Below are 57,671 nucleotides of genomic sequence, written 5' to 3'. Positions count from 1 at the left end.
GATCAGTGCGGGATACATGCCGGAAAGTAAGGTCATCAACACCAATGTTCCGCAAAGAAATAGGAGTGTTTCGCTTTGCAGCAGGGTGGGTGTCTCAGGCATGTTGGAAAAGTAATGCAGGTGCGGGAGCGCGAGATAAGCAATGCCGATGGCTGCTGCTACCGAAAAGCAGACAACCAGAAATGTCTCGCTAAACGATTGTATAATGAGGTTTTTCCTCGAACTGCCCAATACTTTCCGTACGCCGATTTCTTTGCCTTTGCCGAGCGCCTGCGCGGTGCTAAGGTTTATGAAATTGATGGCTGCCATGACCAGGATGAATAGGCCGATGAGTGTCAGTGTGGTCAGTGTTGACCGTTTGATCATCCGGTCGTTAAGCACATTTCCGTAGCGTGTGTCAAAATGGACATCATTCAGCGGCTGTAGGTGAAGAATCCTGTTCCTTCCTGCTTCTTCGAAATATTTTTTAGATAGGTCATCCAATTGTTTAGCTATAGCATTCTTGTCTTCGGCGGGGTTGAGCAATAGGTAGGTTTGGAAGCTGCTGCTTATGCTATTCCAATTATTGGGATCATAGTCAAACAGCCCCGGATTTGCCTCCAATGTAGGGAAAGAAACGAGCATATGATAAGGCAAGTTGCTGTTGGGTGGGGCATTTTCTACAATGGCCGCAACGTGTAGCGGAATGGCATTAGCCAATCGGAAGTGTTGGCCCATTGCATGTTCCCATGAACCAAAAAAACGGGTGGCGGTCTCCCGGTCGAGGACGGCACTGTTAGGTTCCGATAGGGCGGTTGCATTCCCCGCAAGGTATGTCGCATCAAAAAGCCGGAAGAAATCAGGAGTGGTAAATAGTACTTGTTCTGAGTACTTATCGACCGGGTTTTCCGGATGTTTTCCGGGGATGTCCACCTGTCCACCCGTAGCATGCAACGGCACGATGGCTGTGATCTGCGGCATGTCTACCTTAAGCGCTTTGGGTAGCGGATAGGCAACTCCTGCATTGTAGTCAGCCGAGTTTTCATACTGCGTTTCTGTTACAATTCGGTAGATGTGGTCATAGTTTTTGTGGAAACGGTCATAACTCCATTCGTATTGGACGATCACAAATAATATGAGCGCGGCTGCAACCCCCAACGATAGCCCGAGCAGGTTGATGAACGATGCTTGTTTCTGACGGACGATGTTTCGCCAAGCTGTTTTTAGGTGGTTTGCTAACATGATTAATTCATCTTTTAACCGCTACCTCGATTTCAAATTCCGTTCGAAGTTTCTAGCTGATTCCTTCTGTAATTTCATTCGTTATTTCGTTGCTTTTCGGGTACAGCAACCAAGCCAATAATACAAATATTTGATTATAAGAGTAATGGGTTGATCATGGATGTGTAAATTGTTCGATTTCGAACACATTTTGTTCGTATCCGAACATGCAATACGCGGCTAAGCGTGATGCCGTTTGCTGCTACTTCCATGCATATCCCACGCCGATAACGAACCAAGCAATTTTGGTACCATCGACGGAAGGCCATTTCCCATCTACCACGTTGTTACGGAACCTGGCTTTTACGTACTTCTGCGGAAGAATAGGTAAGCGTTGGTTGTTCGTCTGTCCATAATGACATTGGTCTGCCCACTGCCGTGTTTCGACGATTCGGTGTCATTGAGACATGGGCTACTGCTAGCTTTGCCACCAATGAGACGTTTACATTTGTTTGAATTCGAGGATTTCCCCTGGTTCCCCAACTGGCTCCGCGACTACGGAACCGATTTTCTCCGTGCCATTTCAGATCGTGCAGATTATTACGAGCACATCATTCCCATCATGAATGAGGTACTCGAACGGAGTAACGAGTCCACATTCATAGACATAGCATCCGGCGGTGGTGGCGGGTGGGAGAAAATCTTACGGCGATTAATCCGGTCGAAGCCGGAGGTAAAGGTGGTTCTTACCGACCTTTATCCAAATCATGCGGCTTTTGCAAAACTGGAAAGCAAGTTTCCCGAACATGTTACACGTTGTGCATACCCGGTGGATGCCCTGGAGGTACCTCCTTGCCTTCGTGGTGTCCGTACGCAATTTATGTCATTCCACCATTTTGAGGCACAGGATGCCCAGCAGATTTTGGCCAACGCGGTGGCGCAGTGTTCACCTGTCCTCATTGTGGAGGCGCAGGAACGAAATGTATTCAATCTGTTGAAATTTATAGCCCTCTCGCCCTTAAGCGTATGGTTGGTCACGCCCGGTATCCGGCCGTTTAAATGGAGGCGGATACTGTTCACCTATTTGCTGCCAATTGTACCGGCATATCTATTATGGGATGGCTTGGTCAGCGTATGCCGTACCTATACACTGGATGAACTGCTGGATTTCGCATACCGTGCCGATCCCGATCAGGCATACATTTGGGAGGTGGGAAAGACCGAAAGTCGCCTGATGCCTGTTTGCTACCTGTTGGGCTACCCTGTGGAAAACCATAGTGACAGCCCCTCGGGAACGTTTAAAACATCAGCTCCTTGATGACGGGCAAGTAATTTCGGCCTACATTGATCTCAATGTTGTTGGGCAACGCCACGAACAGTTTATTGATGTCGCGGTAAAGTTCCTGTACATTGTCGATGTTGATGATGTAGGAACGGTGGATGCGGATAAACCGCCTGGGGTTGAGTTTGCGTTCGAGCTGGCCGATGCCGTTGGTGCTTAGGTACGATTCCCCGTTGAGCATATGGATCCACGTATAGTCTTTATCTGCCTTAAGGTGCGTGATCTTGCTGGTTGGAATACTGGTCATCCGTTTCCCTTTTTCGACAAGAATGCGGCTGGGATACCCTCCTTGGGGCATCGGCGGTACGCGAGGGGGCAAGGACGCCCGCTGTTGTTCAAACCGGTGCCATGCGGCGAGTAGGCGTCGGCTGTCAAGCGGTTTTATCAGGTAATCGATCGCATGGTAGTCGAATGCCTTCGCTGCATATGCCGGGGTATCGGAAACGAAAATAACGGCGGGCAGATGCTCCACGACGTCAAGTACCTCAAAGCCGCCTTTGCCGGGTAACGCTACATTCATAAAGACCAGATCGGGTTGAAGGGCGTTGATGTATCGGATGGCTTCCCGGCCATTGCTACATTCCCAGTGCACTACCGGATGGGCCTGTTGGTGAATCAGCTCCCGGAGTTTCTGTCTGGCGCAATCGTCGTAGTCTACGATCAGTACAAGTTGCTTTCTCATCTCGGTCTACTTTCTTTCTGCTGACGCAAAATTAACGTACCCCGATGTCACGTGTAACTGACATATGTCAGAAATTTGGGCGGCCGGTTTTTTTTGCTATTTTAGGGGCGTACTGAACTGAACACGAAGCGGTTGACCAATGATACCACGGAAGCATTTCGAACGGGCATGTGCTTTTGCACAGCAATACGGCATACTATTTACCCCAGCGGAATACGAGCTCATCAACGCGCATACCCAACACCGGGTTTTGCCACCGCATAGCGTACTGATGGAGCAGGGCAAGGTGGTGAATGCGCTGTATTTCCTGAATAGCGGCATTGCCCGGTTGTATCGGGTAGAAAAAGGGGTCGATCATACCCTGGGCATCGTATCCGGTAATTACTTCCTCTCCACGCCGCTATACCTCCAAAGCGGGCAACTCTCGACGTGCGCGTTGGAGTCCCTGACGGAAATCGACGTATTGGTGTGGGATAAGGAAAGCGCTTTGGCACTGAAACAAAACCTGCCCAAGATGTATGATTTGGAATTGGCCATCATGGATCGGTTGTTGAATTGGTTGCAGGACAACCAGATCGATGCAATATGTATGACGGCCGAAGAGCGTTACCGGAAAATGATGGAAGTCCAGCCTGAGGTCATCCGGCAGGTACCGTTGAAGTACATCGCTTCACTTTTGGCCATCCATCAAGACAGCCTCAGTCGCATTCGGAAAACGTTGGGCCAGAAGTAACGTTAAATCAATCCACGGAGATAGGCTTCCTTTACCAGTCCCGCCGAATTTTTGATGTTCAGTTTCTGGTTGAGGCTATGCCGGTGCGATTCCACGGTGCGCACGCTCAGAAACAGCTTGTCGGCAATTTCCTGGTTGGAGTATTCGTTGGCAACCAACGCAAGGATTTCGCTTTCCCGTTTGGTCAGCTTGACAACAAAGGAGGTACGCCTGCCCGAAAGGGTCTGTTGCAGGATGGCCTGCTCGACCTGGCGGTCCAGGAACTGCTGCCCCCCATATACCGTGTCAATGGCATTCAGCAGGTTACGTTTATCGGTTCCTTTCAGTAGGTATCCCTTGGCCCCGCTGCGCATCATCTTTTTCACGTAAACCACCTCATCGTGGTTGGTGAGTGCGATGATCGGTAGTGACGGATACTTTTTCAGGATGTCTGTGCACAGTTCAATGCCGTTGCTATCCGGCAACTCGATATCCAGTAACAGGACATCCGGCAATTGGCGATCCAGCTCCGTCATCAACTGTTTGCCATTGTTGGCGGTGAAGAGGACGGAGTAGTCCGGTAGGTCGCCCAGCATATGGACCAGTCCGCTGATGATCAGCGAATGGTCATCCACGATTCCGATAGTGATCATGATAGGTATTCTCCTAAGTTTGTGCAAATTAAAATAAAATATGCCGGCATCGTATCCGTACCACTACGCAAGTTTTCTTATACGAAGTCTTGCGTTTCCAGTTTACCGACGGGTTGCGACGTGGTGTGAAGCGCATCGATCTCGATGTAAATCGATGTCCCCTTGCGGGGAGCCGAATGGATTTCATGGCTACCCCGCAGCAGCTGCATCCGTGAGGAAAGGTTGTGAAGCCCAATGCCCGTATGTTTCAGCTGCTGGAGATCAAACCCCTTTCCGTTATCTTCGATGGTGATGGAAAGCCGGGTTCCCTCTCCCACCAGTTGCACGATACTTTCGGTAGCTTCGGCGTGTTTCATCGTATTGGTCACCGCTTCCTGGATGATCCGGTATAGGATGAGCTCGGTATTTTTATCCAGCTTCGGTAGTTCGCCCACCACGTAACATTCCAATTGCAGGCCGGGGTGGTTTACTCGACGGCAGAATTCCTGCACCGCCTGGGCAAATCCCTCGTTGAGCACGATTTCTGGCGCCAGGTTGTGCGAGATGTTGCGGATTTCCTGTACTGCCGTTTCGATCAGTTCACCCACCAATGCTTGGGCTGCCGCGTCCTCGCCATTCCTCGCGTGGATGCGGAGCTTTGCGGCCGATAGGATGCTGGCCACGCCATCGTGCAGCTCCCGCGCCGTGCGGGCACGTTCGGTTTCCTCGCCGCGCAATTGTGCTTCCAGCAGGCGGTTTGCCTGCTCGGATGCCGCGGTCTTACGCTTCTGCTGGTTGATCAGCCGGCCAGATAGCAACAGGATGGTCAACAGGACAAGCAGTGCAACCGCTACCACGATCCACTTGTTCATCCGCTCCAGCTCGCTGCGCTGTTCGCTGATTTTCAGGTCGCGCTCTGCCAGTGCCTTTTCCTTTTCGGAGGTCTGGTATTTGACTTCCAGTTCCTGAATGGTGTTGTGGGTCTCCTGGTTGCGCAGCGAATCGTTGAGCTGCTCATACTGCTTCCGGAGTAGGAGCGCCTCTTGATAAGCTCTCATGCGCTCCTTGATTTCAGCCCCCGACAGGTACAGTTCGATGAGCTTGGGTTTGGTGAGCTCCATTTCGGCGAGTGCAAGGGCCCTGTCAAAATAGGCATTGGCTTGCCCATACGCGGCCATGTCCTTGTAGACCGAAGAGATGCCCGAGAGGATGTATACCTCGTTGCCGGGCGGTGCCTTTTGTACCAGGCCCAAGGCCTTTTGATAGGTTTCCAATGCAAGGGGATACCGTTTTTGCCTGCGGTAAATGTCGCTGAGGTTGATATAAGCTGTCAGTTCAGTCTGTATGTCATTGAGGGACTGTCCGATGGCCAACAACTGCAGGCCATGTAGCTCGGCTGCATTCAGGTCGTCTGCCATGGCTTCTGCCACCAGTACGTTGACCAGGCTCCTACCCATAGCGAGGGTATCCTGTAACTCTTCGGCAATTTCGAGTGCTTGCAGGGCATATTCCTTCCCTTTTTCGAGGTCGTCCATGTCCAGTAGGAGTGAGCTGAGGTTATTGTAATACTTCCGGCGGTCGGAGCGGTCGCGGGGGGTGAGGCTTTCAATTTCTGACGATATCTCAAGCGCTTTCATCAGGAATTCTGCCGCCTGCCGCAATTTCCCCTGTGCCTGGTATTGCAGGGAGATGTTGTTGTAGGCATAGCCCATGCGTGGCTTGTCATCCAGCCGTTCGCTGACCTCCAGTTGGAGCTGGCCCATGTGTAGGGCCTCCTCATATCGCACCTGTTGGTACAGGAATACGCAATAGTACCCCGCATATAGCTGCAGCCCCCGGTCGAAATTCAGCTGCTCGGCCAATTCACCCGCTTGGCGGAAATCGCGTTCTGCCGCTTCGGCTAGTCCCTGTTGTTGTTTCTCCCGGGCGGATTCGATGAGTTGGTGTACCCGGGCCGTGTCGTTAGTTGCGGGCTGCCCCTTGGCGTTGTCCACGATGAAAAGGGCCAGGCAAAGGAAAAGGAGGTATCTCATGGTTAGCATCATCTCGGTAAAAATACCTAGTAGACGAGCAAACCACGCGGAATGTTACACGCTACCCCGTTCCCGCAACAGCAGCAGCGGAATTTCCGATGCCTTGATCAGTCGCTTGCTGACACTGCGGTGAAACAGCCGTTCAAAGAAGCCGTACGATTTCGGAATGGTGATGATCAGCCCTGCATTGTGGTCTTCCGCAAAATCCTCAATTTCATCGGCGATGTCGTCGCTTTCTGTGTAATGGTATTCCGGATCAAAGCCGTCCAGCAGGCTGTGCATGGTATATTGTTCGGGGATTAAATCCGGGTTGAAACGTTTCCCTTCCAACGCTACATGGAGCACCAGCAATTTGGCACGCAGGCGTTCCAACCAAATACCGATTTCAGCTACCGGAGTGGTATGCGACACCTGTTTCAGGTCACAGGCAAACACCACTTTTTCAATGGGTGTAAAACGCGCCTCTTTCGGCACGATCAGCAGGGGCACCTTGTGATCGGACGCCAAACCCACCGCACTGCTTCCGATCAGCATTCGCTCCAGGCTGCTCTTGCCCGTGGCACCCGCCACCACCAATGCTGCACGGTGTTGCTCGGCAAGCTGCTGGACCCCGAATACGAGCGGGCTACCGTTTGCAACGAGTTCAATGGACACATTCGCTGCATCCCCCAGCACTTGTTTGAGCGCCTCTTCGACGATTTCCAGCGCCAGCAGGCTCCCTTCGTGTGCAAGCGGGGTGTCCATCTCGGCTACGGGGACTTCCGTAGCCAGGGGGGCGTTGTCATACGAATGGTAAAGTATAATGTGGCCCACTCCGAGTGGCTTTGCCAAAGCAGCGCCATATTTCGCGGCGTTCAGGGACGATTCCGAAAAGTCTGTGGTGATGATGATCGTTTGCATGGCCTCTCCTTTTTTTTATAAAAGTAAGCATTGCCGAGGGTACCAAAAATGTCCAAGATCACAATTCATGATATCTTAACATACCCTATCCTCAGTTGCCTGCCGTTCCACCCCCTTCATACTACGTATTACTACGTAAATGTGTTTCCCGGCTGCACTACGCTTAAGGTAATACAGGCAGCCTCCTAACTTTGTTTTAAAAATGGATTGTGTATGAATACGATTTTAATTGCCGATCGGGAGCCGGCACACCGCCAGCAGATCAGGCGCCATATCGATAGCCGTCCCGGATTCCGTGTCATAGGTGAATGCGGGAATTGCCACGAGACCATCCGCTCTGTCAACGCGCTGGAACCCGACGTACTTTTCCTGGATGTACAGCTTGGCGGCGAGCATGCTTTTGACCTCATCCGGCAAACCGACCACCTGCCCAAGGTGATCTATACGGCGCAGAGTGAGTCTTATGCCCTGCAAGCATTTGACCACCAGGCACTCGATTACCTGTTGAAACCGTATGGTGCAGCGCGGCTGGATGCGGCACTGCGGAAAGCGGCCACGCTGGCCGTCGCCAACGATGTGCCGGACCGTACACTGCCACTGCTCCCCCGTCATCGGCACCTGTTTGTGGAGGATGGTGGCCGGCTGCGCCGTGTCGCCCTGAGCAATATCCGCTACCTGAAAGCGGCGGGCGACTATACCGTCGTTTATACGGAGCAGGGCGAGTTTCTGAGTTCTTCGGGCATCGGCAGCGTTGAGCGCCGACTGGATGCCGCGCAGTTTTTGCGGGTACATCGTTCGTTTATCGTCAACGTCGAGCGCATTGACGCGTGCTATCGGGATATCGGCAGGCTTTACCTGGTGATGGAAAATGGGCAGGAGATCGGTGTCGGCAAGCATTACCTGAACAGCATCAAATCCCTCATCCTTTAACCGGGCGATGGGTGCTCATGGTTTTTCTTTTGGGTTAGTCGTTCTATTTCTGTGGTCAGCGTCTGTTTTTCTGTTTCGGATTTAGTCAGTCCGATAGCACGTTGATAATGCTCGATCGCTTTTAAGGGGTTTGTGTCTGAATACAAATAACCTAACAATTCGTGATAATAATGATTACCTGTTAGATTTAACTTTTCCGCTTCGGCAATTGCTTTTTTGTTTCCGTAAACTTTGGCGAAGGCAAATGTTCGGTTGAGTGCCGTTATCGGTGAGTATTCAATTAAAATAAGCTGGTTATAGAGCTGTAAAATGTGCTGCCATTTGTTGGCATCGGTAGGCGTGGTGTGCCAATAGGCAATGCCTGCTTCCAAATGGTATTTTGTCCGCCAGTTGGCAGATCCATCCGTCGCATTTACCAAATAATAATTCCCCCTTTCAATCAGGGATTTGTCCCATAAGCTTCGATCCTGATCGTTAAACAAAATGACTTCGCCTTTCGGATTCATTCGTGCTTCTAACCGTGAACTTTGAAAACACATTAACGCCAGTAACGCATGGGTTGGTGGTGTATTTGTCAACGGGTTTTCCGTTAATAGCAGCGTTAGCCGTACCGCTTCCGAGCACAGCTCTTTTCTGATTTGCTGATTGTTGGTTTTGGAAAAATATCCCTCGTTAAACAACAAATATAACGTCTTTAAAACGGTGTCTAACCTCGATTTTATTTGGGTTTCGTTTAACGATTGTAATTGAAAATTATCGTTACGGAGACTGGTTTTTGCCCGTTGAAGTCGTTTTTTAATCGTTTCAGGTTTGGTTAGAAAGGCATTTGCGATTTCTTCCACGCTGAAACCACAAAGGATTTGAAGTGCCAAACAAATTTGTGATCCGGTTGAATTTGCAGGGCTACAAACGGCAAAAATCATGGCCAATTGGCTGTCGGAAATCAGTTGATTGTTAAATTCAAAATCGTGTTCGGATTGACTGTTTTCCGGTGGCTTACTTTTTATTTTGGTTTCAAAAACCGATAAATTTTTAAAATAATCTTTGATTTTATTTTTGGCAACGGTATAAAGCCACGCTGTCGGATTTTCAGGAACTCCGCCAATGGCCCAATTTTCAGAAGCTTTTAGAAACGTTTCGCTTGCAATATCTTCGGCAATCTCCATGTGTTTTAAACCAAAATGACGGCACAATACGACCGTCATTTTAGCATATTCCTGTCGGAATAAATACGGTAAAAGTTCGTTATGTGATGTTAGGTTTCCCAATATTAATCACGTTTTAACACTTCTCTTACCTCAATGCTGCCGCCAATTTTAAAAATTGGATTTGCCTTAGCGATTTCTACCGCTTCGTCAATGGTTTCAGTTCTGACAACGATGTAACCGCTGATAAATTCTTTGATTTCCGTGTAAGGCCCGTCTGTTACCACGTGATCGGGTTTTACGGTTTTTGCACTTCCTGGAATAGGCAAAAGTGTATTCCCTTTGTCTGCTAATTTGTTTTGAGCAGCAATGCTTCCTAACCAATTCATCCGTTCCTGCATCTGCTCGGGCGATGGCTGGAAATCTTTCATGTCATTCAGTCTGAAAATTAATGCAAATTCTTTCATCACTTAAAAAATTAATGTTTGCGCTAATGACGATCGAGATAGCAGAACAGGGACAAAGTTCGTTATTTTTTCCCCAAATAATATTCCAATGCTGCACAGTTGTCGCATTGCGCGGCTAGCTGTGGCTCAAAATTGAGTTCATAGTCTTCCACAAACGTTTCATCCGAATTCCGTCGGCGGAATAATACAGGTTTCCCCTCGTAGGTGGCGGTCAGCCGATACCGGCCGATGGGAATGTCCTTGATGGTATACGCGTCTTCCGCCCGCAGACGGAGCACCTCCCCTTGGCTGCCATCGATCAGCGGCCCCAGGGGCGTGAAAACAAAGTCGATCTTGTCGTTGTCAATGTAGACACCGGGGAAATGATCGATGGTCACCAACCCCCCATAGTTGCCCGAGAGCGGCTGTGGCCTGGTACCCGACAGTTTCCACACGAAATTGCGCACGGCACCCTCCCCGCCAAAACCGGCCGGATTGTCCGGATGCAGGTAAAACGAATACGTTTTGCCGTTGTATGCCACTTCCTGGATGGCAAATGCATACCACGATCCCGTCGGTACCTTGACTGCATATTTCCCTTGGCCGTTGGTGAGCGTAGAGATGTTGGCATTGAAAAAGATGCTGTGGTCAATGATGATGCGCGTACCTGCCAGCGGTTTGCCCGCCTGGTCCTTAGCCGTACCTGTTACGTAGCCTGCCTTGGGCACGTCGTCGTCATCATCGGATCCTCCCTTTGCTTTGGAGCAGCCGCTGTGCATCAGGGACATCAGGCCCAGCGCCAACAGCATAACGCCCCACATGAATCGTTGTTTAGTATATTCCATAGTCTTCGATAAATGAATGTTGCTTGATCTTAAATGTGCATTTCACCGATTTGCTGCTGCAGGAGCTTGAGGCTCACCGTCCCTCCGGCACCTACCGATTCCCGGTCTTTCCGGAGTGAAAGCAGATCAAACCACACCCAGTCGCTGAAATGCGTGGTTTCTACGGTGAGCTGTCGTTGGGTTTCGTCCAATGCGGTGGAAACGCCACACCAGATGCCTTTGTCGTTCTGGAATGCGACCATGCGTGTCTGCGGATGGCCACCCGTTTCGGGCTCATATAAAAACGACACCTGGATGGGTTTCTTGAAGTGGGTACCTTCCGGGGTCAGCCGGAACGCGGGATAAGGCGAAGCCTCGTCCAGCGTATTGGTGATGGGCTGGATGCCGAAAGCCGTGAGTTGTTCCACTGCGCCGGGTGGGATTTCCAATCGCACCGCCCCGTGAAACCAGAGGGTGCCACCCCGGGCATCGATGACGGTCGAGACCGCATCGCCCACGGGTTGCCCCTTGGGCTTGGTCACCGGATCCCCAAATACAGGGCGCGGCTCGTCAAGGGACGGTGCATCCTTTCGGCAGGAAATCGCCAACAGGAGCGGCACTCCACAGATGAATAGGTAGGCAATGAGTTTATAGGCGTTCATGAGCTGTTTTTTCAGACAAGTATCGGGATTGACCCGCATCCGTTTCGTTGGGTTTCGACAAACGATCGATAAGCCCGATGAAACAACCGAAAACAGCGATGGGAAGACAGGGAATTTCGTCGAACCCATAGCACGTTCGTACTCCCATATTGCCGTTCATCGAATCGGAGAAAAGCGGTCGGACGGGGCAGCTACCTTTGGGGCATCATTCGGGGCTGTAGCCTGAATTGGCAGGATCAGTCCCGACCGTTGAAGATTAAGAAGATGAATCGTAAACAAATGAACAATCGACAGCTCAAGCAGGTAACCATTGCCACGGTTATGGGTATTTCTTTGGGGATGCTATCCCTCCCGGCATCGGCACAGTCCATCCTCAACAAGGTAAAGGACCGCGCGGCGCAGACCGCCACTCAGAAAGTATTGAATGAGACCGATAAGGCCGTCTCCAAGGGTATCGACAAAGCCATCGAATCGGCGACGACGCCGACTGGCGGGAAGTCTTCGGAGCCGGGCGGCAAGCCCCCGGCAGCGGGCGAATCCATGGCAACTGGCAGCGATACGGCCGCCAACCAAAAAAAAGCCATCCAGGCATTCAGCAAGTATGATTTTGTTCCGGGGGATTCGGTGTTGTACGCCAATGATTTTGCCGGAGAAGCCATCGGCGAATTGCCGGCCGGATGGAACAGCAATGGCAGCTCAGTCATCGTCACGCTCGACGGCATCCCCGGCCAATGGCTGCGCATGGCGCAGCGGACGGTCGTCTTAACGGATAATGAAACGTCGTTCGGGCCGGACTTTACGGTGGAATTTGACATGGTGCTGCACTATGATTTCAAGGGGTGGATGCCTCCGTCGTTGAAGTTTGGTGCGTTGGCCACGGGCACGGCATCTACTACGTCCAATACGCTGCTATCCGACCCGAAAGGCGACAAATCCTTTTACGTGGAAATCTCCCCGCTTGCGGATGCAGGGAACCTCATGCTGGAAAGCTACGAAAAATACATCCGCTACTTCAACCACCCGCCTACGCGGAATGCACTGGTTGCCCGTTGGTATGACAAGGTATCGCACGTAGCCATACAGGGACAGAAAGAACGGCTGCGCATCTGGGTGGATGGGGAAAAACTGTATGATGTACCGAAAGGCATCCCAAAAGGAGGCGAATTCAACCAGCTGTTTTTCCAGCTGAGCAGCAGCCCGTACGAAGACGAGCAGATCGGCGTATACCTGGGCAATATCAAGATTGCCAAAGGGTTGCCCGATACCCGGCACAAGTTGATGGAGGAGGGTCGGTTCAGTACGACGGGCATCCTGTTCGATACGGGGTCGGCCACCATCAAACCCGAATCTGCAGGGGTGTTAAAGGCCATTGCAGCAGTCTTCACCCAGCATGCGGATGTAAGCGTGCTCATCGTCGGGCATACCGATGCAGTGGGCGACGATACCGCCAACCTCGAACTCAGCGAGCGCCGGGCCGCTGCCGTGAAAGAAGCCCTGCAAACCGTATACCAGATCGACGGTACGCGGCTGCAGATCCGTGGAAAAGGGGAGGCCGAGCCCGTGGCCGACAATGCCACTGCGGCAGGTAGGGCACAGAACAGACGTGTGGAATTTATCAAGCAATAACGATATGAAAAGGAATATTGGATACGCCCTCATTGGGCTGCTGTTGATCGGATGTGCAAAAGACGGGGAATCTGATTTGCCGGATCCGTTGGCGGAGGGAAACGACTGGGATATCGTCATCCCATCGTCAAAGGACCAGCCGGGCATAGGAAATACGGACGGGCTGCCAGGCGGTACGCCATGGGAACTCCCCGAGGGCATTGCTGTGGTCGCCCGGCCGGATAAGCCGTTCGATCCCAATCCCGGATTGTTATACGGCAACCTGAATACGTTTTATGCGGATGTCAACTTCGTTAACGACCGGAATGTGACCATCACGGTGGAGATCCCCGGTGGACTGATCTGTCTCTTCAAGTACGAGGGACGTACTCAAAACGGGCTGCTGACCTCCTCCGTGCGCGTGCAGGTGCCGCCTACCTATCCCGATGGCAAGACCCCTTCCGACACCACCACCGTATACCTCGGCCTCGGGTGCCTCAACTATTCCATGGCGTTTCCCTGGGAGGAAAACCAACAGTTGGATACCCGGGATTATCCCATCGGCAAAGACATGTACGAGCCGGGGGTGGTAACGACCGATCCCAATATCGTGAAGCTGCTGGATCTGCTCAAGGGTTATCCGAAGCTGCGGCTTACGCAGCACTACAACCCACAAGAAATGTTTGACGAAGACTACAAAGTGCCCGAATGGCGGGTCATCTACACGCTGATACAAGCAGCACTGTGGGAGATTACGGATGGGCCCGGACTGACACGCAAGGATTACCGCGAGTTGGTGGAAGCATTGGAGCCGTATAAATAACGACTAAGTTTCATAGCTTTGACGGATGGATAAGTCCTTACCGTTCCGGCTCCGAAAATTAAGTGCAACCGAGCCGTTGCCGATGACCTTGTTGCTGCTGGCAGACGAAACGACCGCAGCCATCGAAAAATACATCCACCACTCGGACGTGTATGTGGCATATGCGGATAGAATCTCTGATCCCATTGCGATTTGTGCCCTGTTTCGGCAGGAGGATGACATAGTTGAAATCAAGAACATTGCTGTAAATGAAAGGTACCAGGGCCAAGGGATCGGTAGCTGGTTGCTGTCCGAAATTAAACAATTGGCAAGGGAAGCAGGTTATAAAGAGGTAGTGGTAGGCACGGCTGATGCCGGATACCGGCAGCACTCATTCTATCTCCGGAATGGGTTTGTAAAATCGGGTATCCGGAAGAATTTTTTCATCGAAAACTATCCGGAACCTATCTTTGAAAACGGGTTGCAGCTGAAGGATATGATTCTATTCAAAGCAAGCCTGTGATTGTGCTTCAATTGCCTATCCCGATGTCATGGGAAGCAGCGATATTCAATTCGAATGAGCACCTAACCCTCCCAACCAAAGGGTGAAGACGATCCGTAGCAGGCCATATTTCACACCGGCGGTCATCACAGCAGGACCGTAGCACGTTTACCGTCGCTGTCAAAGGAAGCCGATATGCCCAGCCGGAAACCGAACTTGGCATCCAGGTAAGGGTTCCCGGCCACCCAACCTTTCGTCTTTCCCTCCGCGATGGCCACAACGCGCCACGTCTTACCCAGCAGGTAGCTACCCTGCAGACGGAGCAGTCCACCCGGCGTCGCCTTGCGGTCGTAGAAATCGCGGGGCTGCAGCCACAGTAGGGCCGAGGGTTGCAGTAGCAGGCGTTTCTTTCCGATATTATGGAATGCGTAGGGACTACGTTCCACTTCAATACCCGGCAGCAGCCGATGTTTATTGCGGTAGCCGTGCAGGCTGATGAGGTACTGCTTTTCACGATGATCGATAAAGAAGTCGGCAGAGAGGTCGTAGCCGAACGAGTTGGGGTAGTGGCGAACGGCAAAATTGAAGGCCGTCTGTTCATTCAGCCGGATGCGGTTGATGCCAATCATAAACGGAGACAGGAAATTGAGGTACTGCATCCTGCCCATCTTTTCCAAATACCGGTATTCTTCGTTAGTCAGCTTGCTCGTTTTGATCGCCCGGTCAATGCCCACACCGCTGGGGTGTGTGCCGCGTGCCTCATAAGGCTCGTCCGGCCGATGCAGGTCGTACACCCACGGCGTAAAATCCCAGCCCACGAAATCGCGGTCGGCCACAGTCAACCCATGCGCGTTCATGCTGTCAATGCTGGCGTTGTAACCTTCCTGCTTAAATTGATTTACGTAGTCGATGGCATGCCTGGTGAGCAGGATGTTCAGCGCAATGTTGGCATGCCTTGAACCGCTGTAGAAATTATCTTTCTGCAACCCGCGAAGCAACAGGAATTCACTTTCAATGCCTGCTGCAAAGCTGCGCACCAGCTCCTGCGGCGCTTCCTTTTTCAGCCGTACCAGGTCCTCGTCTTTCACGCGGCTCACCGACCCGTTGGCAAATCCACCATTGAAGCGGTTATAGGTTTCGTCGTAAGACCGGATACCGCGTATGGTCAGCCCGGCGCGGTGGAATTCCTCGTGCATCCACTGCGGTGATAATACCACACCGTAATAGGTGAATACGTAGTCGACCAACCCCGAAGTCACGTTGGCGGCAATACGGTTGTAAATCTGCTTACGCTTCGTATCCGGCCGGAGGATACGGTGCCACAGTTTGTTGTTGAAATGGTAGTTGACGCGGTGCAGGTTTTGCGTTACGGCCAATGCTTGCTGCATAGAATAGCTGTCGAACAGTTCCCCTGTACGGGACGCATCCCGCTGGAACGGCAGATCCAACAGCGGCAAATCAATCTGCAAGGGATAATTTGGTAAGCTGTCGGATAGGCTGGGCTGCGCATTGCAGACAGGAAAATAAATCAACATTACAACACCTAGTTTTAATACGGTCTGTCTCATCTTAGTCTAAGGCTAGTAATGAAAACAAATGGGCTTCGAAGCAATTGAGATGTATAGGTTCCGCCTGCTTGATTAACTCATTGAGCTGCTTGTAGTCGGCTGGATTGTTTTGCTTTTTGTGGAAGGACGCATTTGACTTTGCAAGGAGCCCGAACATTTTCATGTATGCGCTGGGCGAATCGAGTTTGGTATTTGTCATTCGAATAAATTTTTTGAGTTGGATTGCTCAGCGTGATTTATGCTAAGTTTTATACCCTGTTTTCAGCAAAGCTAATGGGATATCGATAAGCAAATTTTTGATTTCGATAACGTGCAGTGGAAGTCGATAAGACGTTAATAGTAGCGTTAAACAGCCCGTCCACCCCAAAACATAAGCTGTTTTTATTTGTTTGGTATGTGATCATTGCATTTCAGTGTTCGGTGCTCAGTGAACGGTGTTCGGTGACCATCCACCACCGGTCACCCACCACCCACTACTATGCCACAACTAAACGGCCAATACCAAAAAAGGCATTATGGATACGGAATGAAAAGAAGACCCACTCTCAGGTGTTCGGATTCGGACATCCACTGTTCGATTTCGGACAGTTGTTAGCTCCTTATAAATCGCCTAAACCATAGTTCATACACTGGGTCAAGAAAGAAGGATTGGCTGTTACGTATTTCGATAAGTTCTTTGTTGAGGAGTGCTTTTTTGGCTTTGGCGACCGTTGCCGATGAACCTAAACGGTATTTGTCGATGACCGCTTTGCTGCTGAGGCCTGCCGAAATGCCGTCTGCCAATGCCTTGAGATAGGCCAGCTGACTGCTGGAAAGGTTTTCGGTATCCCGTGTGTATAGGATGGCGTTTTGTTCCAACAGGTTCTCCAACGACTCCTCCACAATGGATCGGGTTACATTTTTTTCTGTACTGATCCAGACCATGTGTGAGAGTTGCTGCACATAATACGAATGATCCTGTACCAGCGAAGCAATGTGATCTGCCAATACATCGTCTATGTGTTTACGGGTGGAATCAAAAGCCTTGATGATAAATGAAATCCAATCCTTCCGGCTGATTTTGCTAAGGTACATGACATCGCCGAATTTGTAAAACGGCATGGATTGCCGTTCAAACAAAGACATCATCATGTGCTGCTGGCTGCCATATAAACAATAGCATGTCTGCTGGTGATGTTGCCATTCGCTCCGTAGACGCTTCTGAAAGAGCAGCGGTTGCTTGAAATTGGCTAAGTTTTGGAATTCATCAATGCAAACCACGATCTGTATGCCCTTTTTTTTGGCAATCCGTTCAGGTAGATTTAGAATCTCCTGATAATTCTTTTCCAGTTCCTGCCAATCAAAACTGATTTCGAAATCATGCATTGGATCGGGGCCTAAGCTGATTTTAGGCGTCAACTGCTTGAAGAATTCCTTGCCAGCTGTTACCCATTCTTCGAATTTGCTGCTGGTACCTTTGATGGTGGCAGTGGCCAATGCTTTGTAGAATTCCATTTCATCCTGCAAACCCAATAGATCTAATTGTACAATGCGGAGTTTTTTGGTTGTTACCTCATGAGCAACGCGTTTGACCAACGATGATTTTCCCCATCGCCTCGGAGAGATCAATAAAGTATTTATACAATGCTGAAAATTACTTTTCAGTCGCTTTATCTCTTTCTTGCGATTGGTAAATCCTTCAGTGCTAACACTTCTTCCAAACAAAAATGGCGATTTCATCTCGCAAATATAGTGTTTTTGTTTGGTAAAGGTGCTTTTTATGTAACCAAAAGGTTAGTAACCAAAAGGATACTAACCTTTTGGTTACAAATAGCTCATCCCCTAAATTCGTGATATTCATCTATGCAGCCTTAGCAGCTTTATCCTTGTTCCTTTATCTTTGCGTTAGCTTTTATCACCGGCCACAGACTACCCATCACTCATCTCTCAGACTATCCACCGGATTGGCCACTGCCGCCCGGATGGCCTGTCCGCTTACCGTAAGCAGGGCGATGACCACGGCTACCGCGCCTGCCAATACAAACATCCACCATTCAATATCGATCCGGTACGCAAAATCTTCTAGCCATTTATTCATTGCCCACCAGGCAATGGGCGAGGCCCATACGTTTAACGCTGTGAGAAGTCGGTTTCGCCACAGGTGGCGGAGGGTGGTTTTGAGGTAATTGCTGATCATGTCTTTTCAATTAGCCCGTTCATATAATCGTCATTACAGTTATTACGACAAATTATTAAGTTATTGATAATTAGGTAATTATTTTGGTGTTTCCGTACTTAGGTGTTCGATATCGAACACTGGATGTTCAATAGCGTACGCTTTCCAACAAGCTCAATACAGACTTGGCAACTTGCGAAGCACCGCAGAAATTTTATTACTTTTGCTTAATTAGTATCCGAATCTATAAATACACAGCGACGATGACGAAATTCCGTTTAGATAGGAACGCATTTAAGGCACAAACTGCACATGAGGCAGCCAATCATGCGATCTACTACAAAAATAAACACTGGACGGAGCGATTGGCTATAGCAACCTACTTAAATAGTGTGGCTTATAACTATCCGATCGATTCACCCCCCCACCTTGACCGAACCAGATTTAGTGCTAGAGGGAGGAACTAACTTGAGAGGCAACATCTTTAATGAAGATTTTAGGGACTTTTTATCTGCATTAAATCAGCAAGAGGTACGGTATCTTTTGGTGGGAGGTTTCGCGGTAATATTGCATGGCTATTCGCGCACGACAGGCGATATGGATATTTGGGTGGAGCGTACCGAAGAGAATTATCAGCGACTACGCAAAGCATTCGAACAGTTCGGTATGCCAGTTTTCGATATGACTGCTGATAATTTTCTGTCGCATCCGATATGGGATGTGTTTACATTCGGGGTCCCGCCTGTCGCCATAGACATCATGATTCGCGTAAAAGGGCTGGATTTCGATACATGCTATCGGGATGCTGTCTATTTTGAAGACGATGATTTGCGTATTTGTACGATACATAAAGATAATCTCCTTGAAGCCAAAAAGCAAAGTGGAAGGCCAAAGGATTTAGATGATCTAGAAAATCTTGGCGCATAATTTTATGGCCTGAATTATATCGCTACTCCATTACTCTTACCCCGAATCCCACGGGCCGCAGGCCAAACCAGCTGATGACCGATAGCCGACTGCAGAAAGCAGTTAACTACTCATCCCGCAAACTATCCACCGGATTCGCCACCGCTGCCCGAATGGCTTGCCAACTTACCGTGAGCAACGCAATGACCACGGCTACCACGCCTGCCAATGCAAACATCCACCATTGGATATCGATCCGATACACAAAATCTTCCAGCCACCTATTCATCGCCCACCAGGCAACGGGGGAGGCGATGAAAATGGCCAAACATACCAATTGTACAAAGTCTTTTGAAAGCAGGGTTACGATGCCCGCTACGGAAGCACCAAGTACCTTGCGGATGCCGATTTCTTTGGTTTTCTGTTGGGCAGTGAACGCAGAAGGCCGAATAAACCCAAACACGCGATTGAAATGGCAATCGCAGCAAACAGGGCTGTCAATGTTGCGATACGCTGTTCTTCCGCGAATTTCCGTGCATATGCCTCGTGTCAGCGCCGAGATGAACTTATTGCGCCAAAGCTGCCGCAATGCAGTTTTGAAGTAATTAGGAATCATTTTTTAGTTAGTCCAGTCCTTATTCCTTGTTCCATTAAATCATTCATCCCTCAGTGAATCGACGGGATTGGCAATTGCGGCCCGCATAGCTTGCCAACCCACCGTAAGCAATGCGATCATTACCGCTGCCAGTCCGGCTACGGCAAACATCCACCATTCTATGTTGATCCGGAATGCAAAATCGTTCAACCAGTTGTTCATGGCCCACCATGCAATGGGTGAAGCAACGACAACGGCCAGGACCACCAAAAGAATGGACCCGGCGGATAGAAGCTGTACAATGCTTCCCACACTTGCCCCCAATACCTTGCGGATGCCGATTTCCTTTACCCGTTGGCGAACGGTATACATAGACAGCCCCAAGAGGCCGAGGCAGGAAATGAAAATGGCAATGCCGGCGAATATATTGAATAACAGGCCGGCGCGTTGATCTGCCCGGTACTTGGCCTCAAACTGTTGGTCGACGAAGTTGTACTTGAAAGGAGCGGGGTTATCGCCTGCGTATTTTTTGTACTGCTGTTCAACGGCCTTAATGGCCTCCGCGGCTTCCGTGGCGGTGGTACGCACGTACAACATGCTGCCATCCCACCAGTGGAAAAAGAGCAAGGGACCAATTTTCTCTTTAAGAGACTTGAAATTGAAATCCTTAACGACGCCAGCGATCGTTCCCGGCCGATTGTGGAAACTGATCGGTGTCCCCACATAGGGTGGGGTGAGGCCCATCTCCCTCACGGCAGCCTCATTAACAACATATAAATTGCTGTCGGCAGGGGTGCCAGTTAAATTCTGGCCTTCCAACAATTGGATGCCCATGGTCGGGATGAAATCCTTGTCAATCGATGATTGGGTAATAATAAGGCTGCTATTGGCAGGTTTACCCGGCCACTCCAGGTCGCCGGTCGCACTCCCCATATGGGTAATGTCATACATGTCCGAAAGGGCTACATCAACAATGCCGGGATGATTCCTTAACTCATTTTTTACGGCATCGATGTGCTCCACCGCATCATCAGGAAGTGATACACTGAATACATAATTTTTATCGTAGCCGAGATCGAGCGTCCGCATGTAGGTCATCTGGCGGCTAACGGCCAGTGTGGCAACGATCAATACCATGGAGATGGAGAATTGGAAAACGACGAGAACCTTGCGTAATAGCGAGGCGCCCCTGCCGGAAGCCATTTTGCCTTTCATCACCTGGAGCGGCTGGAAACCGGAAAGCAGGAGTGCAGGATAAATGGACGCCGCCAGTAACGTGCCCAATGCCGAATAACCGATGACCTTCCAAATCCCTACGTTGGATGGCGAAAAATGAAGCTGCTTGCCGGCAATGTTACTATATAAGGGCAGGAATAAGAAAATCAATCCAATGGCAAGCAGCAAGGCGAAGCAAAACAGCAGCGCTGTTTCCACGATAAATTGCAAAAACAGTTGGAGCTTATTGGCTCCGACGACTTTGCGGATACCAACCTCACGGGCCCGCACCAGTGCACGGGCAGTGGTCAGGTTGATGTAGTTGACCGCTGCAATAGCCAGCACCATGATGGCAATGAGCAAAAAAATCTGTACCATCCTTGCGGCGGCATTGTTTCCGTCTATGCTGACCAGATGCTGGTCCGCCAGTGGTTGCAGCTTGAATTGTACGGTGCTTTCCCCGTTGCGGGCATCGGTGTACAATTGAGTGAATTTTTTCCCGACTGCCTCCGGATTCGTAGTGTCACGTAACTTGACAAAAGTAGTAAAAGAGTAGTTGCCCATATCTACGTCGATGGTCTTCCATTCGCCGTTGCCGCCGTTTGCGGTAAATCGCTGTGCATATAAGCTCATGGGCAGCAGGGCATCAAACATGATAGACGAATTGTCGGGACAATCGCGGAGCAAACCGGTAACGGTTAGGTTATCACCCCGGAACAGGATTACTTTGCCGATGGGGTTATCATTGCCAAAGAATTTCTTTGCCGTAGATTCGGTCAGGGCGATGCTATGTGGATTGGGAAATAGCTCAGTTGGTTTTCCGTCAAGTAGCTCGAAGTTAAATAGCGTAAAGAACGTGCTATCTACGTAGGTTGTCGTAAAACCGTCTAGCACGGTGCTTCGGTCTTTCGTAGCTAATACCTGACCATTCCATTCATTGACACGTACAATAGCCTCAACCTCGGGCAGCGATTGGGCATATACGGCTAGTGGTCCGGGTACGCCTTCCCAGACGGTATTGACATCCAATTGTGCGGTAAATCGGTAAATGCGGGAATAGTCTGGGTGAAAACGATCGTAGCTCCGCTCATGCTGCACCCAAAGGAGCAGTAAGATGGCGGTAGCAAGGCCAAGGGCCAAACCACTGATGTTAACAAAAGTATGGAATTTGTGTTCCTTCAAATTCCGCCACGCGGTTTTGAAATAGTTCTTGATCATTTTTAGTACTTAGTAGTTAGCACGAGCGTTCCTTATTCCTTGCTCTTTTCATCCTTTCTCCATTAAATCATTCATCCCCAAATTCTCTTCCTACCCTAACCGTTTTAGCACCTTGCAGACACGGCCTAAGAGACGTCAGCGTAGCGCCACGGATCCAGTCGTGGAGCAACGGACCAAAACCCCAATCACCCCACCGTTTCCATCAGCACCTGCCCGTCCAGCATGCGGATGATGCGGTCGGCATAGCGGGCATCGTGCTCACTGTGTGTGACCATCACAATGGTAGTACCCGCCTCATTGAGTTCGGTGAGCAGCTGCATCACCTCATTACCGTTATTCGAGTCGAGGTTACCCGTTGGTTCGTCCGCAAGAATGAGTTTTGGTCGGTTTACCACGGCCCGGGCTACGGCTACACGTTGTTGCTGACCGCCCGAAAGCTGTTGCGGGAAGTGGTTGCGCCTATGCATGATCTGTACTTTCTCCAATACTTCTTCCACGCGTTTCTTGCGCTCTGCTGCAGGAACTTTCGTGTAAATGAGGGGCAATTCCACATTTTCAAATACGGTCAATTCGTCAATCAGGTTGAAGCTTTGGAAAACAAATCCAATGTTGTGCTTGCGTAGGTCTGAACGCTTGCGCTCGTTAAACTTGGCAACTTCGATGCCGTTGAATAGGTAACTGCCGTTGTCCAGATCATCCAATAAGCCGACGATGTTGAGCAGCGTGGATTTACCGCAACCCGAAGGCCCCATTACAGCCACGAATTCGCCCTCCTTTACGTGGATGCTCAGGTTGTTGAGCGCCACCGTTTCGACTTCTTCGGTACGGTAAAATTTTTGTAGTTCGGTAATTTTAATCATGTTTATATAGCTATCAGCAGTCGGCCATCAGCATTCAGCCTTGTGCGTGGTTCGTTACTTGTTGTTCTTGGCTATCGGTTTTCAGCTATCGGCTTTCAATAATCCCTGCTTTTAATCCTTGCGCCTTGAATCTTTATTCCTGAACTATTCATTATCGTTCCAATTTTTTAGTATATTGAGAATCAGTTTATTGGTTCTTTATGGGGTTGTCAGACTGTCCGATATCGGACAGTCTGTTGTTCGGTTGCGAACAGCTGATCTTTGCCGAGAGAGCGGTTAGGGTTGATAAAATAAATGGCTTCCAAACCATGGGCTTGGAGGCCATAGCATCACGTTACCAATCCACTTTGACATGCATTCCGTCCGGGTGGTTTTCAAACTGAAAGAAATAGGTATGGGATGAATCGTCCCAGGATGTTTTAACATCACTGACCGGATTTCCGGTCGGGTCCGTTACCGAGAACTGACGGGGTGCCGCGGGCAATAGCACGCGCATGACATTCGTGGTATTCAGCGGACTTTTACAAACAAATGCATAGCTATTTCCCGAAACCTGTTCGTCATAGATCCGCGAAGCGGAGGCAAGTACCTGGGGTTTGGCCGGATCGGAAACCCGCTTGAGCTGATACAGAAGTGCCTGGCGTCCCGGCTGGATTACCTTTTCGGTAAGCACGGGAAGTGTGGGGTCATATAGGTCAATCACGGGCCCGGCGACGGTGAAGGGTTGTGCATCTTCCATTTCGTCTAGGACGGCAACGATATCATAAGGTCCTCTTTCCAGGTACAGATGGTTTTTGAACACGAGACCTTCGGTCGATTTCCGACCATACAGATCCTTGACCACCTGAATAAGCTGCTGGTCACCGCCCGCTTTCAACACGTACTCCTTCGGGTCATTCCGGAGAATATACACCGTGCCTTTGCCGTAAGTGTATTCGCCGCCGGCGGCTCCCGCCGGAATACCCATCTTTTCAAGAAGATGGTCGAGCGGGCGTGCGTAGTGGTTCCCGTTGGTGTTCCACCATTCGGTAACGGTCTGGTAAGGATCTTCGTCGCGGCCACTGTATACCAGCGCACCACCTGCCTTTACCCACTTTGCGATGTATTGATGACCTTCCGCCGATAAGGGCTTCATGTTGGAATAGGTCATCAGCAGTACTTTGGTGTCTTTCAGGGTTTCTTTGTACGATACGTTTTCCAGGTGAACCGTCTTGACAGGAATCCCCCGTTTCAGGAAGGGCAGTGCCTGCCCATAGAAATTCGCCAGTTGCGGGTCTTCGTAACTGTCGTGTGTTGGAAACCGTTGAAACATCAGTGAATTAGCCATCAATACACTGATGCCATGGCTTCCGGATACGGTGTTTTCTGACAACGGCATATGATTCAGCGTATTGATCATCACCTGCATCTGTGTGGAATAATGCCGCGGGATAGGCGCTTTGACGTCGCTGTCTTTACTGACGCGGTATAGCCCTTCATAAATCCGGTCCGGCCAGGGCATCACCTCATAATCCGCAATTTTAGGGTACAGCAATTGGGCCGTGAATGTGGCTTCGTAGTTCTTTTTGTAATCTACCCAATCGCGCGGCCAATCTTCGATCGGATCGGTAAGAAAAAACATCTTTCTGCCCGTAGGGGCGGTCATTGATTCCATCGAACCGTATTCCAGAAAGGCGGTTTCGAAGACACGTTCTTTCGCTGTCCCGTTGAAATAATTCGGTTCGCGTGAGGTGCCGGTCCATACCTGCGCGATATAGCCATCCACGCAGTCGAGGGAAGCGAGGCTGGCTTCTGGACTGACGATCTGCCACTGCGAATAGTTGACCAGCGAGTGTGTGGGAACGTAACAGCGAACGTTCATGCCCTTGCTTTTCCCGTATTCCTTGGCATAGGTGAACACATCTTTCAGGGCATTGTAATACAGCTGATATTTCAGCTTGTTGGAAAGGTAGGTGTTTTCGGGCGATTCATGCTGGGGGCGCCAGGGGAAGCCGTAATACGCTTGCCACTCCCGTTTAAATGCTCCGCTGTATCCGGCGCGGGCCCAGAATTCCGGTTCTTCTAGGTAGATGGCGTCGATGCCTGCATCGATCACACGCTTTACATGCTTCTCCTTGAGGTATTTCAGGTAGTTGGCGGTAGGCACGATATAGGGAACCAAGTGACCATGCCAAATGGTATCGCCACTGCGCTCCACCTGCCCTTCGTCCAGGTGCCATTTGCCGTCCCATTGTCCGGTAAAGTAATCCTGGTATTCTCCCCACGCAATCCCGGTCATGAAGTGAGTGCTGTACCCGCGTTCCCGCCAGGATTGCACACGCTCTTCGAAGGATTTCCCCTTGTGCTTGTCGGATGGATTTCCTCCCACACCATATACCATCGCTATGTCGGCACGGGTGTCAGTAACGGGCTTCCAATGCTGTGAAGTCTGGAAACTGGTTTTCTCCCGTGTTGTTGTTTTCCCGGTATGGCCAAGCTGCTTTCGGTTTGCACATGAAGCAAGGGTTAACAGACAACAGGATAGAATCGTTATTTTCTTCATAATGGATGTGTAATTACCTATTCAATATACATCGGACCCCAGTACGTTCCCTTTACTACCCGGATTCTCTTGGATACATGATTTCCATTTTTTCTTTGGAATCCATTCACATAATTGGTTACGATAGCAAACCTACAACATTAAAATCGTTTTAGCAAGGTTTTCGCTATCCCTTGGCTGTGCCTTTCCACCTTACATACGTTCCTGTTCTGCAACCCTCACGAATAAATTGTCTATGCGATTCTTAAAGTTCGTTAACGAGAGCCGTTACATGGCAGTGGTGGCTGTCGGATACGGTTTCTCCGCCGAATGTCATAAAGAAGCCAAATAACTCCACTTCCGTTCCTACCCAATCGTCCTCTACGGATAAGGTACATTGGGTCGTGCTCCGGGTCGCTTCGTTTGGAAAAAAAAACCAGTGGTCAAATTTATACGAATAGAGAGTGAAGGTCACCTGATCGTCACGGCCGGCATCGGGTTCGCTGGAATTGTCGTTCCATGTGACCTTCAGACCATCACCTACCCAGGCTGTGGTTACCTGTGTTAAACCGGGTAAAGGACCCTTGCTGATCGTAAATTGGCTCCAGTCGATCGTTAGCTCGGGATACTCACCAACGATTGCCAGCTTTTTATTGATGGAAAGTGCTAGGTTAAATGCGCTCATATTCAATGACTCGGCCGCTTGGCGAAAAGTCCGTCGCACAATGATCTTGAGCGGCTTCAGTGATTTCATGATCAGTTTCATCGCCTGTTCGTTGGCTAACCGGGCTTCGCTCCTGGGTTTGTGGCTTTTGCGGGGCAGACCGCGGATCACGTCTTTATTTTTCCATTTGTAACCTACTACACTCCCCACTTTGCCGCTGAACCCCCCGTTGGGACCATTCGTTAATATTGCCATAACGCTATTATTGTTTCATTCCCAAATATACCTTGTTCCTTTAATTAAATAAAATTCAAATGGTAAATTATTCATAGATAAAAAGTAATTAATAGGTATTTGCCCCTATGAAGTCCCTATAAAAACCCTATTATATATTAATTATCTACTGATTATTTGAAGAAACATTGAACAGTTATTGCCCATTTTCTTGGCAATTCAGCAGTGGCCGATCCGGCATTTTAAGATGAAACATTGGAAGTTCTTTTTACATCTGTCCCTTTAGAATGGTCGCCATTGGTGTAAAATCTTTCGGTTTGAGTTACATTAAAAAAGTACGCAATCGTTTGATCTTGTAAAATACAAATTACGCAAACGGTTGACTTCCGATAACGTTTGTTAAATGCTTGACTTTACTGTAGAATTGCTTAACCAATTAGTGAATCGTCGTATTTTTTTGAGGCGTGCGAGAATTGATTTATGGTTTGGTGAGTAAAACCAAAGCGCGACTATTTGATAGATATAACTTATAACTCTTCGAATAAAGGACGGACTCAATTATATAGGCGATTATTTAAATCTGATGTGTATGAAAGGATAGCGAAACATATTCTCCCGATTTTGGCAGTAACTAATAGCGTTTTTTACCTACCGTAATAACATAAATGAAATTATGAAAAGAATGTTGCAAATCTTTATACAGGCAATGGCCATCTTATTTGTAAGCGTGGTGCATGCACAAGTTCGAACCGTATCCGGTACGGTCACGGCGAAAGAAGACGGTCAGCCGCTATCGGGCGTGACTGTGCTAATCAAGGGAACCTCTCAGGGCGGAAATACGGATGAAAATGGGCAATTCACGATCACGGTTCCTGAAGATGCCCGCGAGCTTGAATTCAGGTACATTGGATATTTAAGCCAAACTGTTGCGATCAGCACGACCGGAATGCTCAATGTTGCACTCGAAGCGGATGCAAATGAATTGAGCGAAGTTGTGGTGGTGGGGTATACGGCAAAGCAGGTTTCCGAATTATCCAGTTCGGTATCCGTTGTTTCGGGAGAAAAGCTTCGGGACGTAACGTCTAACGACGTATCTTCGATGTTGCAGGGAAAAGCACCCGGTGTCATCGTTTCGAGTCCTTCGGGTGATCCGAACGCGACCCCTTCGTTACCATCCGCGGATCCAGTTCCATCACCGCGGGCTCAGAGCCGCTTTACGTGGTCGATGGTATCATCGGAGGAACAGCCAATCCGAATGACATTGAGTCGATGACCGTTTTGAAAGACGCAGCTGCAACCGGATTATATGGGTCGCGGGCCGGAAACGGAGTGATTATCATTACGACCAAAAGCGGGAAAGCAGGGAAGACCCAGGTAAATGTAAATGCGACGACCGGTTTTAACAATGCGTCCATGGGCAATTTCCAGGTGATGAACTCCCAACAATTGTACGATTACCATAAAACATTCTTCACGCCTCAAGATTTCGCAACGCAGAGGCCTGCAAGCCTGTTGGAGACCAATACCAACTGGCACGATCTGGCCTTTCGAACCGGAATGACTCAAAATTATTTGGTTTCCGTATCGGGAGGATCTGAGCGCACACAGGTATATGTCTCCGGCAACTTTTACGATGAAGAAGGAACGGTCAGGCATTCCGGAAACAGAACTTATAACTTGAGGGCAAATGTGACACAAAGCCTCAGTAACAAACTGAAACTAACCGTGCGGCTGGACGGTTCCTACCGGAATACCGAAACGGAGGCATCCGGCAACTATGGGGCAATTATCGGCTCGACCCGTAATTTACCGTGGGACAACCCTTTTAACCCCGACGGATCGATTAAGATGGGAACCGAGGAAGGATGGCTGGGCAGAGAACGGGATAATTTTCTGCACGGTTGGCAATTTAATTTTGATAACGGGCGACGGATGGCCACCACCGGCGATGTGAAATTGGATTATACAATCGTTGAAGGCCTGACCTTTTCAACCAATAACCGGGTGTCGATCAGCAATCACCGGGATCAACTGTACTACGATGTACGGGCAAAAGCAGGGATCGGTTTGGGACAGTTGACGGAATCGTCCGCTTTTAGCCGCGGATTAATCACTTCAAACCGGTTGTTGTACAATAAAAGCTTTGGCGTCCACAATGTCAGTGCAATTGCCGTTTATGAAGCGGAGAAAAATTACATGGAAGAAAACAGTGTGCTGGGACAAGGTTTTGTGCCGGGATTACATGTGATGGGAGCCGCATCTCAGATACAGAGCCAGGGAGCCGACAACGGCAATGCATTTGAAAACGCTTTCAGTAAGGGCCTGGTACAGGTCGATTATAATTACGATAACCGGTATTATATAGTCGGTTCTTACATCAATGAAGCATCTTCCCGGTTCGGTGCAAATAACCGATCCGGCAATTTCTATACCATCGGTGGATCCTGGATATTGAGCAACGAAACATTTATGAGCGATCAATTGCTGTTCAATCTGTTGAAACTGAGAGCGAGTTACGGCGAAACCGGAAATGCCGAAATCGAAAATTACCAAACACTGGGGCTTTATAGCTTTTCGGCACAATATGCAGGTAATTCGGCTTCCATTCCGTCGCAACTGGCCAATGACGACCTGACTTGGGAGAAAGCAAAAACAACGAATTTCGGTCTGGACGTCAGCCTTTTCAACCGGATTTCCCTCAACGTCGACTTGTATCAGAAAACTTCCGCAGCGTTATTGCTGAACGTGCAGTTGCCTTACACCAGTGGGTTTACCTCCATCATCCGCAATGTCGGATCGGTCAGAAACCGCGGACTGGAAATTAACCTGAATACCCAGAACTTCACGGGCGAATTCAAGTGGGAAACCAACTTCAACATTTCATTTAACAAGAACAGGGTGCTGAGATTAGACCAGGATCGGGATATTGTAGCGGATGACGGATTCAGCCCACCCAAAATTATCCGCATCGGCGAGGATATGAATAGTTTTTATATGCGCAAATGGGCCGGTGTCGATCCAGCAAACGGTGACCCCCTGTGGGAGAAAATCACGACCAACGAAAATGGACAACAGGTGATTTCCACAACGAATGTGCTGAGCGATGCCACACCCCAGATTGTAGGCACCTACTCGCCCAAATTTACCGGAGGGATGAACAATACCTTTAGTTACAAAGCGGTTACACTGAGTGCCTTTTTCAATTTTGTGAGCGGCAACAGCGTGTATAACGGATCGCGGCAGAGCTATGATTCCGATGGCGCATATGAAACGGTCAATACAATGGTGCTGGCAGACGGATGGAGTCGATGGGAAAAAGAAGGAGATATTGCTACACACCCGAAATCGGTATTCGGGGGAAATAAGAATTCAAACAGGGTCAGTTCGAGGTACCTGGAAGACGGCAGCTATCTCCGTTTGCGGAACGTTCGCCTTTCCTATGACCTCCCCGCTGATTTCTTGAAGCGGATAAAAGTAGCAAATGCACGTGTTTTTGTGAGCGGAGACAACCTGTTGACTTTCACGGATTTTTCTGGAATGGATCCGGAGGTAAACTTGGACGTTGATGGAGGTGAGTCCTCCAATCGGTATCCGATCAGCAAAAAGGTATTATTCGGTATTAACATTGGACTATAGCGCGATGGAAAAAATGAAATTTACAATCGGAAAAAAAATAGGATTTGCTTTTTTTCTGAGTGTTATAACACTCATGGCATGCGATAAGAATCTACAGCCCTTCGATAGCAAAACAGATAAGCAAGCGCTGGGTACACCGGAAGATTTGCAGACGGCTACCTATGGTGCATATGCCGGCTTGGTTCACGCCGACTATACACGTTTTCAGCATATTCTCTCCGAATATCCGGGAGATAACGTCGCATTGAGCGGAACTACCACCGACCCCCTCTACAATGTGTATAATTATACGGATTTCCCCGGTAATAATATAACCACCTCCTTCTGGCGCCAAGCCTATAAGGTTATTTTCTCAGCCAACCAAATCATTGAACATATTAACGAGGGTGAATCGGAGGTGCTTGATCAGCTACAGGGCGAAAACCGGTATCTCCGATCAATGGCTCACTTTGATCTTGTCCGTTTTTTTGGCCGGCCTTATTCGCAGGGCGCAAGTGAGCATCCCGGCGTTGTGATTGCGGATCGCACGGACGGTGATCCGCTGCCGACCAGGAGCCGTGTAAGCGAAGTATATGACTTTATCATTGCCGATCTGCTGAAGGCGGCGGAGCAGATGCGAATATCCAAGGATTCCCGGTATGCATCGAAGGAAGTCGCTTATGCACTGCTTTCGCGTATCTATCTCTATGCCGGACAGCTTGATAAAGCAATAGAATACGCCGATTTAGTGATTAATTCGGGCCGTTATCAACTGGTTGAGACGGCGGCATACAAAACCTATTTCAGGCCGGTACCCGAGAGTAATCCGGAGACGATCTTTGCGATCCGGCACACCATTGCCGATAACCGGTTAAAAGGGGCTATCGGGTCGATGTACTACAACGATCCGGTTACCCAATCTACCGGTTGGGGGGAAATCTATGCTTCCATGGATTACATCAATTTGCTAAATAAATATCCGGAAGATGCGAGACACAGCTTTATCGAACTGCAACTGGACGCGAATGGAGATACGCTTAAGCGGGGAAACGTCCCGAAATTTTATATCAACAAATACAACTGGCAGGAAAATATTGCAAACCTGAGTTCTCCGGTATACCTGCGATTGGCTGAGATGTACCTGATCCGGGCAGAGGCAAATGCGAAACTGGGTAATGATCAACTGGCACTGGACGACGTGAATGTCATTCGACAACGCGCCGGACTATCGGGCTCGGCACTGTACCAACTTGGTGATCTGAAGGGCCACGAAAGCGTATTGGACGTGGTGTTGGAAGAATTGCGGCTGGAGTTGGCATTTGAAGGGCACCGGGCGGGAGACCTCTTCCGGAATAATCGTCCCCTGGTCCGTGCTTATCCCGGGTTCCATAGTTTGGATCGGTATAATCAGACAATTAATCCTACCGATGCCCGGGTGGTATTTTTCCTCCCGGACAGGGAAGTGCAAATTAACCCGAATCTGGAACAAAACCCCTAAAATTAGATGAACCCGACCTGATTATTTTAATCACGTCGGGTTCATCCAGTGAAGCGGGACAAAGTACTGACAATAAAAAAGCAAAAAAATAAACAGATGAAAACAGCTTTCTTTTTTTTCGGACTGTGTATCGTTGGTTTTTGCCTGTGCACGTGTAACCAGCAAACTAAATCAACCGCAGGGAATGTGGATACCACTGCGCAGTTTTACACGATGGATGATTTTACTTCGGTGGAAAAATTTGATGTACACATTCACGTCAATACCGTTGAAACCACGTTTATGGAACAGGCAAAAGCAGACAATTTCAAGTTTCTGACGATTGTTGACGATCGTCCATTTGGCCTGACGATGTACGAACAGCAGGAAATAGTGGATCGTCACTTGAAGAACTTTCCGGCGCTCATGGATGTGGCTACGACCTTTTCGGTCGCCGATTGGGATACCCCCGAATGGTTACCGAATACGTTGTCTTATTTGGACAAGCAGTTTGCCAAAGGGGTAAGGGCGGTCAAAGTCTGGAAAAACATCGGCATGGACCTCCGTGATAAAAATGGAGCGTTTGTCATGTTGGATGACGAACGGCTGGATCCTGTGTTTGACCATTTGGCAAAAAATCACATTGCGGTAATTGGCCACAATGGTGAACCAAGAGACTGCTGGCTACCCTTGGACAGCATGACTTTCAGTAGGGGGTACTACAGTGAGCACCCCGAATACCATATGTATCTGCATCCGGAATATCCGAGTTACCAGGATCAGATTGATGCGAGGGATCGTATGTTGGCGAAACATCCGGATTTGGCATTTATCGGTGCACACCTCGGAAGTTTGGAATGGAGCTTGGATGAGCTGGCCAAACGACTGGATAGCTATCCGAATATGCTTGTAGACCTCTCGCGGATGCCCTATCTGCAGCTGCACGCCAAGACAGATTGGGAAAAAACCCGTGAATTTTTTATCAATTATCAGGATCGGTTGGTGTATGGGACAGATCGCGGCATCAGTGATCAACAGGATACCGCGGCCTTTAAACAGGGTATACACGAGGGTTGGTTACGCGACTGGAAATTTTATGTGACGGAAGAGCCCATCACGTTAAGAGGGCATGGCGAATTGAGGGGGCTTCATTTGCCGAAGGGCGTCGTGGATAAGATCTATTTGAAAAATGCAGAGCGGTGGCTCACCGGTAAAGCTGACAGCTAAAAGTCACCCAATAAGCTTATTTTTGGAGTAATCATATTAGTTAAAAAATTAAAAAAAAGGCTATGCAGCGAGTTGCATCTGTAGACGTTTACCGAGGTTTTGTCATGTTGCTGATGATGGGCGAAGTGTTGAATCTCTCGGCGGTATCAAGGGCTTTGCCCGATAGTGCATTTTGGCATCTGTTGGCATTTAACCAAAGTCACGTAGAATGGCAATGGCTCAGCCTGCACGATACGATCCAGCCCTCATTCAGTTTTTTGGTTGGTGTGGTGTTACCTTATTCCATTGCCAGCCGCAAAAGCAGGGGAGCTACGTTTGGGTCGTTATTGAAACACACCATCAAGCGGTCAATCATTTTGATCCTGTTGGGGATATTTCTGCGTTCCATGCACGCCAACCAAACCTATTTCACGTTTGAGGACACCCTCACCCAGATTGGATTGGGGTATACCTTTTTAGTGATGCTGGCGTTTTGCAAACCCCGGACACAGCTGATTACGCTGGGTGCCATTTTGATCGGTTACTGGCTGCTGTTTGCGGTATACCCGCTTCCAGGGCCGGATTTTGACTATCGGGCCGTAGGTGTTCCCCCAAATTGGCCCTACAACATGGACGGGTTTGCTGCTCACTGGAATAAAAACACCAATGCAGCCTGGGCATTTGATACCTGGTTCCTTAACCTGTTTCCCAGGGAGAAAGTCTTTTTGTACAATGGAGGCGGGTATGCTACACTCAGTTTTATTCCGACGTTGGGCACCATGATATTGGGGCTCGTTGCCGGCAATATATTGCGTGCCGATCTGGAGCCATTGAAGCGGATACGGCTATTTCTGCAATGGGGTGTGGGGCTGATGCTGGTAGCCTTATTCTTCCATTTCACCGGTATAAACCCAATCGTTAAGCGGATATGGACGCCTGCTTGGACACTCTTCAGTGGTGGAGTCTGTTTCCTGTTCCTGACGGCGTTCTACTGGATCATTGATGTGGCCAAGAAAGATAGATGGTCCTTTTTCCTGAAAGTGATCGGTGTCAATTCGATCGCAGCGTATGTCATTGCCGACGGCGGCATTCGGACGTTTTTTGACCGGTCGCTTCATATTCATTTAGGACAGGGTTTCGATCAGCTGTTCGGCTCGGCTTATGCGACATTGGTCTCAGGATCTCTCGTGCTCTTGCTGGAATGGCTGGTGCTGCATTGGATGTACAAACAGAAAATTTTCATTAAGATATAAGAGGGAAATCACTGATGCAATTGAGAACTTAAATTTATACAAAATGAAGCAACTTGGTTATGGAATCGCACAGGGCCTGCTGGTAGCGTGCTTTTGGGTGTTCGCCATCGGGGTCAGCGCACAGGAGACTGAGTCGGACGATCAATATTACGGTATAGCGGACTTTGCCTCAGTCAAGAAATACGATACGCATGTCCACATCAATAAATATGACACAGCTTTTGTGAGGCAAGCAGAACAAGACGGCTTCCATTTGCTGACGGTGAATGTTAATACCCCCTACTATCCCGCGTTGGAGGTGCAGCAAGAGGTAGCTTTGGAGTTAAAGCAAGCATTTCCCGAACAAGTGGCGTATGCAACGGCCTTTGATGTGACGGGCTGGGGCAAACGGGGTTGGTTAAAGAAGAACTTGGCGTATCTGGAGGACTCGTTTGAAAAGGGTGCAATTGCCGTAAAAATCTGGAAAAATATTGGTATGTCTCTGCAAGACAAAAAAGGCAATTTCGTGATGGTCGACGATCCGAGTTTCGAACCGATCATCGAATGGATTGAAAAACATCAGATCACCTTGCTTGGACACCTGGGAGAGCCATTGAATGCCTGGTTGCCTGTAGAAAAAATGACAATCAATGGCGACAAACGCTATTTTACGGCACATCCGGAATACCACATGTTTGTGCATAAAGACTATCCACTCTACCAGGATCAGATCAATGCCCGGAATCATTTGCTGGAGAAGCATCCCAACCTGCGCTTTGTCGGTGCTCATTTGGGAAGTTTGGAGTGGGATGTTGACGAGCTGGCAAAGTGCCTGGATACCTATCCGAATATGGCAGTAGATATGGCTGCGAGGATTTCACACCTGCAACACCAGTCGATTGCAAACCGTGAGAAAGTACGGAATTTTATGATTAAGTATCAAGATCGGCTGATTTACAGTACAGATCAGGCATTGATGCCGGAAGCAGATCCCACGTCGACGGCTCAGAACCTCCATCAGGTTTGGTTGCGCGACTGGCAGTTTTTTACGTCTGATGATCCCATGGAAGTGTCCAGTGTCAACGGAAAGTTTAACGGGCTGAAATTGCCGAGGCAGGTAATCGATAAAATTTACCGGATAAATGCCGAGAAGTGGTTTCCCGGTATTTAAAATGGTTGCCTCTCTTAAGAAGTGATGGCCAGCAGCCGATCCCTTACGAGCAGGCAAGCCCCGATGATGCCGGCTTTATCGCCCAATTGGGAGATGCTCAGTTGGGTATCGTTATTGACCAGGCTGAGTGAATACTTATTGAGTGCATTTTTTATCGGGAGCCTGATATAGTCGCCCGTTGCAGACAGGCTGCCGCCGAGAATGATCAGTTCGGGGTTGAAGAGGTTGACCAATGTGGCCATGCCTTTGCCGATTTTCTCACCTGCTTCCGTAATGATTTCAATGGCAAGGGTATCGTCGTTATTGGCCGCTTCGATGATGTCTTCGAGCACGATATCTTCAGGGTTAGTGCGCTTATTGGTGACGATACTGCTTGCCCCTTCGGCGAGTCTTTCCTTGAAAATACGGGTAATGGCCGCCCCGGAAGCTTCCGTTTCGAGGCAACCTTTTTTGCCGCAGTGGCATAGGATCTCGTTATTGAACATCGGAATATGGCCGACCTCTCCCGCAAAACCTGATTTGCCGTAATAAAGCTGTCCGCCTACCATGATTCCCATGCCGATGCCGTGATCGAGGTTAACAAACAAAACGTTCTTTTCGTCTTTGACGCCGCCGCTGCAAAATTCGCCATAAGCCATTGCCCGGGAATCGTTTTCCAGATACGTATGGATACCGACAACCGATTCGATGATCTTGCTGAGCGGGTCTTCGTGGAAATTGAAAAAACTATAGCTGTAGCCGGTCCGGTAGTTGATACGGCCGGTAAGGTTGATGCCGATACCGAGGATTTTTTCAAGCTGTACACTGCTGGTATTGATAAAGTCGCAGACAATGGTGCATAATGTATGCAGTGACTCCTCGGTATTGTTCAATAAATAAGGGATTCCCCTGGAAGTCTTCACCAGGCTTCGCCTGAAATCCATTAGGCCGATATTGACATGGAGGTTCTTCACTTCGACGCCCACAAAAAAGGCAGAGGCGGGTTCCAGGCCATAAAGATTGGGTTTGCGGCCTACACCCGAGTCGGTCTTACCGTAATCTTTTACCAAACCATCTGCTAGGAGTTCATTTACCAGTTCGCTGGTTTTAGGGATGCTGGTGTTGAGTGTTCTACTTAGGTCAGCCACGGTAGCATTGCCCTCATTTGCGAAATGAGTCAACATTTGCTTTTTAAGCCAAACATTTTTATAGGCAACGCCAGTGAGTTCCGTGCTATGCAATTCCTCGAAAAAATTGGTATTTGTAGCCATTTAATAGGGGTTAACCGATAAGGTTTACAAAGATAAGTGTTTTTAAAAAAAATTAAAAATATATCCAGATGAAACTGGGCGTTTAGTAGGCGCTATCCAGCTTCATAAGGAAACTGAGTTGGTTTTTAGCGATAATACGGAACATGTATTTTAAATAAATTATTAATATAAATTGTTTTATAAAAAAATTTAAAAACAATTTGTTTAAATGAAAAAAATATTATTATTTAGCATTATAAATCCGTTGCCAATTTCAGATCAGGATCAGAGAAGTCCTCCGATAATTTGGTTGAGAGTTCGGTAACGCCAAAAATGAATAAAATACGATATGATTGATGCAGACGCGCTAGCGAGGTTATATAAAAGCCAGCTCTTAGATAATGTGGTTCCATTCTGGTTGAAAAATTCGGCAGACACTGAATATGGTGGATACTTTACCTGCCTGGATCGGCAGGGAAAGGTGTTCGATACGGATAAATTTATTTGGTTGCAGGCTCGGCAGGTGTGGTGTTTTTCGATGCTTTACAACGAAGTGGAACGCAAGCAGGAATGGCTTGATTTTGCACTGAAGGGTGCTGCGTTTTTAAAAGCCCATGGGAGGGACGAGAAAGGCAGTTGGTATTTTTCCTTGGATCAGGCAGGCAAGCCATTGACAGGGGCCTATAATATCTTTTCGGATTGCTTCGCAACGATGGCGTTCGGACAGCTTTACAAAGCAAAGGGAGACGAAGAATATTTGGAAATTGCCAAAAATACATTTTATAATATATTGGCACGTCGTACCGATCCTAAAGGGAAATACAACAAACAGGATCCGGCTACCCGGCCGCTTCAGAACTTTGCCCTCCCGATGATCTTATGTAACCTGGTGTTGGAGATCGAGCATTTGCTGGACCCTGTGCTGGTTGAAGATACGGTACAAGCGGGTGTTCAAACCGTGATGGAAAAATTTTACTGGGCTGAGAAAGGAGTCATTCTGGAGAATATTGCCAACGATGGTCAGTTCTCGGATTCGTTTGATGGGCGGCTTGTCAACCCCGGACATGGCTTGGAGGCGATGTGGTTCATCATGGATTTGGCAATACGTTCCAGCGATGTGGAATTGATGAAGAAGGCGACGGATGTGACGGTCGAACTCATCGAATACGGATGGGATAAAACGCATGGTGGGATTTTTTATTTCCTTGACGTACTGGGGAAACCTCCTCAGCAGCTCGAATGGGACCAGAAACTGTGGTGGGTGCATATTGAGGCGATGATCAGCCTGGCGAAGGGATTTTTGCATACCGGCGATGAACGGTGTGCAAAATGGTACAAAAAAGTGCACGACTATACATGGTTGCATTTTCCGGACCCGGAGTTCGGCGAATGGTTCGGATACCTGGACCGCAGGGGCGAGAAGCTGCTGACCCTAAAGGGCGGCAAATGGAAAGGATGTTTTCATGTACCCCGGGGGCTATTTCAGCTTTGGAAGACCATGGAAGCAATCCGGACGAAACAGCAAAATTTGATTATTCAAGATCACTGAAATGGCGCTCATACCGGTAGACCATACAGCCTTAGTGGCAGAACAAGGGAGTAAGCGCTATATGCCGGCGCTGGTAACCCTTGCGGTACTGTATTTCATGATGGGATTTGTAACGTGTCTGAATGATACGTTGGTACCATTTTTCAAAACCGGGTTTACATTGAGTTATGCCGAATCTTCGCTGGTGCAGTTCTACTTTTTCCTGACCTATGCGGTGATGTCGATTCCTGCCGGGAAGATCGTGGAGCGGATCGGGTATCAGCGTGGAATGGTAACGGGATTTACCACGGCCGGTGTCGGCGCATTGTTGTTTTTTCCTGCTTCTTGGTGGCACCAATACTCGCTTTTCTTATGTGCTCTGTTCATTTTGGCAATCGGCATCGTGTTGCTCCAGGTAGCGGCCAATCCCTACATCACATTGCTGGGAAAGCCGGAGACAGCATCTTCCCGGCTTGCATTGATACAGGGGGTGGGGTCATTGGGCACAACCTTGGCTCCGCTCTTCGGTGCGCATTTCATTTTATCGGAAATTTCGGCCTCAGCCGCTTCTTCGGATGCGGTAAGCAGGCCATACTTAGCCATCGGAGGTGTACTCTTCCTGATTGCGCTGGTGGTGTATAAGCTGGCCCTGCCGGCGGTGGGCAGTCGGCCCGGCCAACCAGATCGCGCGGATGACACGCAACCGCGTAAAAGTATCTTCGCCTTTCGCAACCTGAAATTCGGCATGGTGGGCATTTTCATGTATGTAGGGGCCGAAGTGGCCATCGGTACGTTCTTGACCAACTACATTGCAGATGCATTGCACATCGAAGAGCACTTGGCAAATAGTTACGTGTCTTTGTATTGGGGCGGAATGCTAGTTGGCCGTCTGATCGGATCGTTTGTGCTTAAATTGGCCCAGCCCAATGTCGTGCTCCGGTGGGCAGCAATAGTCTCCACATTCCTTATCGTACTCTCCGTCCTGTCGTCGGGGAGCATAGCCGTTTGGTCGATGATCGCCGTCGGACTTTGCAATTCCGTGATGTTTGCCATCATTTTTTCGCTGTCTATCGCCGGCCTGGGCAGTTATGCAACGCGGGCATCTGGCATGCTTTCGTCGGCAATTGCCGGGGGTGCCGTTATTCCCTACCTCCAAGGATTGCTGATCGATCGTTTCGATTGGACCACTGCATTCCTGTTGCCGATGGGATGCTATCTCTATATCATCTTTTTTGCAATGCAGGGGTATAGGCGAAAAGATTCTTAAAACTTAAGATAACTATCAATATGCTTATTACCAATTATTTAAACATTAATAATTATGAGAGAAAACAGACATTCAATTTCAGCTAATCAGGTGGACAATAAAGTTCATTCACCAATGAAGTGAACGGTTTTTTGACCTTAAACAATCAAATTTTATGAAAGGTATTTACATACTTAATGTTTTGTTACCGATGATAAGCAATAAGCGCGTATTAGCAGCGCTGCTTTCGGTATTATTAGGGCCATTGTTTACGGGTTCAATGGTTTATGGGGACGTTCTGCACGCTACATTCAGCGATGTAGCACAAGTTGGGGCTACGGGCAAGGTTACCGACGAGTCAGCTTTGCCGATAGAGGGGGTAACGGTTGCTGTGGTGGGTGCGGCTGCAAGTACCTCGACCAATGCGGAAGGGGCGTATTCCATTGCGGCAAAAAAGGGTGATATCCTCCGGTTTTCGGCCGTCGGTTATCTCACTGTCGAGATTGGGGCAGTGATCGATGCACCGCTGGATGTGGTCATGCAAAGAGATGAGTCGTCGTTGGATGAAGTTGTCATCGTCGGCTATGGTACCCAGAAGAAAGAGACGTTGACAGGTTCCATTGCTTCGGTGTCCACCAAGGAAATCAAGCAGAGCCCGGCCGCTAACCTGGCGGTGACACTGGCGGGACGGTTGCCGGGACTGACGGCAATCCAGCGCAGCGGAGAACCGGGCAGAGACATCACTCAATTGTTTATCCGTGGGCAGGGTACAATCAATGCACAAAGTCCCATAATCCTCGTAGATGGTATAGAGCGGGATCTTACCTACATCGATCCCAATGAAATCGAATCCATCACGATTCTTAAAGATGCCTCCTCTACGGCTATTTTCGGGGTCAGGGGTGCTAACGGTGTTATCCTCGTAACCACGAAACGCGGGAAATCGGAGATCCCGGAAATCAACTTTACGACCGAAGTGAGTGCGCAGGATTTCCCGCGGTTCCCGTCGCTGGCCAGCTCCTATGATTATGCGATGACAAGAAACCTGATGCAACATAACGACGGGCTTGGGGATGCCTACTCGGCAGAAATCCTGGAACATTATCGGCTGGGCGATGATCCGGTGCAGTTCCCGAATACCGATTGGAAAAGTATCCTGATGCGTGATTATTCCACGCAACAGCGTTATAACCTCAACGTTTCGGGGGCCGGGCAACGCGTAAAATATTTCGTGAACGCGGGTTATCTTAAACAGGGCGGGATGTTCAACACTGAGAAAGACCTGAGCTACGATCCTTCCTTCAAACTGGACCGCTATAATTTCCGGTCCAATATTGACATCCAATTAACCAAGTCGCTAACGGCTATGCTGAACCTCGGTGGTTACCTGGAGAAGCAGAATATGCCAGCGGGTATCTACAATAATCTTGACTTTTTGTCGACAGTTTCTCCGGCGATGCACATCCTGGCGCAGATGACTGTTGACCAAAATGCGACAATACCCGGTCCGGTGACTCCTGATGGGGAAGTGGTGACGTGGCAAGGTGGATTCTATCCGCCTTATGGCTCATTGAACCGGTCCGGTTACGTGCAGCAAACGCGCAATAATATCATGGCAACCTTTGGTTTGGAACAGGACCTGGGCTTTTTAGTCGAAGGACTTTCTGCCAAGGGATGGATGTCTTTTGACTCGAAGACAACCAACAACATGATGGCAAGCCGTGAATACCTTAAGTTGGTGCAGGTGGTTGAACCGACAGCCGACGGAAGGGACACAGTCTATTTCCGGAATATGGGAGATAGCCGGAATACTTCGCTGAATCTTTTCGGAGCACGGTATTTCACCACCTTATCCAATTTTCAGGGTTATCTGAATTACGCCAATTCGTTTGGCCGCCACACGGTCACGGGGCTTTTGATGTATCAGCAGCAAAAGAACATCATTGACGCGCAGCTTCCGTATAACCTGCGGGGTATTGCTAGCCGCGTTACTTACGGTTACGATTCGAGGTACTTTGCCGAATTCAATATGGGATATAACGGGTCGGAACAGTTCAAAAAAGGCCGTCGATTTGGTTTTTTCCCGGCAGTTTCTGCTGCATGGCTGATTTCGAACGAACAGTTTATGGAAGATATTGACTTCCTGAATAATCTGAAGATACGTGCTTCTTACGGCAGGGTCGGTAATGACCGGATCGGTTCACGGCGGTTCCTTTACCTGGATGATGTGCAGGTAAGCGGGGGCGGTTATTCGTCGAGCCTGGGCCTCGGCCAATTGGTGTGGACCAACCTGTTGAAAAACGAAGCATTGCAGTGGGAAGTCTCCAATAAATATAACATCGGGTTGGATGTCAAGGTGTTTAACGCACTTGACCTGACCGTTGACGTTTTCAAGGAAAGAAGGGATAACATTCTGCGGAACCGTGGAACGATACCCGTATTGAACGGGCTGCCCGTATCGGTATTGCCTCCCGTGAATATCGGTGTGGTAGAGAACAAAGGATATGAAATCGAATTGAATTACCGGAAAGCAATCAATCAGGATTTATCCATATTGGGTAAGCTGAATCTGAACTACGCGACTAACAGGCAGGTTTTTGCCGATGAGCCCATGTTGGATGACAGCTATGCTTATCAGTATCGCGAAACCGGCTACCGGATCGGCCAGAATTTCGGTTATATCGTTGACCGCTATTTCAGGGATGAAGAGGATATCGCGAATTCCCCGAAACAGAACGTTCCGGGGCACGAATCCCGCCCGGGAGATTTCAAGTATGTGGACGTGAACCAAGACGGGGTAGTAGATGAGAAAGACATCTCGCCGATTGGCTATTCGTCCATTCCGGAGTATCAATTCGGAGCAGCGGTCAATGTCGTATACAAACAGATTGACGTAAGCGTGCTGCTGCAGGGGGTAACTCATGTCCATAACTATTACGGCGGCTACGGAATTTTTGCCATGGGATCTAATTTCCGTGACCGGCATTTGGAAAGCTGGACGGAAGAACGGGCTGCCAGCGGCGCCCCGATCCGTTATCCGAGGCTGACCACGCAGACAAATCCCAATGAAATGGAAAATTCGTTCTTCATCAACGATGGGAGCTACTTACGGCTGAAGAACGTAGAAGTTGGTTATACGTTCCCAAGCAACTGGTCTAAGCGGATCGGTGCCCGGAGCCTGCGCATTTATGCCAACGGGATCAACCTGTTGACGTGGGATCGGTTGCCGGTGAAAGACTTCGATCCGGAAATGACCAGCATATTCACGTACCCCATATCGAGACTTTACAATTTTGGCCTTAACTTTATTTTCTAAGATCATGAAACAGAAGCTATTGTTGGTCCTTTCTTGCATTTTTCTTGCAGCATGTAAGAACGACCCCTTGGACATAACGCCTGACGGCCGGATGTCATTAGAGGATATATTCAAAAATGAGATACAAACCGAGGCCTATCTGAATACGGTCTATCTCTCCGTTCCCACCTATTTTGACCACTACAATCAGTGGGCATTTCTGGCAGGCGTTACCGATGAAGCGAAAGATGCCGAGGTAGGGAATTTTTCAGGCAATATGCCGTCTGCATGGAACATTGGCAGCCTGACTCCTAGTTTTAATCCCCTGGCACAGGGTGGCAGTGCCGGTCGTGGACAGGATCGCTACACAACATTCTGGGCGGGCATCCGGGATGCCAATGTCTTTTTGCATTATATCAACGATGTGCAGTTTGCCAATGACGAAAAAAAGGCAAGATTAATTGCCGAGGCAACGTTGCTGCGTGCGTTCTTCTATTTCGAGTTGATCAAGCAATTCGGTCCGATGCCGGTTGTGACCAATCCTTTCGACCCAGCTTTTGATTATACCGCACTGATACGCCCCAATTTCCAGGAATGTATTGATTTTATCGTTGCAGAAAGCGACAGGGTAATCGCCAGTACGGCATTTCCGATGCGGATTTCCGTTGAATCTGAGCGTGGTCGGTTTACCAAAGCAGTTGCGTACATGCTGAAATCCGAAGCCCTGCTGTATAATGCCAGCCCCTTGTGGAACCCACAGAATGATGTGTCAAAGTGGACTGCTGCGGCAACAGCATCCAAAGAAGGGTTAGCCGCGCTGACCGGATCGGGTGGCTATGCGCTTGCGGATGATTATGGAGATTATTTTTTGAATACTTCGGATATCAGTGCCTCTCCCCGTGACCGGGAAACGATTTTTGAGATCAAGGGTTTTGACATTCCCCTGTCAACTACGGGCCTGCCCAGCAAAGAAGGATCGTGGATGTTGGGAGCTACCCCCTCGCAGGAGCTTGTGGATAGCTATGACATGCAAAGTACGGGCGAGCCTGCCATCACAGGTTACCGTGACGCGGACCACCTGCAGCCCATCATCAATCCCAATTCAGGATATGATGAGCAGCAGCCCTATGTGAATAGGGACCCCCGTTTTTATGCAACGGTATGGTTCAACGGCGCACAGTACGATAATATCAATGGTAAAGTACACACGGTAGAAACGTTTGTCGGCGGAGCCGATCAGCTTATCAAGTCGCCGCCCAACCGGATCAATACACATACGGGTTATTACCTGCGGAAGTTCATTGATCCGAAGCTGGCGATTAACCAGATATCTTCCGCACGATTTAAGAAATACCGGCTGGCCGAACTGTATCTGAATCTGGCGGAAGCCGCAAACGAAGCCAACGGGCCGACGGGCGAGGTGTATGAAGCGATAAATACGATACGTAATCGTGTGAACATGCCAAATCTTCCCCTGGGATTGAGCAAAGAAGAGATGCGTGAGCGTATCCATAGGGAGCGCAGGGTTGAATTGGTATGGGAGGAGCACCGGTTCTGGGATGTCAGACGGTGGAAGATACTGCATGAGACGGACAAACTGGTTACCGGTATGGAAATCAGGAAGACCGGTGGGAATGCCGGACCGAGCACGATCAATATAGACAACGCAAGTTTTGAATCGGGTACCGACGGATGGACGTTTTATCCGGGAGCTGAAGTTATTGCGATCGACGGACATACCAGCAGTAACGTCGTTCAGATTTCGGATGGCGGACACGTATGGGCCACAATAAACGGCCTTACACCCAGCACCACCTACGAAGTATCGTTGCTCATGATGGTGCAGGAAGAAACCGGCTATGTGGGAGTAAGAAACTACGGTGGAGACGAAGTTCTGGCGCAGGCCCTTCCCGAAGACGGTTTGAAACAGCAAAAAGTCCGGTTCACCACGGGGCCCAACAGTACGTCTGCTGATATCTTCACCTGGTGGCCTGCAGGGGGTAAAGGCTTGTTTGATGATTTTGAGCTGGTGCGAGTAGGTGGCGGAGATCAGGGAGGTGGCTCGGCCAGTTATACGTACTCCCGGTTCGTGACAGAACGCCGGAATGCTTGGGACGATAAGTTCCTGGTGTTCCCGATACCGATTACCGATGTGTCAATTATCCCGGATTTCCGTATGAACCAAAATCCGGGTTGGTAATGAAAAGAATGAGCCGACTGGTCGGAGGGATTTGTTTGATGCCCCTGCTTGTGCTGGGTACGACGCTGTGCTGCAGTAATGAGGTAGCCGGTCCGAATGTAGTAGGGCCGAAACCCGCTGAGGAAAACAACACAATCGATGTACTCCGCATGATTTATTCCATCGCTGAAGAAAAAGGCATGCGTGTAGTGGCAGACCTGAATATGGGTGGTGGTGAGTTGTTTACACAGTATACCACGGATGAAGTGGCAGCTCATTACCGGACGTATATCCCACGATTCCATAAACGGTACGGAGGATACAAATCTTTCTGGGGTTGGTACATAAACAACGAGCTGAATCCACTAAAGCCCGAAGAAACCGAGGTATCCGGTTTCTGGAGAACCGTGTGGAAGTCGGCCGTAGATGCCTGCAAGGAAACGGCTCCCGAAAGTGTGGTGACCATTTCGCCCTTCTTTATCATGGATAGGGAAAAGCACCGTGGATTCGATTTTCTAGAGCCGCTTGATTACGAACGGTGGTGGGCCAAAACATTGGCCCACACCGGTATCGACATTTTAATGCTTCAGGATTCCGGAGCGGAACACCTGAGCTTTTTCTCACTGGAGGATCGCCGCCCGTTTTTCCAGGCATTTAAAAATGCCTGTGATCAGGCGGGCAGCGAACTTTGGCTAAATGTGGAAAGCGGAGAAGTGGATGCGAACGATTGGCAGGAAGCGGTAGCCGCAGAACGCGAAGGTACCCAGAATTGGGTGTATACCCCCACAGCGTGGTTGGCTCAGAAACTGGAGCTTGCTGCGGCATACAGCACAAACATTGTCAACTGGGGGTACTATCCCTTTATGGTGCCGACGGTAAATCCGGGGCCTTATCTGAGCAATGAGCTGCCGGCATCGCTCCGCAGCGACAGCTACCGTTCCTACAAAACATACTATGAACAGGTGAAAGATCAACCTGTCGAATCACCCGAACAGACAAAGCCCCTCATGCGGGGAACCTTATGGTGGTTACCGGTGATGTATGAAGGATGGTCAGAAGAAGCACTGGAAAATGCCATCAGGGAGCAGATAGATGAGCAGGCGGCATTGGGCTTCGATATGTTATGGATTGTTAATGCACCGGCCAATATGGAATGGGCGATAGTGGCGGAAAGGTAACCCATGTTCTATTTAAGATAAACGAGTTAATAATTAATTACAATGATGTTACGAAAAAAAATCGGTGGAGTATGGCTGTTGTGCGCATTGCTGATTGTGCAGCCGTCCTGTGGTTCTGAAAAAGGAGACACAGCCCGCAAGAATGAAACGGATGTTTTGGAGTTAATCTATTCGGTTGCCGATGAGTTGGATATGAAAGTGATCTGTGACATCGATCTGCGGGGAGGAGATCTCTACCGAAAGAAATCCGTGGCCGAACTTACTGCAAAAAGCGACCGTTACATCGAAGAATACCATAAAAAGTATGGAAATCACGATTCATTTTGGGGCTGGTACCTGAATAATGAGATCAACCCGATAGAAAATGACGACCTGGAACAGTCTGCCTATTGGCGGACCATATGGAAATCGATCGTGGACAAGTGCCACCAGGTGGCACCCCAATCCAAGGTAACCATTTCACCGTTTTTCCTGCTGGACAAGCAGAGTCTGCGCGGTTTTAAGTATTTGGAACCCAAAGAATATGAGGAATGGTGGTATCACACCATGAAAGATGCCGGTATTGACATTCTGATGCTGCAGGACTCCGGTGCCGAGCACCTTTCTTTTTTCACGATTGAGGACAGGAGGCCTTTTTTTGAGGCCTTTGCCAACGCATGCAGGAAAGCAGGGAAAGAATTTTGGTTAAATGTGGAAACAGGGCAGGTCGTAGCTCGGGATTGGGCTCATGCCCTGCAGATGGAAAAAGACTTCCAACGGGCATGGGCTTTTACCGAGATTGACTGGTTGAAGCAGAAGCTGGAATTGGCTGCCGAATATGGAACTGGTATTGTGAACTGGGGCTATTATCCGTTGATGAATCCAATGGAAGAACACAGTTCGCTGACGATTCAGAACATTGACGGACAGGAGGTAGATCTTTCCAAAAGAAAGGCAAATTACGAAGCGTATCAGGCGTATTTGGAGATGGTACCCGAAGACCCCGGTGCAGGCAAACTGACCCGCCCGAAATTAAATGGGACACTGTGGTTCCTGCCGTCAGGTATTGAGGAGAAAGACCTGAAGGACGTAGTGCGGCAGGAAATAATGAATCAGAAAGCATTGGGCTTTGAGTTTTTGTGGATCTGTAATACGCCCGACCATTTTGATGCAACGGCGGTGGGCGGCAACTAATTGAAAGAATAAAATGATCGATAAGTGCTGTACAACGTTTTATGCGGGGATTGTTTTGTTGCTGCTTACAGCCGGTGCATATGGCCAATCCTTTTTCCCAACCTCACTGACCTGTGAACATTTAACCGATCCCATCGGAATTGATGCGGAGAAACCACGTTTGGCCTGGAAAATAGCGACGGATGACGCTCAATTTCAGCAGGGCGCATATGAAATCATCGTCAGTGACGACGTCAGTTTATTGCAAAAGGGCGTTGGAAACGCGTGGCACAGTGGTAAGGTCTCCGGAGCTAGGACGCTGGTGGCATACAATGGGAAAAAATTGAAGCCGCGAACGCGTTACTATTGGATGGTTTCCACATGGGATGAGAACGGAACAAAGTCGGCCGCGCGGACATTTGCTTATTTCGAGACGGGCAAGCTGGACGAACCCTGGCGGGCACAATGGATCACCGATGTAAGAGACACGGCGATTCAACCGGCAGCCTATTTCAGGAAAGTAGTTTCATTGGGTAAGAAAGTGGTGTCGGCAAGGGCTTATATTGCTGCAGCAGGTTTATTTGAGCTATCCGTAAACGGACGAAAAATCGGCGACGGACTGCTGAATCCGATGTTTACCCGTTTCGACAAGCGGAACCTTTATTTAACGCTTGATGTCACCGGAGTGATTCAAAAAGGAGAAAATGCCATCGGCATGATTTTGGGCAACGGGTGGTACAATCACCAATCGTGGTCCGAATGGGATTTCCATAAAGCGGTTTGGCGGGACAGACCCGCTTTCTGCATGGAAATACACGTGGATTATGCCGACGGTAGCTCGGAAAAGATCTATTCGGACGCTACCTGGAAAACGGCCTTGGGCCCGATTATTTTCAACAGCATCTATACGGGGGAACACTACGATGCGCGAAAGGAACAGAGGGGTTGGAACCTATCTTCATTTGACGATGCGGGGTGGCATCCGGCCATCGGCCGGGAGGCACCCTCGCCACGGATCATTGCCCAGGCGCTGGAACCGATCCGGATCGTCGATAAGTTCGGGCAGCTTGAAATTACGAAGATCAGTGACTCAGCTTATCTGTATAAGCTGCCCGAAAATATTGCCGGCATAACCAAGCTCAGTGTGCAGGGAGAGCGGGGGACCACCTTTCGGATTAAACACGGGGAAACCATCGATCACCATAATCATGTAGACCAATCAACGATTGACATCTATAGCGACCAAAAGAACGGATTGGACCCTTTTCAGACGGATATCTTCATATTGAAAGGCGAAGGGCTTGAAGAATTTATGCCGCGGTTCAATTACAAGGGGTTCCAGTATGTCGAAGTTACTGCAGACCGCCCTGTCGATTTACGGGCCAACAACCTAACGGCTTACCGGATCAACAGCGATGTCCGTCCCGTTGGAAAGATTGAGTCGTCCAATGAATTGGTGAACAAAATCTGGGCAGCAACCAATCGTTCTTACCTGTCAAATCTCCACGGTTATCCCACCGATTGCCCGCAGCGTGAAAAGAACGGCTGGACGGGCGATGCACACATTGCGATTGAGGCAGCCTTGTTCAACTACGATGCCATCACGGTTTATGAAAAATGGCTGGCGGATCATCGCGATGCACAGCTCGAAAACGGTGTTTTGCCGGCAATTATCCCCACCTCTACGTGGGGTTACGATTGGGGGAACGGTGTGGATTGGACCAGTTCGACAGTCATCATTCCTTGGACATTGTATCGGTACTACGGAGATGCGCGTGCACTTTTACAAAATTATTCCAGCATGAAGCGCTTCGTCGATTACGTCACCTCAATCGCCCCGGAAGGCTTGACGGACTGGGGATTGGGAGATTGGGTGCCTTATAAGACCATTGCAGATAAGCAATTGCTGATCTCCCTGTATTATTATCAGGATGCGTTGATTTTATCAAAAACTGCAGGCCTATTGGGACATCGGCAGGACTCGGTGGCTTACGGACAGGTGGCACATAAAATCAAGCAAGCCATCAACGATAAGTTCCTGGATAAAGAGAAGGCGATTTATGCAACCGGGAGCCAGGCTGAATTAAGCGGGCCGTTGTATTGGGGAGTCGTTCCGGAAGCGTACAGGCAGCAGGTTGCCGACAATCTGGCTAAGCGGGTCGTCGCAGACGATAAGCATTTGGATGTCGGCCTGCTTGGTTCAAAGACCCTTTTGGGTGCATTGAGCGATAATGGGTATGCGGATCTGGCTTTTGAAGTAGCCACCCAGCAGACCTATCCTTCCTGGGGATGGTGGATCCGAAATGGGGCGACGACGCTCTATGAAACCTGGAAGATAGAGACAGAAACACTGTCGAGAAACCATGTGATGTTCGGAGAGATCAGTGCCTGGTTTTATAAAGCTTTGGGAGGAATTAATGCAGATGAACAAAACCCGGGATTCCGTACGTTTGTTGTCAGGCCGCATTTTGTAAAAGGAATGGACAGTTTCCGGGCGATATACGATTCACCCGGCGGAGAGATCGTGTCTTCCTGGAATCGGATCAATGACCGGGTGGCATTCGACCTTACGATCCCCCCGAATACCCAGGCTACCGTCCGGCTGGAAGATGTTGTTTCGGCCATAGACAGTAATACCGGAATGCCTATAGGCATCGATAGCCGGACCGGGAATGGGGATTTCCATTTAGGATCAGGTTCCTATCGGTTTCTTGTGGCGGATCGTATACATTAATCAATTGGATACCGTATGATTAGAAGAACAGGAATCGGACTACTATTTCTTTCTCTTGTAGCGTTTTCGGCGTTGGGGCAATCGCTTTCTCCGTTTTCGGATGGAGACCGAGTCGCTTTTTTGGGCAATAGCATAACCGACGGAGGGCGCTATCACTCATTTATCTGGTTGTATTATATGACGCGGTTCCCCGATAGGGCAGTAACCATTTATAACGGCGGCATAGGCGGAGACCGGGTTGTGGAGATGGAGAAGCGGCTTGACGCTGACGTTTTGGCCAGAAAGCCAACCAAGCTGTTCCTCATATTCGGAATGAACGATTCGGGTTATAGCGAGTACCTTACGGAAGATCCCGGTGTTTTTGGAGAAAAAATAGTGGCGGAATCCGATCGCAACTATCAGCAAATGGAACGGCGGCTGCAGGCCCTGCCGGATGTTGAGGTTTCGCTGTTGGGTAGCACACCCTACGATGAGACGTCTGTGAGGGAGACAGAGCCTTTTGTGGGGAAGCACAGCGCCATGCAAAAGATTGTCGACTATCAACGGCAGTCAGCCCGGGACAACGGTTGGGGGTTCTTTGATTTCAATGAGCCCATGACTGATTTGAACAGAAAGTTCCAGCGCATCGATCCGGCATTCAGTTTGTCGGGCTTCGACCGCATACACCCCGACAATGACGGGCACATGGTCATGGCATACCTGTTTTTAAAGGCACAGGGTTTGGCCAATCAGCCGGTTGCCCAGGTCGAGATCGATGCCCGCAAAGCAAGGGCATCGGCTCAGCAAAACTGCTCCATTTCGAACATCACGCGCGATGCACATCAACTGACATTTGCATATCTTGCCAATTCATTGCCATACCCCATTGACACGATACCCCTAAACGGTGAATACAATGCGAGGCAATCCGATGCGTTGAGGATCGTTCCATTCATGAAAGAGATGAATAACGAAGCGTTGAAAGTGAAAGGGTTGGATGAAGGTATTTACGAAGTGTTGATCGACAGTGTACGGATTGGTTCGTGGACCCGCAAAGAGCTGGAAGAAGGGATTAATCTGGCCGAGATACCGTGGACACCGCAGTATCAACAGGCCCTGGCTATCATGCATCTCAACGAGAGAAGGTGGCGGATTGAACGGGAATTAAGGGATTATACGTGGATCCAATATTATTTTTTCGAAAAGAGAGGTTTGCTGTATGCGGATGACAAGGTTGCTATGGAGGCATTGAACGCGGCGATTCCCCATGATAAATGGCTGACCGGAAGGCGGAATCAATATGCATTGCTCATGCACCGGGAGGTGAGGGAAGCCTATCAGGATCAGGTGGATATACTGATCTCGAAAATTTACGAGATCAATAAACCGAAGACGCATCTCATCTGTGTCAGGCGATCGGGAAATTAGTATGAATTGGTATATAAAAGCCGTTATTTCATCGTGCTTGCTTTTAGGGATATTCGCCTCGTGTAATCATGGATCGGGTGATAACAGATCCGTGAAACCCGACAGCAGCCATTACACCCGCACGGTACTTGCAGAGGGGCTCGATGAGCCGATGGAGATGGTGATCCTTCCGGGCAACGATGTGCTGTTTGTGGAGCGCAAGGGCGGGGTGCGGCTGTACAAAGACGCTACGAAGGAGCTCCGTGCAGTGGCTAATTTCGAGGTGTTCAGCGGCATCGAAGACGGGTTGCTAGGAGTCGTTGCCGATCCGGATTACGAGAAGAACCACTGGCTGTATTTCTATTATGCAGTGGCGGGCGAGAAGGCGGTAAGCAGGCTGTCGCGGATGGAATTCCGCAACGACAGCCTACTGCGGTCGACAGAAACCATCATCCTTGAAATTCCGACACAGCGTATCTACTGCTGCCATTCGGCGGGGTACCTCAAGTTTGACAAGGCTGGCAACCTCTATCTCTCTACGGGCGATAACACCAACGCGGAAGAGACAAATGGTTACACGCCGGTGGACGAACGCCCCGGCAGGGAACTGTCCGACGACCAGGCCACTACAGCCAATACCAACGACCTGCGGGGAAAAATCCTGCGGATTAAGCCGCTGCCGGAAGGGGGATATGCCATACCGGAAGGGAACCTGTTTCCAAAGGGCACAGCGGGCACACGGCCGGAGATCTATGTGATGGGTGCGCGCAATCCCTACCGCTATAGCATCGACGCCGAAACAGGTTACCTGTATTTCGGGGATGTCGGTCCGGATACCAAGCTGAAGGCCTCGGACGGCGAGCTGATGAGCTTCGACGAGATCAACCAGGTGCGGAAACCGGGGTACTACGGCTGGCCCTACTTTCTGGGTAACAATGAGGTCTTCGGGAAATACGATTACGCGACGGGAGAACTCGGTCCCGGAAAGGATCCTTCGAAGCCGCTGAATGAATCGCCCAATAACACCGGAATGCGGGAATTGCCTCCGGCCAGGCCCGCAATGATTTGGTATGGAAAGAATAATTCGAAATATTTTCCATTGGTGGGCAACGGCGGAGCCAGCGCCATGGCGGGACCTGTTTATTACAGCAAACATTTCAAGAACGCACCGTATAAACTTTCCGATTATTACGACGGGAAGCTTTTTATCTATGAATGGATCAGGGGATGGATCATGGCGGTCAGCTTTGATGAAGCCGGGAACTTCAAAGAGATGGAACCTTTCCTGGACCATTGGAAGTTCGATGCGCCCGTGGATATGCAATTTGCATCTGACGGCGCGATTTACCTACTGGAGTACGGTACAAACTGGTTCTCCAAGAATACCAATGCCCGGTTGATACGCATCGAATATGCCGAGGGTAATCGTAAGCCGGTTGCTTCCATCACCGTGGACAAGCAATACGGCGCGGCACCGTTGACCGTATCCCTGTCGGCTAGCGGATCCATGGACCATGACGAGGGGGATAAGCTCTCCTTCAGCTGGCTTGCTGATGGGGATAATTATGAGGGTGCAACTGCCTCCCATACATTTACCAAGCCGGGGATATACGACGTGGAGCTGACTGTAAGCGATAACCATGGCGGTAAGGGAACGTCGTCGACCCGCATTTATGTGGGCAATACACCGCCGGAAGTCCATATCCGTACAACTTCCAACCGCAGCTTCTATTGGGACGGCAGTACGCTGGATTATAGGGTGGAAGCAAGCGATAACGAAGACAGCGTGTCTGTAGGAGATGTGGCTCTTGCGTTCGGCTATATACCCCATGGCAAGGACGCCGCGTTGGTGCTAAGCGGTGGACAGGATCCGAACAGCCTACGTTACCTGAAGGGACAGCAACTGATTGCCGACCTTGACTGTAAATCCTGTCATTCCATTGATAAAGAATCCGTAGGCCCTACGTATCAGGCAGTGGCTGTCCGGTATGCAGGGAAACCAGGGGTTGAAAACCTGTTGATCGATAAAATCATCAAGGGAGGCAGCGGCAACTGGGGCGAGCGTGCGATGTCCCCGCATCCGGAATTGGCGGAAGGAGACGCACGGGAAATGGTGCGCTACATCTTGTCGCTGGGACAACAGCGGCAAAAGCTGCCGCCGGAGGGACGCCTGCTACTCGATGCACATCGCGACGGGGATACGGACGGTGTATACCTGCTCAGTGCCCGCTATACGGATCAGGGTGCCAACGGGATCCCGCCCTTGAACGGACATGACCACATCCTGCTGCGCAACCCGCTGGTGCAGGCCGAGGATTTTGATGCGGGTAATGTAAGCATTGCGACGGTTACCACAGCCTTTATGTCGTATGTGTACGGAATCCGCAACGGCAGTTACATTTTATTCCGCGGGGTTGACCTGGCACATGTACGCCATATCGGCTACCGGGCGCAGGCCAGCGGTGCCGGAGGTACCGTCGAGCTGCACCTGGACAGCATCGGTGGGCCGGTGGTTTCCCGTTTGGAGATACCGGCGGGTAATTTCAGCGGTGCGGAAAGCGGCTGGAAAGAGATGGTGGGATCGGTGGACGAAAGCCAGGGAAAGCATGACCTTTACTTCGTATTTGTGAACGGTGAGGCGGGAGATAAAGCACTGTTCAGCATCGACTGGCTGAAATTCTATAACCGGTAAGGGAGAGTTATGCCGATATCGCTGCGATTCCGGCTTTCGCTGGCCATGTTCTTGGAATTTTTCACGTGGGGTGCCTGGTACGTTACGTTGGGAACCTATTTATTCGATCGGTTCGGCGCAAGCGCTGTGCAAGTCGGATCGGCCTATGCCAACTTTTCCCTTGCCGCGGCGCTATCGCCGGTGTTTGTGGGGTTGGTGGCCGACCGTTATTTCGCGGCCCAGCGGGTGTTGGGCGTGCTGCACCTGCTGGGTGCGGGCGTATTGATATTGCTGGCGCGTACTGACGATTATGGGCCGTTCTGGTGGCTATTGCTGCTGTATACGCTGCTATATGCGCCCACCATGGCCCTGATGAATTCCGTTACCTTTCGGCAACTTAGGGATGGAGGCAGGGAGTTCCCCCTGATCCGGGTATTTGGCACGGTAGGCTGGATCGTTGCCGGACTGCTGCTGGGTTACTTGGGCATGGAAAGCAGCGCATCACTGTTTTACTTGGCGGCGGGGTCCTCTGCAGTGCTCGGCCTGGTGAGTTTTACACTTCCCGATACGCCCCCGGACCGCACGGAAGGTGCCAGCTTAGGTTCTGTGCTGGGGAAGGAGGCATTGGTATTGTTCAGGAAGCGTTCCTTTCTGGTGTTTTTTCTTTCCTCGCTGGCAATCTGTATTCCACTGTCTTTTTATTACAGTTTTGCCAATCCGTTTCTGAACGACCTGTGCATCACGAATGCAGCGGGAAAGATGACCCTGGGACAGCTCTCGGAATTTCTGTTTTTACTGGTGATACCGCTTGCTTTTAAACGGTTTGGTATCAAAGCGATGCTTGCCGTAGGGATCGTCGCCTGGGTTATCCGTTATGTGCTGTTTGCCTACGGCGATGCGGACAGTCGGATGGGCATGTTGTACGTGGGCATCCTGTTGCACGGGGTATGCTATGATTTCTTTTTTGTAACCGGGCAGATCTATGTAGACCGTGCTGCGGGCGAGCGTATCCGTAGTGCCGCACAGGGTTTAATTACCTTCGCAACGTATGGGGTGGGTATGCTGATCGGGTCGTATGTCTCGGGGCTGGTCACCGGACGGTTTGCCCTTCCAAAAGGAGGGGGTGTGCAGTTTGACTGGCAAGGGGTTTGGCTTATCCCGGCAGGCATAGCCGCAGCAGTATTGGTGGTGTTTTTAATCACGTTCCGTGAGGAGCAACGTGAAAAGGTGAATAACAACAAACGTAATAATAAGGATAACGCAAATGAAGCACGCTAAAAAAGTACGTGTACTGGTTGTAGGTTGTGGCAATATGGGGGCTTCTCATGCGGCGGCCTACCACGCAATCGATGGTTTTGAAATCTGCGGACTGGTTTCCCGGGGTGCCAGCAAGAAACAACTCAATGAACAGCTGGGGGGTGGCTATGCCTTGTTTGATGATTATGCAACGGCGTTGACAGAAACCCGCCCGGATGCGGTCTGTATATCAACGTATCCGGATACGCATGAAGAATATGCCATCCAGGCCATGGAGCACGATTGCCACGTCTTTACCGAGAAACCGCTTGCCGATACCCTGGAAGGGGCTAGGCGTGTTGCGGCTACGGCCGAACGGTTGGGCAGGAAGCTGGTGATAGGTTATATCCTGCGGTACCATCCTTCCTGGCAACGGTTTGTTGAATTGAGCGGGCAACTGGGAAAGCCTTTGGTGATGCGGATGAATCTAAATCAGCAGAGCCATGGCCGGATGTGGGATGTGCATCGTAATCTGATGAAAAGTCTCAGCCCCATCGTGGACTGCGGGGTGCATTATATCGATGTGATGTGCCAGATGACGGGAAGCAAGCCGGTTCAGGTGAACGCCATCGGGGCAAGACTTACCGATGACATCCCAGCAGATAACTACAACTACGGCCAGCTGCAGATCCGTTTTGAAGACGGTTCGGTAGGGTGGTATGAGGCGGGGTGGGGCCCGATGGTGAGTGAAACAGCGTTCTTTGTAAAAGATGTTTTCGGACCAAAGGGATCGCTTTCCATTGTAGCCAAAGATGCAGGGGGAGTGGGCAACTCAGACAATGTGTCTGCCCATACGAAAACGGAGTCACTGCGACTGCACCTTGCGGATCTGGATAATCATAACGCATTTGTGAGGCCAGACGAGTGGATTGACCTGACGGATGAGCCGGATCATCAGGAGTTGTGCAACCGTGAGCAGCGTTTTTTTCTGAAAGCAATTCAGGAAGATTTGAATTTGACCGAGGTGACAGCTCATGCCATCAGCAGCCTGCAGATCGCCTTGGCCTGTGACGAATCCGTGAAAACGAGTAAACCGGTCTACTTGTAATTACCATTCTTGTGAATCTGGATTGCTTTTTATAACTTTTTAGTGAAAGGATGGGAATAAATGCATTGAAAATATAACTTTACCCATTAAATACAGAAACTAAAAAGCAACATACTCAATGAACGAAAAAAGCACAAACAGTTCTGCGGTATCCCGCAGGGATTTTATCCGGTTGGGCGCTGCATCTGCGGCCGGATTTATGGTGGTTCCCCGGCATGTTTTAGGAGGAAAGGGATTTATTGCACCGAGTGATAAACTGGTCGTAGCCGGTATCGGTGTGGGCGGTAAAGGGGAATCTGATATCGCCATGTTCGACCAAAGCGGTAAGGCACAAATTGCCTACTTATGTGATGTGGACGACCGTAGAGCGACCAATTCCGTGAAGCGGTTCCCGAATGCGAAATATTACAAAGACTACCGGGAGATGCTGGATAAGGAGCACAAGCATATTGACGCGGTGTCCGTTTCCACGCCGGATCATAATCATGCCATCCAAGCACTGGCAGCCATGCAATTGGGTAAACATGTATATGTGCAAAAGCCATTGACGCATGACGTGTGGGAAGCACGCCTACTGACGAAAGCTGCGAAAAAGTATAAAGTTGTTACCCAGATGGGAAACCAGGGAGCTTCCAGTGATGGACCCCGCGACATTCGGGAATGGGTAGAAGCGGGACTGCTTGGCGATGTCCACACCGTTTACTGCTGGACCGACCGGCCGGTTTGGCCGCAGGGCATCGCGTGGCCTAAAGCTACCGCCCCGGTTCCCCAGGAGCTGGATTGGGACCTGTGGCTCGGTACTGCGCCCCAACAGAATTATGTGGATAAATTGGTGCCGTTTAATTGGCGGGGATGGTGGGACTATGGAACCGGCGCACTGGGCGACATGGGATGTCACCTGCTGGAGGTTCCTTTCAGCGTATTGGGGTTAACCTATTTGCAAGATGTGCAGGCAAGTGTCGGAACTGTATATGTGGATGAGTTTAAGCGGGGATATTTTCCCGAAAGCTGCCCGCCTTCCAGTCACGCGGTCATGACATTCCCGAAGACGGCGAAAACAGCAGGTCCCATTAAATTACACTGGATGGATGGCGGCATACAGCCGGAACGCCCGGACGAGCTTGGACCCAACGAAGTATTCGGAGACGGCGGTAACGGCATCCTGCTTGTTGGTACGAAAGGGAAAGCATTGGCTGATACGTATGGACAGAATGCCCGCCTTTTGCCTTTATCCCGTATGGAGGAATTAAATGTCCCCAAGAAATATGAGCGTGTTCCCGGTGGAGCTGAAGGACACTATGCACAGTGGGTGGAGGCTTGCTTGGCCGGTTATGGAAAGAAAGCCGTTAGTGCTCCTTTTGAAATTTCCGGTCCGCTGACCGAGGCGTTGCTGATGGCGAACCTGGCCATCCGTGGAGCAGATCTGCAGATCGATGGAAAGTATCCTGCAAGGAATATGAAGCTACTTTGGGACAACGATGCAATGAAAGTTACCAATTTTGATGAAGTGAATCGCTTCGTGAAGCGGGAATACCGCAGAGGTTGGGAAATAAAGGAGAGCTGATTTCTCTCCGTATTTCATAAACCGAAAGTGAGGCCGTCTCAAAAGTACCGAGACGGTTTTTTTCGTTTTTTATATTTATCGGGTCCGTTTACCGGGGATATTCTTATTCCC

General features: G+C 49.6%; 46 protein-coding genes (1 of these 46 running past the window's edge). 26 read left to right on the top strand and 20 right to left on the bottom strand.

Translation table 11 applies throughout. The features are described 5' to 3' along the window. Window positions 1-1,221: the 5' portion of an ABC transporter permease gene (locus tag IEX60_RS11710; RefSeq protein WP_188750798.1), read on the bottom strand. 1,200 nt of this gene lie to the left of the window's left edge; only the first 1,221 of its 2,421 coding nucleotides appear in the window; its start codon is at window positions 1,219-1,221; its stop codon lies beyond the left edge, outside the window. A 326-nt stretch (window positions 1,222-1,547) separates the two neighbouring features. Then, window positions 1,548-1,691 (bottom strand): hypothetical protein, encoded by a 144-nt coding sequence (locus IEX60_RS11705; protein WP_188750797.1) that lies wholly within the window; start codon window positions 1,689-1,691, stop codon window positions 1,548-1,550. Window positions 1,692-1,693: 2 nt separating this feature from the next. Between IEX60_RS11705 and IEX60_RS11700 the strand changes: the two genes are divergently transcribed. Next, the gene (locus tag IEX60_RS11700) at window positions 1,694-2,518 is read left to right on the top strand and encodes a hypothetical protein (protein ID WP_188750795.1); all 825 of its coding nucleotides are present in this window, start codon (window positions 1,694-1,696) and stop codon (window positions 2,516-2,518) included. Here the strand turns inward: IEX60_RS11700 and IEX60_RS11695 are convergent. Next, complete coding sequence (locus tag IEX60_RS11695; protein ID WP_188750793.1) at window positions 2,499-3,224, bottom strand: LytR/AlgR family response regulator transcription factor; 726 nt, start codon at window positions 3,222-3,224, stop codon at window positions 2,499-2,501. The genes IEX60_RS11700 and IEX60_RS11695 overlap by 20 nt on opposite strands. Window positions 3,225-3,363: 139 nt before the next feature. On the opposite strand from IEX60_RS11695, the gene IEX60_RS11690 reads away from it, so the two are divergent. After that, the gene (locus IEX60_RS11690) at window positions 3,364-3,957 is read left to right on the top strand and encodes a Crp/Fnr family transcriptional regulator (RefSeq protein WP_188750791.1); all 594 of its coding nucleotides are present in this window, start codon (window positions 3,364-3,366) and stop codon (window positions 3,955-3,957) included. 2 nt (window positions 3,958-3,959) lie between these two features. On the opposite strand, the gene IEX60_RS11685 is transcribed toward IEX60_RS11690, so the two are convergent. The 3 genes from IEX60_RS11685 to IEX60_RS11675 all read right to left on the bottom strand — a co-directional run bounded on the left by IEX60_RS11685 (window position 3,960) and on the right by IEX60_RS11675 (window position 7,501). Further along, on the bottom strand, window positions 3,960-4,589 hold the full coding sequence (locus IEX60_RS11685; protein ID WP_188750790.1) for a response regulator: 630 nt from the start codon (window positions 4,587-4,589) through the stop codon (window positions 3,960-3,962). 77 nt (window positions 4,590-4,666) lie between these two features. Next, window positions 4,667-6,601, bottom strand: coding sequence for a tetratricopeptide repeat-containing sensor histidine kinase (locus IEX60_RS11680; RefSeq protein ID WP_188750788.1), 1,935 nt, complete (start codon window positions 6,599-6,601; stop codon window positions 4,667-4,669). Between the two features lie 54 nt (window positions 6,602-6,655). Continuing rightward, the gene (locus IEX60_RS11675; RefSeq protein WP_188750786.1) at window positions 6,656-7,501 is read right to left on the bottom strand and encodes a universal stress protein; all 846 of its coding nucleotides are present in this window, start codon (window positions 7,499-7,501) and stop codon (window positions 6,656-6,658) included. Between the two features lie 213 nt (window positions 7,502-7,714). On the opposite strand from IEX60_RS11675, the gene IEX60_RS11670 reads away from it, so the two are divergent. Next, on the top strand, window positions 7,715-8,431 hold the full coding sequence (locus IEX60_RS11670; RefSeq protein WP_188750784.1) for a LytR/AlgR family response regulator transcription factor: 717 nt from the start codon (window positions 7,715-7,717) through the stop codon (window positions 8,429-8,431). Here the strand turns inward: IEX60_RS11670 and IEX60_RS11665 are convergent. From IEX60_RS11665 to IEX60_RS11650, 4 genes are all read right to left on the bottom strand, one after another. After that, window positions 8,428-9,636, bottom strand: coding sequence for an RNA polymerase sigma factor (locus tag IEX60_RS11665; RefSeq protein WP_188750782.1), 1,209 nt, complete (start codon window positions 9,634-9,636; stop codon window positions 8,428-8,430). The two genes, IEX60_RS11670 and IEX60_RS11665, sit on opposite strands and share 4 nt — an antisense overlap. Before the next feature lie 65 nt (window positions 9,637-9,701). Next, window positions 9,702-10,043 carry a YciI family protein gene (locus IEX60_RS11660; protein ID WP_188750779.1) on the bottom strand — a complete coding sequence of 114 codons (342 nt, stop codon included), beginning with the start codon at window positions 10,041-10,043 and terminating at the stop codon, window positions 9,702-9,704. A 62-nt stretch (window positions 10,044-10,105) separates the two neighbouring features. Continuing rightward, window positions 10,106-10,867: a carboxypeptidase-like regulatory domain-containing protein gene (locus IEX60_RS11655; protein ID WP_229717542.1), complete on the bottom strand. Its 762-nt coding sequence runs from the start codon at window positions 10,865-10,867 to the stop codon at window positions 10,106-10,108. 29 nt (window positions 10,868-10,896) lie between these two features. Continuing rightward, complete coding sequence (locus IEX60_RS11650; RefSeq protein WP_188750776.1) at window positions 10,897-11,508, bottom strand: hypothetical protein; 612 nt, start codon at window positions 11,506-11,508, stop codon at window positions 10,897-10,899. On the opposite strand from IEX60_RS11650, the gene IEX60_RS11645 reads away from it, so the two are divergent. Genes IEX60_RS11645 through IEX60_RS11630 form a run of 4 tightly spaced genes read left to right on the top strand, consistent with a single transcriptional unit; the run spans window position 11,507 to window position 14,438 of the window. Continuing rightward, a complete protein-coding gene (locus tag IEX60_RS11645) occupies window positions 11,507-11,734 on the top strand; it encodes a hypothetical protein (protein ID WP_188750774.1) in 228 nt (75 codons plus the stop codon). The two genes, IEX60_RS11650 and IEX60_RS11645, sit on opposite strands and share 2 nt — an antisense overlap. Before the next feature lie 38 nt (window positions 11,735-11,772). Continuing rightward, complete coding sequence (locus tag IEX60_RS11640) at window positions 11,773-13,134, top strand: OmpA family protein (protein WP_188750772.1); 1,362 nt, start codon at window positions 11,773-11,775, stop codon at window positions 13,132-13,134. A gap of 4 nt (window positions 13,135-13,138) precedes the next feature. Further along, window positions 13,139-13,936, top strand: coding sequence for a hypothetical protein (locus IEX60_RS11635; RefSeq protein WP_188750770.1), 798 nt, complete (start codon window positions 13,139-13,141; stop codon window positions 13,934-13,936). A gap of 25 nt (window positions 13,937-13,961) precedes the next feature. Then, complete coding sequence (locus tag IEX60_RS11630; protein WP_188750768.1) at window positions 13,962-14,438, top strand: GNAT family N-acetyltransferase; 477 nt, start codon at window positions 13,962-13,964, stop codon at window positions 14,436-14,438. 125 nt (window positions 14,439-14,563) lie between these two features. On the opposite strand, the gene IEX60_RS11625 is transcribed toward IEX60_RS11630, so the two are convergent. The 4 genes from IEX60_RS11625 to IEX60_RS11610 form a co-directional block, all read right to left on the bottom strand. After that, window positions 14,564-15,952 (bottom strand): hypothetical protein, encoded by a 1,389-nt coding sequence (locus IEX60_RS11625; protein WP_188750766.1) that lies wholly within the window; start codon window positions 15,950-15,952, stop codon window positions 14,564-14,566. A 34-nt stretch (window positions 15,953-15,986) separates the two neighbouring features. After that, the gene (locus tag IEX60_RS11620) at window positions 15,987-16,184 is read right to left on the bottom strand and encodes a hypothetical protein (RefSeq protein WP_188750764.1); all 198 of its coding nucleotides are present in this window, start codon (window positions 16,182-16,184) and stop codon (window positions 15,987-15,989) included. A gap of 392 nt (window positions 16,185-16,576) precedes the next feature. Continuing rightward, complete coding sequence (locus IEX60_RS11615; RefSeq protein ID WP_188750762.1) at window positions 16,577-17,704, bottom strand: AAA family ATPase; 1,128 nt, start codon at window positions 17,702-17,704, stop codon at window positions 16,577-16,579. 196 nt (window positions 17,705-17,900) lie between these two features. Further along, a complete protein-coding gene (locus tag IEX60_RS11610) occupies window positions 17,901-18,161 on the bottom strand; it encodes an ABC transporter permease (RefSeq protein WP_229717541.1) in 261 nt (86 codons plus the stop codon). Window positions 18,162-18,569: 408 nt separating this feature from the next. On the opposite strand from IEX60_RS11610, the gene IEX60_RS11605 reads away from it, so the two are divergent. Next, a complete protein-coding gene (locus tag IEX60_RS11605) occupies window positions 18,570-19,067 on the top strand; it encodes a hypothetical protein (RefSeq protein ID WP_229717540.1) in 498 nt (165 codons plus the stop codon). Window positions 19,068-19,173: 106 nt separating this feature from the next. Here the strand turns inward: IEX60_RS11605 and IEX60_RS11600 are convergent, their stop codons facing one another. The 5 genes from IEX60_RS11600 to IEX60_RS11580 form a co-directional block, all read right to left on the bottom strand. Beyond that, window positions 19,174-19,662 (bottom strand): ABC transporter permease, encoded by a 489-nt coding sequence (locus IEX60_RS11600; RefSeq protein WP_229717539.1) that lies wholly within the window; start codon window positions 19,660-19,662, stop codon window positions 19,174-19,176. Between the two features lie 39 nt (window positions 19,663-19,701). Beyond that, the gene (locus tag IEX60_RS11595) at window positions 19,702-22,074 is read right to left on the bottom strand and encodes an ABC transporter permease (protein WP_188750761.1); all 2,373 of its coding nucleotides are present in this window, start codon (window positions 22,072-22,074) and stop codon (window positions 19,702-19,704) included. A gap of 185 nt (window positions 22,075-22,259) precedes the next feature. Then, window positions 22,260-22,934: an ABC transporter ATP-binding protein gene (locus IEX60_RS11590; RefSeq protein WP_079717864.1), complete on the bottom strand. Its 675-nt coding sequence runs from the start codon at window positions 22,932-22,934 to the stop codon at window positions 22,260-22,262. Window positions 22,935-23,268: 334 nt separating this feature from the next. Next, window positions 23,269-25,476, bottom strand: coding sequence for a hypothetical protein (locus IEX60_RS11585; RefSeq protein WP_229717538.1), 2,208 nt, complete (start codon window positions 25,474-25,476; stop codon window positions 23,269-23,271). A 244-nt stretch (window positions 25,477-25,720) separates the two neighbouring features. Beyond that, window positions 25,721-26,374: a DUF6266 family protein gene (locus IEX60_RS11580; RefSeq protein ID WP_188750759.1), complete on the bottom strand. Its 654-nt coding sequence runs from the start codon at window positions 26,372-26,374 to the stop codon at window positions 25,721-25,723. A 652-nt stretch (window positions 26,375-27,026) separates the two neighbouring features. On the opposite strand from IEX60_RS11580, the gene IEX60_RS11575 reads away from it, so the two are divergent. From IEX60_RS11575 to IEX60_RS11550, 6 genes are all read left to right on the top strand, one after another. Then, window positions 27,027-27,626: a carboxypeptidase-like regulatory domain-containing protein gene (locus IEX60_RS11575; RefSeq protein WP_188750757.1), complete on the top strand. Its 600-nt coding sequence runs from the start codon at window positions 27,027-27,029 to the stop codon at window positions 27,624-27,626. After that, window positions 27,572-29,989: a SusC/RagA family TonB-linked outer membrane protein gene (locus tag IEX60_RS11570; RefSeq protein ID WP_229717537.1), complete on the top strand. Its 2,418-nt coding sequence runs from the start codon at window positions 27,572-27,574 to the stop codon at window positions 29,987-29,989. The genes IEX60_RS11575 and IEX60_RS11570 overlap by 55 nt, the downstream gene beginning before the upstream one ends. 73 nt (window positions 29,990-30,062) lie before the next feature. After that, on the top strand, window positions 30,063-31,466 hold the full coding sequence (locus tag IEX60_RS11565; RefSeq protein ID WP_188750755.1) for a RagB/SusD family nutrient uptake outer membrane protein: 1,404 nt from the start codon (window positions 30,063-30,065) through the stop codon (window positions 31,464-31,466). A 96-nt stretch (window positions 31,467-31,562) separates the two neighbouring features. After that, a complete protein-coding gene (locus IEX60_RS11560; RefSeq protein WP_188750753.1) occupies window positions 31,563-32,672 on the top strand; it encodes an amidohydrolase family protein in 1,110 nt (369 codons plus the stop codon). A 62-nt stretch (window positions 32,673-32,734) separates the two neighbouring features. Continuing rightward, the gene (locus IEX60_RS11555) at window positions 32,735-33,904 is read left to right on the top strand and encodes an acyltransferase family protein (protein ID WP_229717536.1); all 1,170 of its coding nucleotides are present in this window, start codon (window positions 32,735-32,737) and stop codon (window positions 33,902-33,904) included. A 43-nt stretch (window positions 33,905-33,947) separates the two neighbouring features. After that, complete coding sequence (locus IEX60_RS11550) at window positions 33,948-35,054, top strand: amidohydrolase family protein (RefSeq protein WP_188750751.1); 1,107 nt, start codon at window positions 33,948-33,950, stop codon at window positions 35,052-35,054. Between the two features lie 14 nt (window positions 35,055-35,068). Here the strand turns inward: IEX60_RS11550 and IEX60_RS11545 are convergent, their stop codons facing one another. Beyond that, a complete protein-coding gene (locus tag IEX60_RS11545; RefSeq protein WP_188750748.1) occupies window positions 35,069-36,304 on the bottom strand; it encodes an ROK family transcriptional regulator in 1,236 nt (411 codons plus the stop codon). A 328-nt stretch (window positions 36,305-36,632) separates the two neighbouring features. Here IEX60_RS11545 and IEX60_RS11540 point away from each other — a divergent pair, with 328 nt between their 5' ends. The 12 genes from IEX60_RS11540 (at window position 36,633) to IEX60_RS11485 (ending at window position 57,560) form a co-directional block, all read left to right on the top strand. Beyond that, a complete protein-coding gene (locus tag IEX60_RS11540) occupies window positions 36,633-37,832 on the top strand; it encodes a n-acyl-d-glucosamine 2-epimerase (protein WP_188750747.1) in 1,200 nt (399 codons plus the stop codon). Between the two features lies 1 nt (window position 37,833). After that, window positions 37,834-39,078, top strand: a complete 1,245-nt coding sequence (locus IEX60_RS11535) for a sugar MFS transporter (RefSeq protein WP_188750745.1) — start codon at window positions 37,834-37,836, stop codon at window positions 39,076-39,078. A 190-nt stretch (window positions 39,079-39,268) separates the two neighbouring features. Next, on the top strand, window positions 39,269-42,373 hold the full coding sequence (locus IEX60_RS11530; protein WP_188750742.1) for a SusC/RagA family TonB-linked outer membrane protein: 3,105 nt from the start codon (window positions 39,269-39,271) through the stop codon (window positions 42,371-42,373). 4 nt (window positions 42,374-42,377) lie between these two features. Further along, window positions 42,378-44,552 carry a RagB/SusD family nutrient uptake outer membrane protein gene (locus IEX60_RS11525; RefSeq protein ID WP_188750740.1) on the top strand — a complete coding sequence of 725 codons (2,175 nt, stop codon included), beginning with the start codon at window positions 42,378-42,380 and terminating at the stop codon, window positions 44,550-44,552. Further along, window positions 44,552-45,709 carry a DUF4434 domain-containing protein gene (locus tag IEX60_RS11520; protein WP_188750738.1) on the top strand — a complete coding sequence of 386 codons (1,158 nt, stop codon included), beginning with the start codon at window positions 44,552-44,554 and terminating at the stop codon, window positions 45,707-45,709. The genes IEX60_RS11525 and IEX60_RS11520 overlap by 1 nt, the downstream gene beginning before the upstream one ends. Window positions 45,710-45,751: 42 nt before the next feature. Continuing rightward, on the top strand, window positions 45,752-46,882 hold the full coding sequence (locus IEX60_RS11515; RefSeq protein WP_188750736.1) for a DUF4434 domain-containing protein: 1,131 nt from the start codon (window positions 45,752-45,754) through the stop codon (window positions 46,880-46,882). A gap of 13 nt (window positions 46,883-46,895) precedes the next feature. Further along, window positions 46,896-49,595 carry an alpha-L-rhamnosidase gene (locus IEX60_RS11510; RefSeq protein ID WP_188750734.1) on the top strand — a complete coding sequence of 900 codons (2,700 nt, stop codon included), beginning with the start codon at window positions 46,896-46,898 and terminating at the stop codon, window positions 49,593-49,595. Between the two features lie 15 nt (window positions 49,596-49,610). Beyond that, on the top strand, window positions 49,611-51,002 hold the full coding sequence (locus tag IEX60_RS11505) for an SGNH/GDSL hydrolase family protein (protein ID WP_188750732.1): 1,392 nt from the start codon (window positions 49,611-49,613) through the stop codon (window positions 51,000-51,002). Window positions 51,003-51,093: 91 nt separating this feature from the next. After that, window positions 51,094-53,673 carry a PQQ-dependent sugar dehydrogenase gene (locus tag IEX60_RS11500; RefSeq protein WP_188750730.1) on the top strand — a complete coding sequence of 860 codons (2,580 nt, stop codon included), beginning with the start codon at window positions 51,094-51,096 and terminating at the stop codon, window positions 53,671-53,673. Between the two features lie 9 nt (window positions 53,674-53,682). Next, complete coding sequence (locus IEX60_RS11495) at window positions 53,683-54,930, top strand: nucleoside permease (protein WP_188750728.1); 1,248 nt, start codon at window positions 53,683-53,685, stop codon at window positions 54,928-54,930. Further along, window positions 54,917-55,996 (top strand): Gfo/Idh/MocA family protein, encoded by a 1,080-nt coding sequence (locus IEX60_RS11490; RefSeq protein ID WP_188750726.1) that lies wholly within the window; start codon window positions 54,917-54,919, stop codon window positions 55,994-55,996. The genes IEX60_RS11495 and IEX60_RS11490 overlap by 14 nt, the downstream gene beginning before the upstream one ends. A gap of 118 nt (window positions 55,997-56,114) precedes the next feature. Then, a complete protein-coding gene (locus IEX60_RS11485; RefSeq protein ID WP_188750724.1) occupies window positions 56,115-57,560 on the top strand; it encodes a Gfo/Idh/MocA family protein in 1,446 nt (481 codons plus the stop codon). Window positions 57,561-57,671 lie beyond the last annotated feature (111 nt).

Source organism: Parapedobacter defluvii (assembly GCF_014642075.1).
Classification (GTDB): Bacteria; Bacteroidota; Bacteroidia; order Sphingobacteriales; family Sphingobacteriaceae; genus Parapedobacter; species Parapedobacter defluvii.
Note: the sequence above shows the minus strand (reverse complement) of the source record. Positions and strands in the feature narration are given on the sequence as shown.

Bases quoted from the DNA above. Each gene is read 5' to 3' on its own strand.
- IEX60_RS11600 (WP_229717539.1), bottom strand. From the start codon at position 19,662: ATGATTCCTAATTACTTCAAAACTGCATTGCGGCAGCTTTGGCGCAAT.
- IEX60_RS11615 (WP_188750762.1), bottom strand. From the start codon at position 17,704: ATGAAATCGCCATTTTTGTTTGGAAGAAGTGTTAGCACTGAAGGATTT.
- IEX60_RS11640 (WP_188750772.1), top strand. From the start codon at position 11,773: ATGAATCGTAAACAAATGAACAATCGACAGCTCAAGCAGGTAACCATT.
- IEX60_RS11685 (WP_188750790.1), bottom strand. From the start codon at position 4,589: ATGATCACTATCGGAATCGTGGATGACCATTCGCTGATCATCAGCGGA.
- IEX60_RS11540 (WP_188750747.1), top strand. From the start codon at position 36,633: ATGATTGATGCAGACGCGCTAGCGAGGTTATATAAAAGCCAGCTCTTA.
- IEX60_RS11485 (WP_188750724.1), top strand. From the start codon at position 56,115: ATGAACGAAAAAAGCACAAACAGTTCTGCGGTATCCCGCAGGGATTTT.
- IEX60_RS11620 (WP_188750764.1), bottom strand. From the start codon at position 16,184: ATGACAAATACCAAACTCGATTCGCCCAGCGCATACATGAAAATGTTC.
- IEX60_RS11510 (WP_188750734.1), top strand. From the start codon at position 46,896: ATGATCGATAAGTGCTGTACAACGTTTTATGCGGGGATTGTTTTGTTG.
- IEX60_RS11490 (WP_188750726.1), top strand. From the start codon at position 54,917: ATGAAGCACGCTAAAAAAGTACGTGTACTGGTTGTAGGTTGTGGCAAT.
- IEX60_RS11665 (WP_188750782.1), bottom strand. From the start codon at position 9,636: ATGACGGTCGTATTGTGCCGTCATTTTGGTTTAAAACACATGGAGATT.
- IEX60_RS11515 (WP_188750736.1), top strand. From the start codon at position 45,752: ATGATGTTACGAAAAAAAATCGGTGGAGTATGGCTGTTGTGCGCATTG.
- IEX60_RS11625 (WP_188750766.1), bottom strand. From the start codon at position 15,952: ATGTTGATTTATTTTCCTGTCTGCAATGCGCAGCCCAGCCTATCCGAC.
- IEX60_RS11585 (WP_229717538.1), bottom strand. From the start codon at position 25,476: ATGAAGAAAATAACGATTCTATCCTGTTGTCTGTTAACCCTTGCTTCA.
- IEX60_RS11690 (WP_188750791.1), top strand. From the start codon at position 3,364: ATGATACCACGGAAGCATTTCGAACGGGCATGTGCTTTTGCACAGCAA.
- IEX60_RS11505 (WP_188750732.1), top strand. From the start codon at position 49,611: ATGATTAGAAGAACAGGAATCGGACTACTATTTCTTTCTCTTGTAGCG.
- IEX60_RS11545 (WP_188750748.1), bottom strand. From the start codon at position 36,304: ATGGCTACAAATACCAATTTTTTCGAGGAATTGCATAGCACGGAACTC.
- IEX60_RS11535 (WP_188750745.1), top strand. From the start codon at position 37,834: ATGGCGCTCATACCGGTAGACCATACAGCCTTAGTGGCAGAACAAGGG.
- IEX60_RS11635 (WP_188750770.1), top strand. From the start codon at position 13,139: ATGAAAAGGAATATTGGATACGCCCTCATTGGGCTGCTGTTGATCGGA.
- IEX60_RS11595 (WP_188750761.1), bottom strand. From the start codon at position 22,074: ATGATCAAGAACTATTTCAAAACCGCGTGGCGGAATTTGAAGGAACAC.
- IEX60_RS11495 (WP_188750728.1), top strand. From the start codon at position 53,683: ATGCCGATATCGCTGCGATTCCGGCTTTCGCTGGCCATGTTCTTGGAA.
- IEX60_RS11530 (WP_188750742.1), top strand. From the start codon at position 39,269: ATGATAAGCAATAAGCGCGTATTAGCAGCGCTGCTTTCGGTATTATTA.
- IEX60_RS11700 (WP_188750795.1), top strand. From the start codon at position 1,694: ATGAGACGTTTACATTTGTTTGAATTCGAGGATTTCCCCTGGTTCCCC.
- IEX60_RS11590 (WP_079717864.1), bottom strand. From the start codon at position 22,934: ATGATTAAAATTACCGAACTACAAAAATTTTACCGTACCGAAGAAGTC.
- IEX60_RS11520 (WP_188750738.1), top strand. From the start codon at position 44,552: ATGAAAAGAATGAGCCGACTGGTCGGAGGGATTTGTTTGATGCCCCTG.
- IEX60_RS11660 (WP_188750779.1), bottom strand. From the start codon at position 10,043: ATGAAAGAATTTGCATTAATTTTCAGACTGAATGACATGAAAGATTTC.
- IEX60_RS11555 (WP_229717536.1), top strand. From the start codon at position 32,735: ATGCAGCGAGTTGCATCTGTAGACGTTTACCGAGGTTTTGTCATGTTG.
- IEX60_RS11675 (WP_188750786.1), bottom strand. From the start codon at position 7,501: ATGCAAACGATCATCATCACCACAGACTTTTCGGAATCGTCCCTGAAC.
- IEX60_RS11560 (WP_188750753.1), top strand. From the start codon at position 31,563: ATGAAAACAGCTTTCTTTTTTTTCGGACTGTGTATCGTTGGTTTTTGC.
- IEX60_RS11655 (WP_229717542.1), bottom strand. From the start codon at position 10,867: ATGGAATATACTAAACAACGATTCATGTGGGGCGTTATGCTGTTGGCG.
- IEX60_RS11610 (WP_229717541.1), bottom strand. From the start codon at position 18,161: ATGATCAGCAATTACCTCAAAACCACCCTCCGCCACCTGTGGCGAAAC.
- IEX60_RS11645 (WP_188750774.1), top strand. From the start codon at position 11,507: ATGAGCTGTTTTTTCAGACAAGTATCGGGATTGACCCGCATCCGTTTC.
- IEX60_RS11525 (WP_188750740.1), top strand. From the start codon at position 42,378: ATGAAACAGAAGCTATTGTTGGTCCTTTCTTGCATTTTTCTTGCAGCA.
- IEX60_RS11550 (WP_188750751.1), top strand. From the start codon at position 33,948: ATGAAGCAACTTGGTTATGGAATCGCACAGGGCCTGCTGGTAGCGTGC.
- IEX60_RS11630 (WP_188750768.1), top strand. From the start codon at position 13,962: ATGGATAAGTCCTTACCGTTCCGGCTCCGAAAATTAAGTGCAACCGAG.
- IEX60_RS11580 (WP_188750759.1), bottom strand. From the start codon at position 26,374: ATGGCAATATTAACGAATGGTCCCAACGGGGGGTTCAGCGGCAAAGTG.
- IEX60_RS11575 (WP_188750757.1), top strand. From the start codon at position 27,027: ATGAAAAGAATGTTGCAAATCTTTATACAGGCAATGGCCATCTTATTT.
- IEX60_RS11650 (WP_188750776.1), bottom strand. From the start codon at position 11,508: ATGAACGCCTATAAACTCATTGCCTACCTATTCATCTGTGGAGTGCCG.
- IEX60_RS11680 (WP_188750788.1), bottom strand. From the start codon at position 6,601: ATGAGATACCTCCTTTTCCTTTGCCTGGCCCTTTTCATCGTGGACAAC.
- IEX60_RS11695 (WP_188750793.1), bottom strand. From the start codon at position 3,224: ATGAGAAAGCAACTTGTACTGATCGTAGACTACGACGATTGCGCCAGA.
- IEX60_RS11565 (WP_188750755.1), top strand. From the start codon at position 30,063: ATGGCATGCGATAAGAATCTACAGCCCTTCGATAGCAAAACAGATAAG.
- IEX60_RS11670 (WP_188750784.1), top strand. From the start codon at position 7,715: ATGAATACGATTTTAATTGCCGATCGGGAGCCGGCACACCGCCAGCAG.